Origin of the sequence: Mycoplasmopsis mucosicanis (assembly GCF_006546935.1) — a bacterium.
Classification (GTDB): domain Bacteria; phylum Bacillota_I; class Bacilli_A; order Mycoplasmatales; family Metamycoplasmataceae; genus Mycoplasmopsis; species Mycoplasmopsis mucosicanis.
In genome coordinates, this window is record NZ_SMDN01000006.1 from 1 (window position 1) to 57,671 (window position 57,671).

A 57,671-nucleotide genomic window follows, 5' to 3' on the forward strand; every position below is an offset into this window, starting at 1 on the left:
TCGAAGCAGTTAATTGAGGCAATTCTGTATACCCTTTTCGAGTAATTTTATTAAGAATTTCACCAAACCTTTTTAGTTCTCAAGCGTAAGTAAATCCGGCGAACCGAATTGATGGAATATTTGAGCCTTCAAGCGGAAACATTTTCTCAAGCAAAGTTTGCTTAATTTTCTTGAGTGCAGTTATCTTACGTTGATGAAGTGTAGCTAGATAATCTAAATTTTTGAAAGATAACCTATTTTTTAAATTATTAAGAAAACAATAAATTAACAAACCTCATTAAACCTTTATTTATTTTGTGTATGTTTCATGTTATTTTTTTTACGAAAAGTACTCAAAAATGAGTATATTAGTAAAAATTATATTATTCAATAATTTTGTATTCATGCATAACTAAACAAAATAATGAATATTTGCACTATTATTTTAACTTTTATATTAAAATTAATATATTACTTATTAATAAGGAGAAATTATGGCAGATAAATTAATACATATTGATGAAGAAAAAGTAGAAATCAAGAAACTAATTAAAGTTGATGAAAAACAATGAGCTCCATTAATCAAAAAAGCCAAAGATGATTTAGTTAAAAACCTAAAAATTGATGGTTTTAGAAAAGGAAAAGTTCCTGCAGACCAAGCTTCAAAATACATTTCAGATGCAAAAGTTTTTGAAAGCGCATTTGAAGCATATTTAAAAGAAAGTATTAATTCAATTTATACTGAACTTAAAGAAGTTTGTCCAAGAATTGTTCCTACTCAACCTGAAATTCGTGTTAAAAAAATTGATAAAGATGTTCTAGAATTTGAAGTTGTTTATCCTTTAGAATCTGACTTAAGTAGCTTAAAATTCGAAAAAGTTAAAACTAAATTCGAACTACCTAAAATCACAAAAAAAGACATCGATAAATACATTGAAAACAAATTAAAAGAAGTAGCAGTTAAATTACCTCTTGAAAAAGGACAAAAAACTCAAAATGGTGATACTGTAACATTGGATTACAAAGGTTTTGTTGATGGTGTTGAATTTGATGGTGGTTATGCAAAAAACTTTGAATTAAAACTTGGTTCAAAAACTTTTATCGATACATTTGAAGACCAATTATTAGACAAAGAAGTTGGATATAAAGGTGAAGTAGTTGTTACATTCCCTAAAGAATATCCAGTAGACAAATTAGCTAATAAAAAAGCAACATTCCAAGTAGAAATTCTAAAAGCTGTGAGACCAGAAGCAACTAAATTAAGCGATGAAAACTTGTATGCATTGAGAGCTGGCCAAGCCAAAGATGAAAACGAAGCAAGAGACGTACTTAAATGAATATTGCTAAACAACAAAATTGAAGTTGCTTTAAATACATTTATTGAAAAATACACAACTGAAACTCTTGATAATAATGATGTAAAAATCAATGATATGTTTGTTCACTACCAAGTTGAACAAAGAAAAAAAGAAATTGTTGATCAACTTAAACAACAAGACATCAAATTCTCTGAGTACCTTAATATTTTAGATAAATCTGAAGAACAATTTAAAGAATTAGTATTCAAAGAAGAGAAAAAATCAATTGCATTTTCACTAATAGCTCAACACCTTCTTAAAGAAGTTTCTAAAGAAGAAGATGCTACTCAAGATGAAATCAATACATGAGCAAATATTACATCAATGTCAACAGGTCTTCCAACAGTATTTTTAACTGGATTCTTTATGACAGATGAAAACAATAAAAATCAAATTACATCAAGAATTATTGAAAGAAGAAATATTACAGCTCTTGTTCAACAAAAAGACCCTGAATCATATGCAAAACTAGTTGAATTAGAGTCAAAACTCAATACTGAAGCTAAACGAATTGCTGATGAATGAAACAAAAGAGCAGAAGAATTAAAAGCAAAAAAAGAAGCTGAAATGGCTGAAGCAGAAGCTAAAAGCGTTCAAAAATAATATTGAAAACACTGCTTTTGCAGTGTTTTTGGTTTCATAAGACAAAATCATTACTAAGGAGAATTATGTTGCATATTGTTTTATACCAACCCGAAATCTGTCCAAATACTGGAAACATTATAAGAACATGTTATGCATTAGGCGCAAAACTTCATATTATTAAACCTTTAGGTTTTGAACTTTTGCCTTCTAAATTATCTCGTCCGGCTGCTGGTCGACTCCTTAGTGATATTCAGCATGAAATTCATCAGAATTATGAACATTTTTACCAAAAATACAAAGATAAAAAAATCTTTTATATAACTCGATATGGCCTTAAATCTTACAATAAGCCAAATTTCAAAACTATTGCAAGGCACCATGGTGAAATTTGAGTAATGTTTGGACGCGAATCAACTGGAATTGATAAAAAAATCCTAAGCGAAAACATAAAAACATGTCTGCGAATTCCAATGGTTTCAGCAATGAGAAGTATGAATTTAGCCAACTGTGTTTCAATAATTGGATTTGAAATTATGCGTCAATTAAACTTTGATGGCTTAAACTTTTTTGAAACTCAAAAAGGTAAATATTATTTGGAGCAAGATGAATAAATTAATTACGAGCAGTTCTAATCCATTAATTAAAAAAATTAAAAAAATATTAAAAGGTGATAATGACTATTTTGTTATCGAAGGCGAAAATATGATAGTCGAAGCACTTAACACAAAGCAACAAATTGAACATATTTTAGAAATAGAGGGGCAAAATAAGTTTGCAAACTCAATAAAAATAAGCGACAATGTACTAAACTCAATTTCTTCAACCACTAATCCATCAGGATGTGTTGCTTTAATTAAAAAGACACTTAAAGAACTCTATTCATCAAACATAATTTTCTGCGATAATGTCCAAGACCCAGGAAACGTAGGTACAATAATAAGAAGTGCAGTCGCATTTGGTTTTGATACTGTTTATACTAATGTTAATGTCTATAATCCGAAGATATTACGTTCAACTCAAGGAGCTATTTTTAAAATCAAAGTGATCAAATATAATGATGCATTTAGTGAATTGAACTCGCTACAAAATACACATCAAATATTTATCAGCACACTAACAAAAGATGCCAAAACTATTGAAAATACAGTGTTTCCGACTCAAAATAAAGTTATAGTATTAGGAAACGAAGGACATGGAGTTCAATCAAAACTATATGCATTAAAAGCACAAAAAATATACATTCCTATTGAATTTGAAAGTTTAAATGTTGCAGTTGCGTCAGGTATTTTAATGTATGAATCTTCAAGAGGTAAAAATGAATAATAAAGAAAAATTATTAACTAAATTCTCAAAAATAAGTCGAGAATTCAATGGTTATAATGTTGCCCAAACATACTCATTCATCAATGAATTGGTCAATTTAATTGAAGAACTTGAGGCACAAAACGAGTCTCTAAATAAAGAACTTAAAAACCATATCAACGAGATAAAAGAACTTAAAAACATACAATCAAAAACTGAATTTGAAAAAAATATAGGCAAATAAATTACATATGAAAATTTCTGAAGAACACAAGAACTTAATAAATTGATTCCCTGGTCATATGGCCAAAGGTTTAAAAGAAATTAAACAAAATGCAACACTCGCTGATGTGTTTATAATTGTTCTCGACGCTCGTTGTCCAATAAGTTCATATAATGAAGACTTTGATGCAATTTCACCTCACAAACCTCGCCTTTTTGTTGTAACAAAATCTGATTTAATGGACAAAACAAAGAAAACTGCTATTGAAGCAAGATTCAAAGGCTCAAAATTACTGTGATTAGACTTACGAAAACAAACTTCACGAAAAGAAATTATTAAATCTTTACAATTAATTTGTGCTGAAAAAATTAAAAAAGATAAAGAAAAAGGCCTTCTAAATCCAAAAATTAAAGCATTTGTGCTAGGTGTTCCGAATGCAGGCAAAAGTACTTTAATTAATTTAGTAAGTCAAAAAAAATCTCTTAAGGTCGCAAACTTTCCGGGTGTTACACGAGCAAAGCAGTGAGTAAATATTGATAATTTTTATTTTATGGACACACCAGGAATTCTATTGCCAAAACTAGAAGATCAAAACGCAGCAACAAAACTTGCAATGATAGGCTCAATTGAAACAAAAATTTTTCCAACTATGTTTCTGGCCAACTCATTTCTCGATATTATTCATCAATATTACCCTGAAAAATTCAAAAATGAATTCAACATAGAACTTCCGACTGACCAACTTGATGAAACGTCTAAATATAACATTTTTAATCAAGCAGCAATCAATAAAAACTATAAAATAAATAATAAGGTGGATTTAAATAGAATATACAAATATTTTGTTAATTGAGTTAGAGAACTAACACAAGTAACTTATGATTAGGAGAAATATGCAAAGAGAAACACTTAAAGAAAAATTCAAAAATCGTGTTGATTTATGACAAAAAGCATTCGACCATAGTGCAGAACAATTAAAAAGAAGAACATTTTTATCAATGCAATCATCAGTATTGTTAACGATTTTATTTGGAATAATTATTATATTGATTATCGTTGGTTGAAATAAAGGTTCAACTGTTTCACCTGCAACTCAAAGTGTTAATAGTTTTATTGTTGCTGTTATTGCATTAGTAATAATGTTCATTGTTGCGTTGCATTGAACAATTGGAAACGCTATAAACTTAATAATTACAAGCAAGGTTATAAAAGGTACACCAGCTAATTCGCTCAACAAACTCACAAAAGCATGAGTAATAATGAACTTCCTTAAAAAACCTGCACCTTATTTACTTCCACCTACTGAAGAAGAATTAAAAATGATTGAACAACTTAAAAATCAAGTTGAAGCACAAAATAATGATTCTGCGCAAAGCAGTGAAACAAACAATGAGTTAAATGAGCAAAAATAATTTCCCTAAAGTACTCAAAAACGTGTATTAAAGAAAAAATCATAGCATTTAAGCTATGATTTTTATTACTCATTATAAAGGCCAATTTCATCAGGATGTAATGGTGCTGGATTAACATCAATTTTTGTAATTACTCCCTTATCAATATGGATTACACGATGACACATTGCAACCATTGAAGGGTTGTGAGAAACCATTATAACTGTTGTTCCTCATTTATCATTTGCATCATAAAGAGAATTAAGCACAATTCTGGTTGTTTTTTCATCTAAAGCACCTGTTGGTTCATCAGCAAATATTATAGGAGCATTTTTTGATAAAGCACGCATTATTGAAACACGTTGTTGTTGTCCACCTGACATTTGAGAAGGAAATTTGTTAATTTCATCAATCATTTCGTACTGACGGAATAATTCAGTTAGATCAACACGTCTTTTTGGATCTTTTTGCAATCATGCACCAGTCATTACATTATCATATGCATTCAAATTTTCTAATAAGTTATAGTTTTGAAAGATAAAACTTACATTTTCACGTCTAAATCTGTTCAAAAATCTGTCTGAGTAATAAGGCAAATTAATATCGTTGATAATAATATTTCCGCGTGTTGGCTTATCTAAACCAGAAATTAAATTAAGTAAAGTTGATTTACCACCACCAGAAACACCTAATATCAATACAATTTCACCTCTTTTAATTTCAATATTAACGTGTTTTAAAACTTTTATTATGCTGTCACCTGATACATAACATTTGCTAACATCCCTAACTTCAATTATGTTGTAAGGTTTGATTTTAGCATTTTCATTACCATCTTTTTTACGTCTGCGTTTTGAAATTCGAGCAATGTAACTGCATATTTTTCTAGGAGCTTTGATTATTCTGCTTTCAGTAGAATCAATGATATTAAACACATTATTTTTATCAATTTTTGTATCAACTTTGTATTCAGTAGTCAGTGATCTTAAATCTTCAAACTGCTTGTCTTCATATTGAAAATTTTGACCTAACTTACTGAATTTACGTGGTTTTTTATCATTTTTGTTTCGCATTATTTTCCTTTCAACAAGTCTACAGGACGCACTTTATTAACAGTTACTCAAGTTATAAATGAAGTTGTAATGAATATACCTAGCATTATAGTCAATGTAATTAAAGCATGGAATATATTTAAACTTAGTTGCAATGCAACACCAGTCAATACGAGTAATGCTGCATTAAATAGTGAAATAATCAGCATTGTTAGTGGTATTGAAAGCAATATCGCAAGCACAATAAATGGTAAATAAACTGAGAAGTAGATTCGCAATTTTTCCCTATTTCGATAACCTAAAATTGTTCAAATAGCAATGTTTTTTGAGTTTTCAGCAATCATAATTGTTGAAATCATAATAAGAATTATCAATGAAATTGAGAAACTTAAAGCTATGATAACTACCACAATTGTTTGAACAGTGAAACCTATTTGTGTAGTGAAACCTGATTCAATATCTTTAGAGTCTATTGAGTTAGCCAATGCAACATACAATTTGTTATTGTAAATATTAGCAAAATTTGTAATTCCTTCTTTTGGTTGATCTTTAAGCGAATTATAAACATCTTGACTGAATGTATTAGATTGCGGACTTAAGAATTTAATAATTTGATTTGCATTCAATTTGTTTGTTTTAGCACTCAAACCATTAATTGGATCAAAAATCTGATCAAACATTGATTTAAGTGTTTCTATTGAAACAGTATCTAAATTATAACTATCTATTCCCGCTCAATAACCACTTGAAGAATAAAGACCTGTTGAATTTGTTACTTGAAGTGGATTTTTATTGTCAGTTAGAATTCCATTAAAGAAATCACCATTGCCAAACTTATCAAGACCTATTAATTTATTAGCTACATCAATTCGAGTGATAAATTCTTCACCTATAAATGTATCATTAATTGCTATGACTTCAAATATTGCATTGTGCGTAGGAATTGCAGTTTTGTTTATTTTTGCATTCAATTTATCTTTAAATCTATCAATATGGTTTTCAATATTAACATTAATTACACTACCGACGGCCAAATTATTTTTACGTGCAGAAACCTCGTTAATAATTAAAGGATTAATTCCTTCTTTATTAAATTTGTATAGTTTGTCGTATAAATTATTTTCAGGACTGCCAAGTTTTACAAAACGTGAATTTTGTTGATAACCATAGATTTTTAAGTCTTTATTATTGATTGTTGTCTTGATATATGTGTATTTTTCATCATGACGTGGATCGAAGTACACACCACCAAAACTTATAAAGTAATCATTGATTGTTGGTCCATAAACTTTTCCTGGATCGTTTAGTCAATAATTCAATTTACCGTATTCAGGTTCGCTATTATTTGGATTTTTTTCAATGATTTGTGGATTTTGTTCTTCTTGCTCAATACGTTCTTGAAGTTTTTTATATCCCTGTACTAAAAATTCTCGATATCTTGAACGAATTGAATCTTCAGTAGTTATTGGAACTTGAATGTATTCGTCTGTTTCTTTGCTCCATTTTGCTAACACAAATCGACCTTGTTTATCAAAAGGAGATTTGTAGTATTTAAAGAAGTCAGTGTTTTCGTTGTTTTGTTGTAGCGAAATATTATTCGTTTGTTTATCAACTACTCATTTTTTTAGATTGCTGCTTTGAGTTTTTTCAAGCAATACACCAACCTTATCTCTTATCTTATCAATTTTAGCTTTTTGAGTATCAGGCATTGAATTGTACGCAATTAATCAAGGATCGGCTGCAACACCTGAATCAACTTTTATAGAAGCAGAAAACTGAGTCAAAATGTGTGAATCATATTGATTTGGTGTTCCATTTTTATTATTTTTGTTTATTGCTCTTGAAAAACCAGGTTTAAAGTAATCATACAATTCTCGCTGAGCTTCAATACTTTCACCAATTGGAGTATATAAATTATTTTCAAGATTTTTTGGATTATATGTTGTGTAAGGTCCACCTTCTGTACTTGGTGTGTCTAAGTCAATTTTAAAACTGTAATGTCTATTTTTGTATGTGTTATTGATTGTTTTTGTAAAAATGTTATTTGAAGCTAATCCAAATATTGTAGCAGTAGAGGTCAATAGTGCAGAAGTGCTAAATGCAAGTAATTTTCAGAAGTTTGCAATAGTAAGAACCATGGAGAAACGTTTTTTAACATTCGATTTAGGAACTAACTTATGATAATTGACTGCTAATTTTGATTTTGGTATTGAAACACTGCCGCTCATCAATTCAGTTGGTTTAAATCTCAATGATATCAATGCAACAACATAAATCAACAAACTCATTCCAATAAATGGAATAAAGACTGTGAAAAGCATTGTTAATCAGTCAAAAGAAACCGTTTCTTTAGGCAGTGTCCAATAACTTGAAAAGACATTGAGCAACGACAACTGCAATCTATTACCGACTGCATAACCTAATATTCCACCAAGCACTGAAGTTACAGCAGCAAAAATAGTTAATGATAAAGCAATTCTTGAAGGAGAATATCCTTGTGCAACCAAGATACCTAAAACCTTGTTTTTGTTTGAAATGTATCTTTTAATAATGAAAACAATTGAAATTCCAACAACAAATGTGAATGTGATCAACAATGCAGTTGAAGCAACAGAAATTGCTCTAATTATTGATTCTACAGTACTTACACGCAATGCACGTTCAGGGTTAATTGGATCAATTTCATTAGTAAGAAATACTCTTTGCAATTTGTTTGAATCTGCTATTGAATCTTCAACTATTTGGGTTAATTCTGCTTTCAATTGTGTGTTTTTAAGTGAAGTTGAATTCTTAACAAGCAACGATTCCTTAACAACGTTTCCAGCATATGCTAATTTAATACGGTCAAAACCTGCTTTATTTACATAAACAAGTGCTTGATTATGTGTGTTAACTTGTAAATTATTTTCATCAAGTACTGGATAAAGATAATCAACTGTGGTGTCATGACCTACAATAACAAACTTAACTCCATTGACATCAAGAGTATATTTTGAGTCTAAATTATTGATAAAATCATTGATTTCAAGTGGATTTGAAGGAATTTCACCATTGTAAATTTCTTTATCATTGTTTATAAGGAATGCATAATTTGCTTTTGCAACAAAACTTGAAGAAGAATTAAACACAATTTCTTTTAAAGGTTTTGGTTCGACTATTTCATTAATTAATTGTGGAAGAATTTTTGTTATATTTAAACCAAAAATACTGATTTCATTTTGTGTCTTACTATTCAAATTATCAAGAGCAGGCTTATCTAAAACTAAATTTGAGAATTTGTCAAGGTTTAGTGGTACTAGCGTTGTGTCTTTTTGAGCAAATGAAGCATCTAAAAGGTTAACTAATTCCTTGAACTTGTCGCTTGATTCATCAATTAATTCTTCAAAATCAACAATTTTATCAAGAACTAAATATGCTAGGTTACCATTTGTAAGTCCTGCTTCTTGTCGTTCAATTGCTAAATATGAAAGAGTTAATTCTGGGAATGTGAATCTTAAAACTGGATTTACTAAAACATCAGGAATACCAAGTATTTTAACTGGTACAGATGGTGTTAGTTTGCTTACAAGAATTGATGCAGTGTCTTTAACATCATAGAATTCTTTGCTTGATAAATAATTATTAACAAAGGTTTCTAGAGCATAGTGATACACACCATTTTTTTGAAGAGAAGTATTAGAACTGAATTTTTTGCTTGCTCCAATGTATGCAAATTGTTTCTTAAGAAGCAATTTGTTTTTTGCAATTCAGTTTCTATATTGAGGGTTTTGCTTAGCTAAATTTTCTACCAAAACATTGCTAAAACGTGTATTTTGGTCAAAATCAAAGAATTCAGTATTATCAATATTTAGTAATCAATCAGTTATGTAAAAATCAGTCAAAGTAGTAAAAGGAATATTTTTTGATTCTGCTTTACGAGTAGATAATTTCAACACTTCAGGATCGATACTTAATCTTAAAATATCTCGGACAAACTTATTAGCTTGTTCATAATTTGCTTCAGGATTTAAATAAATTTGTATCAATGGTTTGAATATATCAAATGATTGAGCTCCAAGAGCATACTCGTTATCAATTTGAATACCTGCAGCAGACTCAAGTAATTTTTTAACAAGTTGTCATGCAGGTGTACCATTCTCAAAACGTGTTAAATCAGCTAATATATCAGAACCTGTTTTGTCTTTTTGAGATAAAAAGACATTTGTTCCACCTTTTGTTTGAGCTATAAAATTAAGTAGATTTTTTACCTTAAGTACTGCTTTTTGTGTATTTTCGTTTTGTTGTAGTATGTTAAAATCAATTATAAATTTAACAGTTGAAGAATCAAATGCACTGAAGTTTACTGCGTCTAGTTTAGATTTAGTCAATACATTCAAAATTTTAGTAAGCTCATTTTCATAGACAAAATTTCTAAAAATGCTTGAATCTTTTGTTTGAACTAAACTACCAAAAATGCTTACAAAGTCATTAAAACTCACTTTATCATTATCATTTGCAGGTAGATAAACACTAGAATTAGAACCAGGAACATCGATTTTGTCTGTTTTAGAACTTAAATTGAAAATCTTAATAATGTTTTCTTTGAACTCTCTGTTTGAACCAGATACAGAAAATATAGATTTTAGCAATGCAACTATACCGTTGCGAGGACTAATTCTTTCGAGTGCTACATTGTGTTTTTTAAGCACTTCTTTGTTTGCTTCACTATCAAAATATTTGTCCTCAAAATCGATAAATTCAGTGGTTGTGCGTTTGTTTAATTCGTTTTTTAACACATTAAAGTCAATAGACTTAATGATGTTAATAATTCCTGTTTTAGCATTGCTATAAGGCTCTAAGTTAGGCTCATTTGCATTTATTTTTTTGATAATTCGTTCAAGAGGAATGATTAATTGAGGTGCATTTTTATTGAGGAAATAATATAAAAGCGAGTCTTTATTATTCAAATCGAGTAAGTAAGTAAAGTCTAAATTGTTGATTAAGTCACTTAAACCATCTTTGAGAGTTTTTTGATCAATTGAACTAAATACTCAATTTATTATTGTTCCTGACGAAAGTTTCTTAATAAATTTAGTACCTTTGTGTGTAAATTCTTTATTGTTTTCTTTTTCAAATCAGTTTCTTGCTTGCTCACTAAAGCGTTTAAAATCAATTGAAGCAACAACTTTATTGAGTGAGGCAATCACAATTTTAGGATCTTTTGAAGCATTAACAACACCTTTAGCATTGATATATTGCTCTAAATCTATTCCAGATATTGTCTTGAGTGTTGCAAATATTTTTTTAACTTCTTTTAATAATTCATATTTTTGAACGCTTAAATCTGATGATGATGAAATTTGATTCAATGATTGATTTAAGAATTGCGAAATCAAAATCTTAATTAAATCACCTTGTCTTGAATGGCTAAGTTCATAAATAAAATCAATAATTAATTCAGGTAAAATTCCATTATTTATTTTGCCATTAGTAAAGACTGAAGCAAAATTATGTTTATTTAATACTACTTTAATAATTCTTGATAGTTCTAATATTTGTTCAGTAGTTAAAAACTCTTTTTTAATAAAGTCAGAATTTAATAAGAATTTTTCAATAGTGTCCGCAAGTACATCAATTTTTCCGTTTTTGAGTACATCATTGATTAATTGAGTTTTTGGCGCTAAAAAGTATATTGGAATATAACTTATATTTTTGAATTCGCTATCATGAATAACTCAACCATCACCATCTGTTTTTATAAAATCAGTTGCAATGGTTAGTTTATGATGGTTTAAAAATTTAGTTAATAAACCAATATCCATACCATCAGAAGGCATATTTGTTGTGTAAATAACTTCAAAATTTGCTGATTCATCAGTTGTTTGTCTTCTTTGTACAAATTTAAATTTATTTGCTACACCTATAATTCCATAGATTTCTTGAACATTTTTCTTATTGTTTTGTGAATCATTTTTTTGTGTGTTGTAGTCAGTTAATAAAACGATTTTTGTGTTTTTTAGTTCACGATATTCACGGTTTTTTGGGTTAGAATCAATTACACTAGCAAATTCAAATTTTGGACTAATGTAGTTTTTATCTGGATAAAGATTTTTGAAAATTGACTGAATAAGTAGTGCAGAAACATAAGGATTTATTTTAGAAGACTTATAGAAATCTTCATTATTGAGCTCATCTTTTGATAAAAGTGAAGGACGCTGTGACTCATTAAACAATGCACCAACATTAAGTTTGATTCCTGATATTTTAAAATCTTTATCACCAGTGTTTATGAAATGATATGTATTTTGCTTTCCTGTTTTTTCATCAATTCCATTAACTGTAATGCTCTGACGAATACCAACATTGCTTTCTCCTACTTTTTTAATAACCTTATCAACAATTAATTGTTTTGTTGCTTCAAAAGCTTTGCTATTAATTAAAGAATAGTTGAAATTTAATTGATTTTCATCACGTAAAATATCTATTTTTTGGTTGTTTTTTGCTTTTAAATAATTTTCTTTTGCGCTACCAAATAGATTGTCAACTTCGATTTCATTTATTGTTTTTGGTCTACGTTTGCTTATTTCATAAGGAGTTTTTAGAGGCGAAATACGTTTATCATCACTCCAAAGTTTTAGCTTATTAATTTCAGCAAAATCAAGTGTTGAACTCAATGGTAATTCAAATGTATTCAACACTTTTTTATTTGTGTTAAGTACTCATTTACGTGTATTTTGGTCAAATATGAAAGGTGTTTGTGAAATAGATTTTTGTTTTCTTCAATATGCAAAAGTTTCTAATTGATCTCATTGTTTATCACGAGTTTTAAGACGAGGGTCACCTAGTGATTCAATATAAGTCTTAAACGCACCGCTTCATTTGTTTTTTGATTCATTAATGAAACTTGTATAGTAATGATTTCTTAAAAAGTTCGTGCTAACTTCATTTTGAATAAGTCATTCTTGGTTAAGTTTGTATTTTTTATTTACATCTAGAGTTAAATAAAAAGGTTTGCTAACTTTTTGATTGTCTAGTAGGAATAAATTTAAAGGAATATTTCTTTTGAATTTAAGATTTTCATCAATTTTTGCATCAGCGCTAGGCAAATCAAAAAGCACATCTAAATTAGATTTTAGATAAGGATTTAATTTGTATATTGTAGCAGATGTATTTGCTTTAGTTTTAGATTGAACTCTTCTTGAAGAATCAGCAGCTTCAAAACCTAAAACAGACGCAATAATTTTTGGTTCAATTGTAAATAGCACACCTTCATCAGATCACTGCAAACTTTTAGTATAGTCGTGTGTTATCTCTATTGTTTGAACATTAACATACAGTGGAGAAAGTTGACTTGCATATATCTCATTATTATCGCGACTAAGCAATAAAATATCACCTAATCTTGAATCATTATCGAAACTTGCATTATCAGTTGTTTTGAGTTCGATTTGTTGCTTAAATTCAGTAAAATCAGTATTATTCTTCTCAAAAAGTTGAACTTCTTTAGAATTGTAAAGCTTGAAAAATGGATTGTTTATGTTGCTTAAATCAAAATCAACTGATTTGTGTTTAGCACCGATATTTGTTTCGTTTTTAGCAATGTTGTAAAAATCAAATAAATTTTCACTTTTAATGTATTTGTTCTTTAGATTATCTTCAAAATCACTGCTTAAATTTGAGAGCTGAATATATTCAGGAGTTTGTGAATTACTTAATTCAATATTAACGCTATGTGAGTACTCTTTTGCAAGTTCTTTATATCTATCAAATGTTGAATCGTCAATATGATAAATAATTGGTTCATAACTAGATTTTCCTTTTTGCTTTAGTGTTTCACTAGTTTCGCCATTAATGAAATAACCTTGATTGTATGCATTACCTTGAGTTGGTAGGTTTAAATCAACACTAACATCGTGTAGCTTTGATACATGTTTATAGTTTTCAAAACCTCCTACGATAACATTTTTAACACTTGAAAGCAATGTAAAAATTGCTGATGTTAAAAACACTAAAATACTAAGACCAATTACAACGACCTTATTTTTGCTTAGTGATTTAAATACTTCCTTAAATAGTCTTCACATAATACTCCTATATCAGTAATACAATTTTATATTAACATTAATATAAATATATAAAATGTTTTGAGCATCATTTTATAAAACAAAAAATAAAAAAGTACTCAAAAATGAGTACTTTGGGAAAAATTATTATTTTTCTTCGATAACAAAAATTTCGTCACCAACAGTAATTTCACTGCCAGCTTCAATTAAAACTTCTGCAATAACACCTGTAGTAGGTGCTGGAATTTCTGATGTCATTTTATCAGTTTCAACGCTGAAAAGTGTATCACCTTCTTTTACTGAGTCTCCGACTTTAACAAAAACTTCAGCAACTTTACCTTCGTGAAGACCTTCACCGATGTCTGTAAATTTCATTCTAAACATATTTTATAGTTCTCCTAATAATTCTGGTTTTTCTAGTAATTCAAAAACTCTATTGTTTAGACGAGCCATATCTGCTCCATCTACTCAACGGTGGTCAGCAGCAATTGTTAAGTAAAGTTGTTTTGATGGTGAGAATGAACCATCTTTATTAACTTTAACTTCATCTGCAATAGCACCAACTGCTAAAATACCTACATTTCCTTTATTAGGAATTGGTGAACCATGAAGAACACCTACAGAACCAACGTTTGTGATTGTGAAACAACCACCAGTCATATCCTTCATTGTTAGTTTTCTGTCTTGAGCTAATTTAGCAAAACGAACAATTTCTTTTTGAATTTCTACAATACTTAATTTTTCTACATTTCTTATAACAGGAACAACAAGTCCATAAGGTGTATCAACTGCAATGCTTATATTGATTGAATCTGGATAAGTAATTTCACCAGTTTCTTCATTTCATGAACCAATAAATGCTTGGTGTTCAGATAAAGCAATCGCTGTTGCTTTAATAATTCATGATAAGAAAGTTAATTTTACACCTTCTTTTTCAAGGACTGCTGTAACATTTTTTTTACGTAAATCTCAAAGAGCGCTTACATCACCTTTACGTGTTAAGGCACAATAAGCAATTGTATTCATAACTTCTTTTAAGTTTTTTGCAATTGCTTTTCGAATTGGAGAGATTTTTTCTGTTCTTGCTTCAAGAGATTTTGGTTGAACGATTTCGGTCATTTTAATATTCCTTAATTTATGTTTGAAATTTTATAAAAAAATTAGCAAGATTTTTTAGCTTCTGCTGCTTTTCTTTCTTGAATAGCTTTTTCACGCGGTGTTAGACCACAGTTAGGATCTTTTTTATCATCACATTTAGATTCGCATTTTTTTGCTGGTTTTTTAATTGTGAAATCTAGCAATTCATTTGAAACTGAGATTTGACCAACAACTGCTGGTGCTGATTCTTCTTTTTCATCTTCAAAGAATAATGACATATTATTTTCCTCCTTAAGTATGGATTGAATTTTATAAATTCGAATTTACATTTTGAGCAATCTTAATCACTTGAAATACCAGATGCATCTGTGGTAAGTGTTAAAATTGCTGTCTCTATTATAATATAAAAATATTCTCATACTTTATAAAAGGTATTAAATTAATATATTTTTAATATTTTGGCTAAATTCACATATTTATAACAATTTGTTTTGTTATTTTTTTATTTGCAAATCTTTAATCAAAAATTTTTTTTACGTTATGGAAAACATATGAAAAAAATATTTTTTTACTTATTTACACATTTTTAAGTACTTTTGGCGTTTTCAAAACAACAAATAATTAAAAAAATATTTTTTATTCTTATAAATTAAAATTTAAACATTAAAATATAGTTGTACTTTTATAAATAATTTAAAGGGGGAAAAAATGGCAAATTTTAGTGAACATATTCAAAATTTACTAAGAACAAAAGCTAGTGAAAAAGTATTGTCTGTACTCTTTATAGATGGAGATGATAAGCGTGCTCGTGAAGCAGCGCTCTACCTTAAAAATAATAATCTTGCTAAACCGATAATGCTTCTAGAAAATGAAGCACAAATTGTTGAAGATGGTCTTGATAACATTATTCTTTCAGCAGAAAAAGATAGTATTGAAAAATATGCTCAATTAATGGCTCAAATTAGAAAAGGTAAAGAAGACCTTGAAACATGTAGAAAATTAGTTGCATATCGTCCATATTACGGTGCTATGATGATTAGAAATAAAGATATTGATAGCGCTGTTGGTGGTTTGATTTATTCAACACAAGACATATTACGAGCTGCATTTAAATGTGTTGGACCAAAACCTGGAATCAAAACAATGTCTTCAGTAATAGTAATGCATAAAGGTGAAGAAAAAATAATATTCACTGATCCTTCAACTGTTCAAAAACCAGATGCAAATCAACTTGTTGATTTAGCTGCAAATGCAATTGATTTTGCTAAGTCAATGAGTATGAATTCACTTGCAGCATTCTTAACTTATTCAACAAATGGATCGGGTAAAGGTGAAAACCCTGATCTAGTCAGAGAAGCAGTAAAAATTGCTGAAGAAAAAGATTTAAATATCATAAAAGGTGAACTTCAATTTGATTCAGCTTATGACTTAGGTGTTAGAGCCAAAAAATTCACTTCAGCAACACAAGAACCTGCAGGTGTATTTGTATTTCCTAATCTTGAAAGCTGCAATATTGGATGCAAAATTGCTCAAAGAATGGGTGGTTATGGTGCTGTTGGTGCAATAATGGTTGGTGTAAATGGCGCTATTAATGACTTTAGTCGTGGTGCTACAGTCCAAGATGTTATTGACGTTACATCAATAACAATATTGAAAGGATACGAATTTCAATAATTATGAAAAAAATATTAACAGTTAATGCAGGTAGTTCAAGTTTAAAATGAGCTTTATATTCATACACCAAAATGGAACTGATTGCAAAAGGTATTTGCGAAAGAATAAATTTAGATGGCAATATTATTGTTAAAACAGGTAACAAAATCTATGAAAATAAAGTAGATCTGCCTAACCACACAGTTGCAGTTAAAGAACTTATGCAAATGTGAGAAAAACACAGTATTGTTCACGATTTTCATGAAATTGTGGTAATTGGTTTTAGAACTCCTTATGCAGGACATAAATTTTTATCACCTGTAATTTATAATGAAGAAGTAAAATTAGGTATTGAAGAGGCTGCAAAATTCATTCCTATTCATGCGCCAGCAACTCTTCATGCAATTGAAGCATTTGAAGCAAATATGCCAGATGTTACAAAAGTAATTTGTCAAGATACTGCATTCCACACAACTCTTCCAGATGTAAATAGAATTTTTCCTATCAACAAAGAATGAGCAGAAAAATTTCACATTTATAAATTTGGTTACCATGGTTTAAGTCATGATTATGTAACCACAAAGATGGAAAAAATACTCAACAAAAGAAAAATTAACATTGTTATTGCTCATCTAGGTTCTGGATCATCTGTTTGTGTTGTTAAAGAGTCAGAATCATATGACATTTCTGTTGGTTTTAGTTCATACGATGGTCTAATGATGGGGACTCGTCCTGGTGGAATTGACCCTGGAATCGTTGACTATTTGGTTCGTGTAGAAGGCCAAAATATTCAAGAAGTTCAAGACATGATGGTTAAAAAATCAGGACTTTTAGGTGTATCAGGAATATCTAACGATATCCGAGATTTGCATCCTTTTTACAATAAAGATAAGTCAGCAAAATTAGCAATTGATCTCTATGTATCAAAAGCAGTCGATTATATAGCAGCATATTTAAATAAAATTGGTGAAAGAATAGATGCTCTTGTATTTACTGCCGGAATTGGTGAAAATGACGTTGTTATTAGAGATATGATTGTTAAAAATCTAAAGGCTTTTGATGTTAAATTATCAGGTCCAAAGAACTCTCAATTCTATGATGACTACTTATTAATTTCAACACCAGGTTCAAAATTTCCAATTTATAAATTAAGAACTGATGAAGAAGTTGTTATTGCTAGATATGCAAAAGACTTAGTATCATTGAAGTAATTTTTTTACCTAAACACACAAATTTCAATACTTTAAGGAAAAAACATTTTTTTACGAAAAAATGTTTTTTTGTATAATTGTCCCTATGGAAACACAAACAAAGAAATCATCTTGACAAAAATTACATAACTTTTTTGAAATTATTCTTATTAGAACTGATTCGTTTGAACACATCGAAAAGAGGCATCACAAGTTTGCTAAAATTTCAAGAACATTCTACACACTACTTTTAGTTGTTATCTATACAATTTCACTCTCAACACTTGTTTTATCACCTGAATTCTTACAAAGATTTCCTAAATTCAAGGTCTGATTCTCTATTAATGAGTATCTTGTTATTGTTATGGCTTGCGTTGATTTATTTTTATGACTTGTTGTCTCATACAAAAAACCAAAGCCATGACTTAACTTACTAAAGTTCCCGATAACTTTTCATGGAATACTAGTAATCTTAATTTTTCTACCATCATTAAACCAAATTTTAATATTAAGTGGTTTTAAAAACGAGTTATTCTTCAACCTTAGATACTTAGTTTTAATACGTATCGTGAGGCTTGTCATATTACTTAGACACTTTAGACCATTCAAAGCATTATTTAATGTTTTTCAAAAAGAAAGAGTTGTCCTTTTCTACACATTCTTATTTATTATCATCATCATTTTAGTCTTCTCGGTAATTTTTTATAGTGAAGAACTTGTAAATGTTGCGCCAATTGATAAACCACCTGTTTATGTGTTTATCCCTAAAGAAGGTCAAACAGAGGCAGATGGCAATCAATTCTTTAAGGCTGTTTATTTTGCAACTATTACAATGACTACAATTGGTTATGGAGATTTAGTTCCTGCAACAACAGTTGGTAAAGCAATGGTTATGGTTCTATCTATTTTAGGTATTGCAGTGTTTGCAATTCCAAGTGGTATTATCGTTGGTGGATTTATCAACGAATTAAAAAGCCAACTTAAAAAAGATAATTTTGAGGAAGAAGTTCAAGAAGAAATTGAAGAATTAAGAAGAACTTACAAACCTAAAAAGAGTTCAAATAGTACTCAAAAACGTGTAAATAAGGAAAATAAAGACACGTCTGATACAAAAGAAATAAGGACTGCAACCTCATCAGATTCAAAAGTAATTAAACCAGCCAAAACCACAATTAAAGCTTAATAAAAAATAAACTTATGCTAAACGCATAAGTTTTTTGTGTCTTACTAAGATGTTTGGTTTTTAATATTTTCAATTCTTGAAAAAGCTAATTGATAATATTTTTTATCAATTTCTACACCTATAAATCTACGATTATGTAATAATGCTGCTACACCAGTTGTACCACTTCCCATAAACGGATCTAGAATTAAATCATTTTTGTTTGTGTGTATTTGAATAATTTGTTCAAGTATTTTAAGACTTTTTTGTGTTGGATGTATTGTTCGCTCTTTGCCACTTACTACACTAGATTCAAATAGCGAACGTAAATATGGAACTGAATTAGGTTTATTAAATGTTCATTTTGAACCTTTTTTTACACCTCAAATCGCAAACTCCATATCTTGTACATACCTTCTTTCAACATTACGGGGCATTGGATTTGTTTTTTTTCATATTATGATGTCTTTAACATCAATTCCATTTTCCTTCAACTCATTTATGATAAAACTTATATACAAGTAAGAGCAAAATATTACTATTGAGCCATTTTTTTTAAGAAGTTTAACATAATCCTTAATTCAGCCAGTCACATTAAAGTTGTTATCTCAAGCACCAAAATCAACACCAGTACGATTTGATAGTGTATTAAAGTTATTAATTTTGGAAATATTATATGGTGGATCAGTTATGATTGCATCAACATATAACTTTTCAAAAGACAATTGATGAACAAGTGAATATGAGTTGTCATTAATTAATTTATAATTTCTATCAACAATTTCATTTTCTGCATAGTATTTTAAAATTTGCTTACCTATTGCTTTAGCAAGTAAAGGCGGAACTGCATTACCTATCTGTTTACATACGCTTGTTTTATTACCATAAAAAATAAAACAATCAGGGAACGATTGAATTCTAGCAGCCTCTCGAGCAGTGATTGCTCGATTTAAAAAAGGATGTGAATTTCTACCATTAGAAGGTGTATCAAAACGTGTATCAATTGTAGGACTTTGTTGATTTCAAATTAATCTTGATCAAGTCGTTGAAAATTTTTGCTTACCGTGTAATTCAATTGGTAAAGAACTTTTATCACCTTCAGGTGGAATCATTTTAAGTTTGCTTATTGCTAAATCTGAATGTTTTGTTGCTTGGTGATTGAATAATTGTTCAGAATTATTTCGCATTAATTGTTGATAAATTGTTTTTGCCTCATTAGTATAATCTGCTTGAAATTTACCTTCTCCACTTTCGAGATATGATAAATCACTAATTGCATCATAAACAGTTGTTGCTTTTTCTTTTAATACTGGAATTGGAATACTTTTAGATTTAGAACCAATTATTATTGCGCGCTCTCTATTCTGTGGTACTCCTGCATTTTTAGCATTCACAATACCGTAATTAACAATGTATCCTAACTTAGTAAATTTTTCTTTTATTTCATTTATGAAAAATCCATCGCAAGAATTAATTAAGTTTTTAACATTTTCAATAATAAAAATCTCTGGTTTAATTTCTGAAACTAAATTAAAAAATTCAATAAACAAAAAATTACGTTTATCTGAAAGACCTAAATTTTTACCTTTGAGAGAAAAACCTTGACAAGGCGGACCACCGATAATCATATTTACACCAGTTTTAATTGACTCTTCAATTACGTTTTTTTTAACATTATCATCGGTTAGATCACCTTGAATTGTAATGGCGTCTTTAAAATTTTGTTGGAAAGTCATAAGAGCATTTGCATCAAAATCAACACCTATTACGGTTTTGAATTTTTTATTCATCTCTAATCCATAACTAAAGCCACCCGCACCACAAAATAAATCAAGAATTTTAAAAACCATAACACTCCATTTGAGGTAATAATAATTTATACCTCAAATTATAGCACTTTATAATATGTACTATATAAAAAGGAGACAATTATGAGAAGATATATAAGTTTATCAAAATTTTTATCTACTGAAATAGATCCTTTTTTACTTGGTGCATTTTTAAGTAGAACTATACCTGAAAAAATTGACGATAAGTCATATTTTTACACTTATTCTGAGTTCAAGTCTTCTAAATTTGTGCCTATTAATGAATTTAATTTTTTAGACTATGCGAAGCACTACGAAGCAAATCTTAATAATTGATCACAATCAGAAAATTGAGAAATACACTCAAAAACAAAAAGCAAAATTAACATTCGTTTTTATTTAAATAATGACCTTAATATTACTAAGCACGACTTTATGCTGCAATTAAATAAAAAACTTTTAACTTCTGACTGATTTAATGATGAAAATATTAACGAAGACAAAAAGAAATTCCTGCGCGCTTTTCTTGAATTAAGAGGTAGCGTCGATAACAATCGAAATTTTATTAGCATCGACTATTTTTCTGATAACCTATTTGAATTAAAAAGAATGATTAAACTTATAGATAAGAATTTTTTACCGCTTAAATACATTAATTTCAATACAAGAGAATTACAAAAACAATACGTTGAATCTATTAGTTTAAGAAATACACAATTACGTGTAAATTCATTGTTTTATGCAAATGAAATTGGTTTTATCAATAAATATAAAGCATTAATTTTTAGCAAAAATCCTAAATTTAAAGATAGTGTAGATTTTGTAACTGTTGATAATGTAATGTTTTTTGAGGTCGACGTGCCGAATGTGAAATTAAGTTCAACTCGTTTAATTAATGTATTAAATTTTTATACAGACTATATATTTCAAAAGAATCTGACACGGGCTAATGTGAATGAATTCAGAAATATACTCGGATTTGACAAACACAAAAATGCAATAAGAAGAAATGCATCGCTAATAAAAATGTTTAAAGAAATGGCACCAAAAAAATGTTTTTCTTGTGGAATTGAAGAAACTTTTGATAATCGACAGGGTGAACAATATTTTGAAATTCACCATGTTATACCTTTTAAACATGGAGTTGAAAATGATGACATCGATAATTTAGCCAGACTTTGTGTGCAATGTCATCAGATTTTAAAAAAAGGTGTTGGTTCGAGAGAAGTTCAGTTAGAAATTATTAAAAAACTCCTTGCAAATCAAAATATATTTGATTTTTGTTCAACATCTTTAGAAGACACCAACATTGATACACTTGCTGAAAAAATATTAAATTTGCTTGCTTAGGTAATCTTTAATTTTTATTCAAACTAATTGATATCTCAATGTGAACTCACACTATCTTAATAACACATTTATACGCTTTTTTATTTTTATTCACAGTTCAATAAATAAAGACTGCAACCTCATTAGATTCAAAAGTAATTAAACCAACCAAAACCTCAATTAAGGCTTAATAAAAAATAAACTTATGCTGAACGCATAAGTTTTTTTGATGAATTACATATGGTGCCGATTATGAGGATCGAACTCATGGCTGCTGGTTACGAGTCAGCTGCTTTACCACTAAGCGAAACCGGCATAAAAACAATTAAATTGTTTTTAAAAGAATAGTTTGTTTTTTACCTTTATTAAAAATAGCATATTGGCCTTCAAAGTGTTGAGGAATGTATAATGAATCTTCCACAATTGTTTGACCATCTACTTTTAGAGCTTTATTTTGAATAAACTCTCTAGCTTCTCGTTTTGATAAAATATGTTTTGTTTCTATCAGTTTTTCAATAATATTTGCATTTTTTTCAATTTCGACAACTGGTAAATAGTCTGATAGTTTAGCTATCTCATTAACATTTAGACTAGTAGCATCAAAAGTCTTATCGAACAAAATTTTTGTTACATTAACTGAATTTTTTGCTTCATCTTCGCCAAAAAGATCACTTACAATTGCATAAGCCAACATTGATTGAGCATATCTTTGTTTTGTGTCTTGAACATGTTTATTCATAATTTGATTAATTTCTTCAGTTGTGAAAAAACTTAGTCACTTCAAAAGTTTCTCAACTACCAAATCAGATTGATTAAATAAATACTGATACATTTGGAAAGGCGAGGCCATTTTTTTATCAAGTCATAATGCACCACCACCAGTACTTTTACCTATTTTTTTGCCATTTTCATCAGTTAATAAATCAATAGTTATTCCAACTGCTTTTGAATTTATATCACCAACAACACTTGAAATCATATCAAGACCAGTAGTTATGTTTCCTCATTGATCACTTCCACCAATTTGCACTTTGACATTGAAATTTTGATAAAGTTTTAAAAAATCATAACCTTGGAGTAATTGGTAACTAAATTCAGTAAAAGAAAGTCCTCTGCTGATACGTGATGAAACAGAATCTTTAGCTAACATATAAGAAATATTTACAAGTTTTCCTGCATCTCGCAAAAATTCAAGAACATTCATATTTTTGTAAAAATCATAATTATCAATAACTTCTAAACCTTGTGATTCAAGTTGTGCTTTTATTTTGCTTTTATTGATATTTACCTGCTCATTATCAAGCAAAATTCTTTCAGAATCTTTGAATGAAGGATCACCAATCATACCAGTAGCACCACCAATAAGTGCATAAACTTTATAACCAGCATGCTTAAATCTTTTTAATACACTAATGATAATGTAATTTCCTAGGTGAAGACTTTGCGCAGTAGGATCAAAGCCAGCATAAATAGCAATTTCTGAAGGTTTAAAAGTATTGAACTTGTCTTCATTACTAATTTGTTTTAGAATTCCTCTTTGTTTTAGTTCATTAATAATATTCATTATTCACCTCTTATATTTGTGTAATTAGTTCAGGAAAAATAGCATCGATATTTTTACCAATATACTCATTTTTGAGTGTTATTGGTAAATTTTTCAATACATCGTTTTCAAATAAATCAGTATATTTATCTAATTTCAATGAAGCAGCTGAACAAAGCATTCCTTCGCTTTTAACATTCATTACTTCACCGAGTTTAATTACTTGAGCATCAGGAGTTATTGAGCCTGGTAAATAAAATGCCAAAATTTTATCAGGTGTTGTATAAAGAGTATTCGTTACGATTTGGCATTTGAATGATTTAAAATCAACATCTAAAACATATAGTTTTTCTGATTTAGGGTGCTTGTTTCTTGCAACAATTCTACCGACACAAATATTTGCGTTTTTATTGAAAATTAAGTGGTTTTCGTCTTTTGCTCGTATACTTTTTTCCACTGTATCTACAATATTTTTGTGTGCAATTGTTCATACTCTTTTGTCTTTAATGAAATCAACTTTATCAACCAAAATAATTGATGAAACTATGTTTGATGAAGCATTAAAATTAACAACCAAGTCAAATTCCTTTGAATCGAATTTTTTTATTGCATCTGCTTCAATTGATGAATCATATATGAGTTCATAAGTGTTATTAAATTCTAAATCATAATTAAGTAATATATTCATAAATTTAATTATACTAATTTTGATTAAATAACAAAAAAAGACGCAAGTGCGTCTTTTAAATATTGAATTATTTTTTAGCTTTATCTAATTCAAGTTTTAAGTGAGCTGAACGAGCTGCTTCTCAAACAATTTCATTAAATGTAGGGTGAGGGTGAGTTGTATATGTAATGTCTGAAACTGTTAATTTGTGTTCCATTGCTAAGCCAATTTCAGCAATATAATCTGTTGAATTTGCACCAATAATTGTTGCACCAACAATTAAGCCACTTTCATGGTCAACAACTAATTTACAGAACCCTGCAGTATCTTTTGTAGCAATACCTTTTCCTAAGTAACCAAAAGCATATTTAGCAGCAAACACATTCATACCTAATTCTTTTGCTCTATCTTCAGTAATACCAATTGTTGAAATTTCTGGATGAGTGTAGATGCAACCAGGTGTTGGTTTGTTAAGAAGATATTTAACATCGTGACCTAAAATGTGAGCAACTGCTGTTAAAGCGTGTTCATATGCAACGTGAGCCAACATATTTTGAGCAGTTAAATCACCAATTGCATACACACGTTCAACATTAGTTCTTAAGTATTCATCAACCAATACTTCTTGTCTTTGTCCAATTTCAACACCTGTTTTTTCAAGGTTTTGTGAGTTAGGAATACGTCCTACAGCAATTAAATAAAGATCTGATTTAACTGATTTTTTCTCACCGTTTACTTCATAAACAAGTTCTTTTTGGTCATTAAATTCAGTTGTTGAGGCATTGCAAATAACTTCAATACCTCTTGCTTTAAAGTGTTTTGTTATTTCTTTAACTGCATCTTTATCAATACCAGGAAGAATTCCGTCTGTGTTTTGAATTACAGTAACTTTTGATCCTGAAGCAGCAAACATTTGAGCAAATTCAGTACCAACAACACCACCACCAACGATTGTAATTGATTTAGGTAGTTCTTTGTCTCAATTGATTGCTTCACGTGAAGTAATTACTGTAAAGTCTTTATAAGCTTGTTCAAAACCTGTAAGTTTATCAAGTTTACGTGCACGACTACCCATAGCCATAATAATGTTAGTTCCTTGGTAAACTTTTCCATTAACTTTAACAACGTGTGAAGCTAGTCATTCTGCTTCACCTTCTTCGATAGCAACTTTGCTACCTTTCATAAGCATTTTTACACCACCTGAAATTTGTTTAACAACAGCAGCTTTTCTTTCGTGCATTTTTTTTCAGGTTTCATCGTAATCTATTTTTAAATCAGCGAAGTTCGCAACAACACCAAATCCAGCAGCTTCTTTAATTGTGTCAATAACATGTGTTGAAGCTAACATTGCTTTAGTAGGAATACATCCAACGTTTAAACAAACACCACCTCAGAATTCTTTTTCAATAATCAATGTTTTTTTACCAGATTTACCTAATTCTTCAGCAGCTAGATATCCTCCAGGACCAGCACCTACAACGATAACATCAAAAGTATCATCAATATGCCCTGTATATTGAGTACCTTTATCACTAAATGGTTTTTTCATAATTCTTTCCCTTCAAACTAAATTTATAAAAATAATTGCATATATTATAAAAAAATAAATTTTATTAGGCACTAAATTTTGTAAATAATTCCATATTTTTCGAAAATGTAAAAAGTTCAATAAAGCGTCTATACTTTATAATTATGTTATGTCGAAAAACAATGTAATAGAAATAAAAATTGAAATCCAAAAAGGATCAAACATAAAATATGAATTTGACCGCGCAGATGGTCAAATTCATGTTGATAGAATTTTGAGAGGAGACTTTGTTTATCCTGCAAACTATGGATTTATACCAAACGCTCTTGATTGAGATGGTGATGAACTAGATGTTTTAGTTTATTCACAAGAAAAATTCATTCCTGGTGTTGTACTTAATGCAAGAATTATTGGTGCGATGAAAATGATTGATTCAGGTGAAACAGACACAAAATTAATTGCAGTACATGCTGATGACTATCGTTTAGACCACATAGAATCATTAGATCAATTACCAGAACCATTTTTAAAAGATGTTGAAACATTTTTCAATAATTACAAAAATTGAAAAAAACCAGGTGCATCAAAAGTTACAGGTTTTGAAGGTCTTAAATGAGCACTAGAAGAACTTGAAGAATGTAAAGATTTAATGAACAAATATGGTTCAATACCTAAAAAAGAATTTATTGAAAAAATGATGAAAGAGCACCCTGAAAAATACGAAATTAATCATAAACAAAAGACTTTTTAAGTCTTTTGTTTTTTTACCAATATACACGTTTTTGAGTACTTTAAAGAATTTAACATTCTTAAAACATATGTTTTTAAGTTGTTAATTTTAACCTACAGCATAATAAAAGATTTATAATTTAATTGTGGATATAATATCCTAGCAGCAATGCAGAAAGGAAGAATTATGACAAAAAATATTAATTTATTAAGAAAGGAAAGTCAACTCAAAATGATGATAGCTCAAATTGTTACTACTGAGTTAACAAATGTCAATATCATCAACCCAACTGTAGTTGATTGCGAACTTTCAGCAGATTCTTCGCATGCTAAAGTGTTTGTAACTTTTAGTGAAAAATCACACGAGGGACTTGAAGCAATTAGAAATGCAGCAGGTTTTATAAGAAAAACATTAGCTCATTCATTAAATTGAAGAAAAGTTCCAGAAATTCACTTTGAACTAGACACAGTAACTGATAATGCTATGAAAATAAACAAGATTTTAGAGGACATTAAACACGAATAATAATTTTACTTAGTTTAGTATCGCAATAATTTACCAAATATACTCAAATATGAGTATATTGGTCAAAAATAAAACAACTTTTTGCTACACATTTTGACAAAAAGTTGTTTTTTTATTTAATTATTTAATTTCATATTTTTTGAGTATTGCTTCAACATCCATTTCGAGTAAATCATCAACTTTTTGTTGAGCTTGCTCAATTATTTTTTCTTCTTTTTCTGTACTTTTTTCATAGCTCACCTCAACTTTATTTATCAAGTTTAAGTCCTGTGAACTATTCACAAAAAACATATCAACAGCATTTTGAACTTTGCATTTTGAAAAACCTTCTTGAGTGCTTGTGATTGAATAATCAGAAATTTTTTCAGTGCTTAGTTCATTATTGTCGTTTTTAACAAAGAATTTTGCTTCAGAAGGACACACTTTTATCTCACTCACAATATATGGTTTTGTTTTAAATTGCTTAAACAAAGGCTTACCTAAATGTTTTTTCGATACTGGCTGAATTGATTCAACTTTTATACGTTTTAGCAATGTTTTTTCAGCAATTAATGCAACTACATCATCATTTTCAACTAATTCAAAAGCACAAATTTTATCATCACCAGATAAAAAACATGACTTAACTCCAGCAGCTTTTAAACCATAGATTTGCATATCATTTTCACTGTATAATGAAGCTAAACCTTTTTCAGTAACAATCAAAATATCTTTATAACCATTCGAAACTTTTGCACCAATGAGTAAATCATTTTTTCTAAGATTCAACGCTGTGTAAGTTTTATTGATTCTAGATACATTGAATTCTTTTAAAGGTACTCTTTTGCCTTGACCTTCTTTTGATAAAAGGACAATAAATGCATTTGATTCAAAATCTTGAGCATTAATTACTGAGACAATTTCTTCACCAGGTTTTAATTCAACAAATTCTGATAAATGAGCCCCATATTCTTTTCACTTGCATTCAGCAATTTTGAAAACAGGTACTATTGCATAATTGCCTAATGAAGTAAAAATCAATAAATTATTCACTGTGCGTACTGAATCATAGAACGAAATCGAATCTTCATCTTTAAGACCAAACGATGCTCAATCATTCGACTCTTTAACTCGACTGCTAAATCTTTTCATGTAGCCAAATCTTGAAACGGTTAAGAAAACCTCTTCATCAACAACTAAATCGGCTGCATCATATTTAATTTTTATTGCTTCTTCAATAATTTCTGTCTTACGTGGTGTTGCAAATTCTTTTTTTATTGCTTTTAATAACTCAATTATTCATTCATCAAATTTTGAAGGGTGTTCAAGCAATATTTCACATTTTTTTATTCATGCTTCTAATTCAGCTTTTTCATCCAAAAATGCTTGCTTATCAGTTCGCGAAAGTCTATAAAGTCTTAATTCAGCAATGGCAGTGGCTTGATTGAGTGTGAATTGAAAATTCTTTATTAAGTTTTCAATAACTCCTTGTTTTCCATTTTCACTTTCTCGAATTACTTTTATAACGGCATCGCTAATTTCACTAACTTTTATAAACCCTTCAACAATTTCTAATCTTGCTCTATATTTTGCCAAATCATACTGTAAAGTCTTTGTTTTTATATCTTTTACATGCATGATATATTGACTTAAAAGTTGTTGTAAATTACACAATTTTGGTGAGTTTTCAACAATTGCAACGTTGTTGATATTGTAATAAATTTGCATCTCAGTTTTTTGCAATAAAAAACTCAAAATTGTGTCTACATTGGCATTTTTATCAAGTGTAATTATGATGCTTATGCCTTCGCGATCAGACATATCCTTAACTTCAAGCAGGCCGTTAATATTTTCATTAGCAATCAATAAATCAATATCGCGAACAAGTTTAGACTTAATAACACCGAAAGGAATTTGAGTAATTTCAATATATTTGTGTTTAGCGTCTTCTTTTATGTCATATTTTGAAACGAGTGTAATTTTGCCTTTACCGATTTCAAATGCGTCTTGTATCCCTCTTGTTCCATAAATTACTCCGCCAGTTGGAAAATCTGGACCTAAAATATGTTTAGAAAGCTCACTTAAATTTATCTCTGGTTTTTTAATTTTTGCTATTGCTGCATCAATAATTTCACCTAGATTATGCGGCGCAATTTCAGTAGCAAAACCACTTGCGATACCTCTAGCACCATTGAGCAATAAATTTGGAATGATTGAAGGTAAAACTGTTGGTTCTTTTTCACTATCGTCAAAGTTTGGAGCATACTTAACAGTGTTTTTTTTCAAGCTACCTAACACATATTCACTGATTTTGGCCAATCTGACCTCAGTATAACGCATTGCTGCTGCAGGGTCATCATCAATACTACCAACATTTCCATGCATCTCAATCAGTGTCATACGCATTTTTCAATCTTGAGCCATTCGAACCATTGCTCCATAAATTGAACTATCGCCATGAGGGTGATATTTACCAATAACATCACCAACTACTCTAGCTGATTTTTTAAATGGTTTTGAATTAAATAAACCTAATTCAGACATTGAATAAAGAATACGGCGTTGAACAGGTTTAAGTCCATCTCGTACATCTGGAAGTGCTCTTTGTTGAATAATATATTTTGAATAACGACTGAATCTATCAGCCATAATTGAATCAATGTTTTCAGCAACTATTTTGTCAACTATTTCATCAATTTTCTTTTTCTTTTTATCATTCATTTAAGCTCCTAATTGATTTGATAATCATCTTCCATACTGAATTCAACATTGGCATTTATTCATTCTTTTCTAGGTTCGGCATTATCACCCATCAATGTTGAAACACGTCGTTCAGCTAAACTTACATCATTAATTTTTACTTGAATCAATGTTCTTGTGGCTGGATTCATAGTTGTTTCTCAAATTTGGTCAGCATTCATCTCACCAAGCCCTTTGTAACGTTGCACTTCTGAATTTTTAAAACCTGGTTGAGATAAAATCTCTTTTAATTCGTTTTCATCTCATGCATAGATGATTTCTTTACGACTTGAAGCAACCTTAAATAAAGGTGGTAAAGCAATATAAACCATACCTGCATCCACAAGTTGTCGCATATGTCTGAAGAAAAATGTAAGCAGCAATATTTGAATGTGAGCACCATCAGTATCGGCATCAGTCATTATTACAACTTTTCCATATTGAGCTTTTTTAATGTCAAAATCTTCACCAACACCAGCACCAATAGTATTGATTATTGTTGCTATTTCTTCATTTTTGAGTATTTCATAAAGTCTTGCTTTTTCTGTATTTAATACTTTACCGCGTAAAGGCAATATTGCTTGATAGTGTCTGTCTCGACCTTTTTTTGCTGTACCACCAGCAGAATCACCCTCAACTAAAAAAAGTTCTTTTTCTGCAGAGATTTTTGATTGTGCAGGTGTTAGTTTTCCTGATAAAATCTGTTTTTCTTTTAAGGCATTCTTAGTTGAACGTGCTTCAGCACGTGCTTTTCGAGCACTTGCTCTTGCTTCGGCAGCTTTTCGTATCTTATCTAGAATTTTTTTAACTAGTGGTTTATGTTCCACAGACCACATTTTTAAGTGTTTTAATGTTATTTCCTCAACAACACTTTTTGCTTCAGGAGTTCCTAATTTATCTTTGGTTTGACTTACAAACTCAAGATATTTTTCAGGTATTTTAACACTTACAATTATTGTCAAACCCTCTCGAATATCATCACCATCAAAAGTATTTTTGCCTTTGATAATTTTTTCATCCATTGCAATCTCATTAAATGTCTTTGTTAGAGCACTTTTTAAACCAATTTCATGAGTTCCACCATCTTTAGTTTTAACATTATTTACAAAACTCAAAATTGTTTCATTATAGCTGTCTGTATATTGAAAACCTACTTCAACATCAATATCTCTTTTGCTTTCTTTAAATGTAAAAACTTCACCGATAGGAGTTTTTGAGTCATTAATAAATTCTACAAACGCGCTTATTCCATTTTCATATTGAAATTCAACACTTTGATCTCTAGTTTCATCAGTAAGTTTGATTTTTAAGCCCGCAATTAAAAAACTGCTTTCTCTAAGCCGTTCTGAAATTTTTTCATAGCTTAATTTAGCTTTTTTAAAGGTTTCATAATTTGGTCAAAACTCAACTTTTGTACCTTTTTTGTTAGTTGTTCCTATTTTTTTGGTTCGTTGTTTGATATCCTCGCCACCATTTTCAAAAATGGTTTCATAAATTGCTCCATCTTTATAGACAGTTGCAACTAATTTATTACTCAATGCATTGACCACTGATGCACCAACACCATGCAGACCACCTGACGTTTTGTATACACTATCATCAAATTTTCCACCTGTGTGTAATTCAGTGAAAACTCTTTCAACTGCAGTTTTACCGCCTTCAGTTTTTCCAACAGGTACTCCACGTCCATTATCTTCAACAATTACTGAACCTTCTTTAGTTAATGTCACCAAAATAACATTAGCATATCCTGCTAATGCTTCATCAATTGAGTTATCAACTATTTCTCAAACTAAATGATGCAGACCATTTACATCAGTACTGCCTATGTACATTCCTGGTCTTTTTCGGACAGCCTCCAAACCTTTTAATTGCTGAATACTGCTTTCGTCATATTTACTCATATTTTAAATATTACTAAATTTAAATATTATTATTAATAAATAAAATACAGTAAATTTAAAAAATGGTATGTAATATTTACAAAAAGTGTATTTTTGTTGATTATTTATCTATAAAAATGCACTTTTTGTGATTTACTCCGAATCTTTAGTTATTTTTATTTTTTTAGCTTTTGAATATATAGACCATATTTGATAATAAAAAAATAAACTCAGTGTGTGAGTTATATGAATGATACGATTAGGAATTCAAACCTCAAGTCCGAAACAAAATGGTATGTAATAATTTAAAAAAATTGACTTTTTGTTGGTTTTTTAATTGAAAAAATGCTTTTTTACAATTTGTTCCGAAACTTTGTGTTATGTAAATTTAGATTTATTGTTGTTTTATTAATTAATTTATAAAAAAGTTATTTGAAACTAATTGCGAATGCTCAAACTTGTTGTATTAGTCTAATCTATTTAATTAAATTATATTTTTGATTGTCTGATAGTTCAACGGTTTTACCAAAAGTACTCAAAAATGTGTGTATTGGTAAAAAAACACAATTATTTTATTAATGTATAATAAAAATATGAAGAAATTTTATATTTGCGGACCAACTGTTTATAATGACCCACACATTGGAAATTTAAGAGCTATCACCGCTTTTGATTTATCTTTAAAAGCAATGCGATTTTTAGGTCAAGAATTCATTTTTGTTCATAATATTACTGATATAGATGACAAAATTATCAACAAAGCTATTGAATGTGGTGTTAGTGAGACCGAAATTGCTACAAAGTACACAAAACAATACTTCGATCTACTTAAAATACTCAATATCGACACTATTACTTATGTTGAAAAAGTAACTGATAATATTGGTGTTATTGATGAATATATTGCAAAATTAGTCAATAATGGTTCAGCATACAGAGATCAAGATAACAATGTTTGATTTGATGTAAAAAAACATTGTGAACAATATGGAGTTGTTTCGGGACAAAAACTTGATAAGATGGTGTTTGAAGAAGAAAGCAATTATAAACATTTTCCAGCAGATTTTGCTCTTTGAAAAAGCACAAAAGTTGGAATAAAATATGACTCTCGTTTTGGACAAGGGCGACCTGGTTGACATACTGAGTGTTGTGCCTTAATAGATAAACACTTTGGTTCAGATGGAGTTGATGTTCATGGTGGTGGAATGGACTTAACATTCCCGCATCACGAAAATGAAAACATTCAACATTTTGCTTTGCATAATCAAAACATAGCAAAAAATTGAATTCGAGTTGGCCAAATCAACCTAAATGGAATAAAGATGTCTAAATCATTAGGTAATGTTATTTTGCCTCAGGAATTTTTCAAAATTCATGGAAGCGAAATTTACAAATTAATGATTTTGACTGCAAAATTTAGCGCTCCAATCAATTTAACTGAAGAATTAATCAACAATCTCAAAGCAATTGAAGCAAAATATAAAAAAGTTATGTTCCAGATTTACTCTAAATTTGGAACAAATCTTGAGCCAAACAATAAACACCAAAATGTATTAAATATGTTTGAAGCATTGTCTAATTATGACTTCGCTAAATACAATTTACTAATAAATGATGAGATAAAACAATTCAACAAAACAAAAAGCATTGAAAATGCATTAAATATCTACACTGTTTTCCACATAATTCATAGACCATTAACTGATATTTCTATATACAAAAATGCGTTAGATCTTTTTGCCCAATGACACTCATTTTTGAGTGTAAAAGACTACTCAAATGCTGATTTATTGCGTGAAAAACTTCAAAAAACTGGACTTTATTAACATTTTTTCAAAATGAAAAAAAATACAAATTTAAGGGGAAATAAAATGGAAAAATTAATGTTGTGAGGAAGAAATTCTGTTAGTGATGCAATAAGTGCAAAATTGCCTATTGAACAAATTTATGTATCTTCAGAAAGTCTTGCTCACAAAATAAAAACACAAACTAGAGCAAATGTTTCAATCAAAGATGAAAGATTTTTTAACCAAATCACAAATGAAAACCATCAAGGAATTATTGCTACTTTAAAAGATTTCCCTATATATGACCTCGACACAATAATTAAAGATATGCCTCAAAATATACTAGTTTTAGATAGAGTTCAAGATCCACATAATTTAGGAGCAATAATAAGAAGTGCTAATGCATTAGGAATTACTCACCTAATCTTAACAAAAGATAGAAGTGCTAATATCACCTCGACTGTTCTTAAGGTTTCTTCAGGTGGTTTTGTTGGTTTGAAAATTATAAAAGTTAACAACTTGGTTGCAACAATAAAAAAACTCAAAAAAAATGGTTATTGAGTATATGCTTCAGCATTGAATCAAAATGCTCAACATTTTGATTCAATAACTTACAATAAACCATCAATTTTAATTGTCGGAAATGAAGCAAATGGAATTTCACAACCTGTGTTAAATGAGTCAGATGTTCTCGTTTATATACCTCAAAAAGGTAGCGTTCAATCAATGAATGTCTCTGTTGCTAGTGCTCTATTAATGTATCAACTCACCAAGGAGTAAGATGAGTTTTTTTAAAAATATTGACCTCTATAACGATAGTTCTATTGGTCAATATGTCCTTAAATTAAGTAAGCCTAAATTGATTAAAATTATAGATTTCAAGTACAAAAATCTTATTACTCAAACAATTCGATTTCAGTTGAGTAAAACCTTCAATGTTCCCCTTGAAGTAGAAGACTTGTATAATGAATTTTTATTCGAATGTTATTCAATAACTCAAAAATTCAATAGCGAATTAAATTGCAGTTTCAAGACATATATTTTGAAGATTTCAAAATATTTTGTTCTTGGAAAGGTTAGTTATTGACTGCGTTCAAAAAGATGTTCAAAACTAACATCTGTACCTGTAGATGAAATTATTGATATCAAGGATGATTCTGCACAAAATGAACTCGATAATTTGCTCAAAAGTATTGATTTTTCAGTGTTTTTGGAAAAAAACAACAACTTAAATAATCATTCAAACAGCAAATCAATTTTTCTCAATTCATTCATCACTTCTCAACAAAAAAATAATATAGTGCTTAACCTCCAAAAAAAATTTTCACTGTTCTATCAATAAGTGATAAAATAAATTTGGTGCTAGGCACTTTTTTATTTACCGTTTAATAAGGAGCATAATATATAATTATGAAGAAAACAAAAGTTTCATTGAGCTGTTCTGAATGCTTTGCTCTAAATTACTCAACTCCTAAGAGTGCTGGCAATATGCAAAGAATTCAAATAAAAAAATTCTGTCCAAAGTGTAGATTACATACAGTTCACAAAGAGGAAAAGTAATGGTAAAGAAAGAAATAAAACAAAAAAAATACAGAGTTAGACGTTTCTTTAAAGAATTAAAACGTGTGCGATGGCCATCACAAAAAACAAACTGAATGTCTTTTGTTAAAGTTGTAATTTTTACTGTTATTTTTACGGCTATTGTTATGGGTTTTGCAACATTAATCACATTATTATGATCAAGATTAGGAATTAAATAATAGAGGTAGTTTATGGAAGAAAAAAAATTTTTATGATATATGATAAGCACTGTTTCTGGTAAAGAAGACGTTGTTGTAGAAAGTTTAAAAAACCGAATAGTTAGCGAGGAAGTTGAAGACTGTTTTAATCAAAATGCATGTAGTGAAGGTGCATTTAAAATATTCAAAAAACCTTCTTTATCTGCTAAAGAAGCTGAAAAAAAATTGAATGGCGAACCATACACAAAAAAAATGATCAATATGTACAGCGGCTACATTTTTATCAACATGCATATGTCTGATAAAGCTTGATTTGTAGTGCGAAACACTCAATATGTTACTGGTCTGATAGGTTCTTCAGGAAAAGGTGCTAAACCAACTCCAGTTACTATACGTGAAATTAAAAAATGTTTTCAGTCAGAAGAAAAACTTTTGAAAGACTTTAATGATGGTAAATTTGAAACAAAATTCTCAATAGGTGAAATTGTTGAAATAATTTCAGGACCTTTTAAAGGACAAAGTGGTAAGGTTACTGATGCTAACGACACAACAAAAATCGCAACTGTTGAAGTTGATCACTTTGGTAAAAACGTGCCTACAGAATTCGATTATGATGTTATAAAAAGTCAAGAAAAATAATAAAAAATGAATTTTTACTCATAGATTATCAGTAAAAATTCATTTTTTTTATTTTATTAGCTCACAACCTATATATGGTATTAATTTTGTTGGAACGCTTATTGAACCATCTTTATTTTGATAATTTTCAAGAATTGCAGCTATTAGTCTATCAATTGCAAGTCCTGAACCATTCATTGTGTGAGCATATTGATTTTCACCATTTTCATCTTTATATCTAATCATTGCTCTACGCGCTTGAAAGTCTCCCATATATGACACTGATGAAATCTCTCTAAACTGAATTTCTGAAGGTAATCACACCTCCAAATCAATTGTTTTTCTAGATGAAAAACCAGTATCACCTGTGCATAAAAGCACTTCACGATAAGGAAGTTCTAATAATTCTAGAACTTTTTTTGCTTGATCAAGCATTTGTTCAAATTCGCTAATTGCATCTTTTTGACTTGTTATTTTAACAAGTTCAACTTTTTTAAATTGGTGCAATCTTATAATTCCTTTAGTGTCTTTACCACCACTGCCCGCTTCAGATCTAAAACATTCAGTAAAACCAGTAAATCTTTTTGGTTTAGAAAGGTCAATAATCTCATTATTGTATAGGTTGGTAAGAGTAACTTCGGCAGTTGGAATCAAGTATCAATCTGAACCATCAACACTAAATAAATCTTCTTTAAATTTAGGAAGTTGGCCAGTACCAAACAAGATATTAGGTTTTGCAATTACTGGTGTAGAAACTTCTAAATAATCGTTTTGTGTATGTAAGTCAAGCAAGAAATTCTGAATAGCTCTTGCAAGTTTTGCACCTAAACCTTTATAAATCACGAATCTTGAACCAGATAATTTAACACCTCTCTCAATATCAATAATATCAAGATTTTTGGCCACTTCATAGTGTGGCAATGTTCTCGCTACAAGACCCCTACCTAATTTATCATGTGTTGCTAAAATAACATTTTGCTTGTCACTTTCACCAGTAGGAACTTCATCAAGAGTAATATTTGGAATAGTGGCCAATAATTCATCACATTGTTGTTCAATTTCTCTTGATTTTTGTTCAAAATTCAATTGCTCTTTTTTGATTAAAGCAGCTTGCACTTTAAGTTCATCTAATTTATTTTTGTTGTTTTTGAACTCAGCAAAACTTTTGCTAAATTTAGCTAATTCGGCTTTTTTTGATTGAGCATCATGCATAAATTTGCCTCTTTTTGCTAATAACTCAACCAAATTATCATAAATCGAAATGTCAAAGTTTCTTTTCATTAAACTGCTGCGAACTTTGTCTTTATTTTCTTGAATATATTTAATGTTTAACATTTTTGCTCCTAGTAATATTAAATTATAGCATTTTGAATTTAGAAGCCATTCTCAAATAATGCAGTCGTTGTGGAACCTTTATCATCAAATCCATTTGGATAAATAACTCTTAAATTTTCTCTAAATGATGCTTTTTGAGCGGGGTAAAGATTTTTGTCTGAACCATCAATAAGGTTGTATGCCTTAATTTTTTTATCACCTTTTCCATAATCCTGCGACAACAAAAATGGAGTAAAGCCTGCTTGCTTACTTAAATCATAAAGATTTACCGAACTTGCAACTGAACTATAAATACCAATCATTTGACCAAAATCATTGTAAACTAGCGAGCCAGAAGCTCCATAATAAAGTGATGAAAATCACACAGTTTCATTAAAGCCATATCTATCTAATAGAACTTTTCCATGCACTGAAGTGTATGGATAAAAGTTGTTTGTTGTTACTTTTTCTTCATAATTGTATGAAGCAACAGCGAATGCTTCTTTATTTTCTGGTGATCTGTATGCTCATTGAATAGAACTATTTCTTTCAATTGGATTATTCAATGACCAAGCAGAATAACCGTTATCAATTCCAACATAACCTGCGATATAAGCTTCTTTTGAATTCCATAAGTTGTTTTGTGTCGGGTTTTTTATCTCGTTGTGAGATGTGATGTAATCTTTTGTAAGCATATATTTTGAAACACTTTTATCTTGATTAGGTAATACATTTGTGTTACTCAATCTTGTCAAATAAGCATCTAGGCCGCTTATTGAATCTTTAAATCATTGAGCATATTCACTAGCCATCTTACTCATGTCTATTTCGACCTCAAATACTGCAAAATCAGTATAAAACGGAAATTTTTGCTGATTTTTTAATGCATTATTTGCTATTCAATATTCAGAATCTTTATCATCTTCATCTTTATCTTCTATTGATTTAATTTTCTCTTTCAGTTTCTCTTTTGCTTCTTTTTGAAATTGGTTTACATATTCATCTTTAATAAAATCATAGCCTGCAAATATTAATTTTGGAGCACTTATACCATCTGAAAATTTTGTGTGTTCAGCAGAAAAATCGGTTTTTCCATAATCAGTAAACCGGTTATCTGAAGCCAACCATTTTGTTCGATACTTTTCTTGGTTTCCATATATAAATTTGTTGTTTTTTGCTTCAAAATCAGTAATTTTTTGACTACTTTTACCTAACGATATTGCTATTGCTTTGTTTCCTCTTGGATCTTCATAATTCAATTTTTTGTTAAGTTCTTCACTTAAAGTGTTGGATAAATCTCCGGCAACATGAAGATTGGTTGCTAAAAACAATTTGTATTTATTGTCATTAATTTTATGATAGTCGAGAAGTCATGCTGTTCCATTATTTGTTGATCTGAAATCATTAGAACTATTATTATTTAATTTTACCCCGAATTTAACTGCAAATGTTCTATCGTATATTTCTTTATAAGCATTAACTCTATTGATTTTAGTAAATTTGTCAACAAAACTTGGATATGTGTGGTTTTCTTTATTAATCTTGTTGAAGTTAGGAAAGTTTGGTGGAATTATTGGAAAATCAGGAAATTGTTGTGGTTTATTTTCTTTTTCTTTTTTTATCTCCGGCTTTTTAGTTTCGCTGTTTTGGATTTTTTGTTTCATTTCTTTTTTGAAAACAAATGAGAAGTTTGTTGAGTTATTAACTGCTTTATTTTCAAGACATTTATCTAGAAATAAATCAAATACATACTCCTTGTTATATTCAATTTCAGGAGAAAGAAATTCAAAAATATGTGTGTGTCCATTATCAATAATTTTTGACGTTTGAACACGTTTATCAGTATCATACGTCAAAAATAAAGGTGAATTTTGAGCGAATTCTAAATGAATACTTAAAACGTTTTTTTCTTTTTCAGTAAGTGGTTCTAAAGACAAAATCGAGTTAGTTTTTTCTTTTTCAATAGGAGTTGTATCATGTGAACTATTATCCAGTTTTTCTTGAGTATTTGTGTTTAATTTCTCAAATTTAAATAAAAAGTTACTCGAGTTATTAACTGCACTTACTTCTGTTTTATTGTCTAAAAAAAGATCGAACGAATAAGACTTATTATACGTAAATTGTGATGGATTAAATTGGAAAATGTGTGTGTAACCATCATCTTCAATTTTTGACGTTTGAACACGTTTATGAGTATCATACGTCAAAATTAGATTAGATTTAATTGATTTTAAGAAGTGGATTTTTAATAGACCTTTTTCATCATTTATTGATGCATTTACAGAAGTTATTTTGTTCACATTTTTCATTGGTTGTCTGCATGATAGTACACTTAAAGGTAGCAAAAATTGACTCAATAATGCAGCCATTTTAAAAATATTTTTCTTCATTCAGCCTCCCTGAAACGCGCAAACTATTTTATAATTTTATCTTTGATTTTTAAGCTTTTATTATATAATAAAGCATATTTTGCATATTAATATTTATATGTATTAAATTTTAGGAGGTATTCATGAGTTTAAGAACTTACCAACCAAATAAAAGAAAACATGTTAAAGTACATGGTTTTCGAGCAAGAATGGCTACTGCTAACGGTAGAAAAGTGTTAGCAGCTAGAAGAGCTAAAGGTAGAGCAAGACTAACTGTATCTGACGCAAACTAGTTTTGTGTAGAGTTTAAAAATGAAAAAACAATACAGATTACAAAAAAGTTGAGAATTTGACAACGTTATCAAAGGTAAAAAACAATTAATAAATAAATATTTAATAATTTACTATCTACCTGCAGAGGATTTTAGAGTCGGAATTACAATTCCAAAGAAATTCGCTAATGCAGTAATGAGAAATTATTACAAACGTCAATTAAAATCAATAATTCACACATTGAATATATATGATTTGAAATTTCACTTCGTTGTTATCTTAAGAAAAGAATTTTTAAATCAAACATACAAAACAAAACTAGACACAACCGAAGGATTATTCAAGAAAATTAAAAATGGAAAGTAGATCAAGTAATTTTGATTATTTCAAGCCATCTCAAGGTTCAAAAAAGCAAAAAAACAAAAAGGAAGCTTGAAAGAAGGCTTGATTAGTAATTAAAATAATTTTATACGTGCTGTTGTTTGCATTTACTCTTACAGGGTGTGTTCAATCAATAGCAGTAAAAAGTTCTAGTTTTAGTGGTGCAGGTACTGAATTCTACAGTTCTCAGGAAAAAATATCTCCTGTTGTTGCAACATTTAAACAAGGAACAAAGAAAAAAGACGATAAATATCTTAAAGATAATCAATACTACAAAGTTGAACATATTCCTGAAGCAAACTTCCATCTTTCGTACAAAAAATACAAAAGCACTCTTGAAGATTTAAGAAATCAAGCTAAAAATGTAGGTGCTGAGTATGGTCAAAGAGGTAGTTTTACTTCATCAGTTCAATATATTAAAAACAATGGTGATTTTGTCAACGGTCAGCCTATTTTCAAAGGTGAAACTGGTCAATATTTATTTACACTTGACAAAGCAAAAGAATACAAATCAGTATTTAATAACTGAACTCAAGATATTAAATTTATTGACCCGCAATTTGATATCAAAAAACTTTATGACGAAAAAACAAAAGATAAAGATGGAAATTACACCTTAGATCCTAAACAACTAAAAATTACATTTCCAGATAAAGAAAATGTTGTTCTAAAAAAAGCGTCATTATTTAGTCTTTACAGTACTCGCAGTGGTTATGCTAACAGAAATAACGCAATATATGCGCGTGACATATTTGAATTGCTTTATAGAGAAACATTTTTAAAAGAAGATAACTACTACAAACAATATCTTAAAGATCATAATAAAGCAAGTTATGAAGAAGTACTTAATGAGATTGTTGAAGGTAAAAAAACTAAAATTACTGATGAAGAAAGAAACTTCTTAATAAATTACCAAGACACAATCAATAACTATTTATCAATAACTAACCTAAACACAACAACATCTAAAGCTCCACAATTAGACGAAAATGGAATACAGACATTTGATAAAAATGGTAATATTCAGCTTACTAATTTAGATCAAGAAAATTCAATATACGGTGGTCCTTCAACTTCTGTTGGTTCGCAAATTGCTTTTGCTGCTACAGAACCACAAATTCCATTCCCATCATTTGAATCTACATTAGGTTATGGACCATTCTTCTCATTTGCTGTTTGACCTCTTTCTGCGTTTGTTATTGCTACTAGAGCACCTTTAGGTGACGCAGGTGGTTGAAGTACAATTCTTGTTATTTTCTTAGCAGTAATTATTGTTCGTGCAATAGGTCTTGCAATCACTTGAAAAGCAACAATGTCACAAACAATCCAAGAAGAATTAAGGGCTAAAAAAGCGAAAATTGACGCAAAATATGCAGATGTGCCAAAAAGCAATAAAGAATTAAAAATGCGTCAACAACAAGAAATAGCAGAGCTTTATAAAAAGAATGGTGTAAGTCCTATGGATTCACTTATTTCAATAATAATTTCACTACCTATTTTTATTGCTATGTGACGTGTTATCCAGTCGGTTCCTGAATTAAAATCAACAACATGACTTGGTATTGACTTTGCTGCAGTTTCCTACAGACGTCTTTTTGCGGGAGAATGACAATACTTCTTTATTCTATTATTTGCGGGCTCAAGTCAAATCTTGACAATGATAATTCCGCGTATATTGAACAAACGTTCAACAAAACGACTGACTATTGAGCAAAAACAAGCCCTGAAAAAAAGCGATAGAATGCAATGAATAATGATGTTTGTTTTCTTATTTATTACATTTGTTTTCAGTGCTGGTGTGCAAATTTATTGAATTATTTCAAACATATGAAGTATTTCACAATCACTAGGAATTCATTACTTCAAAAAATCAAATTTTTACAAAAAAAGATATGCAAAAAAAGTTGTATCTTAATTACCTAAAAAACAGGTTTAACCTGTTTTTTTGTTCCCTATAATACACAAAAATCAATAATAATGGTAAAATTTAAGCATTAATTTTAGGAGAAAAAATGAAAATATTTAGAATAAAAGAAACAAGTCCTTACATCACTCTTCCTTTAGAAAATATCATTCTAAATGACCTTGATATGAAAGGTGACATATTAATTCTTTATCAACACGACAACGCAATAATTATTGGTAACAACCAAAACGCACACGAAGAAATTAACCGTCAATACGTTATAGATAACGATATCAAATTGGCTCGAAGAAAATCAGGTGGTGGTGCAGTATATCACGATATGGGAAACATTAATTTTAGCTTTATTACCGATTACAATAAACAAGGCGGCTATGAAAGATTTTTAGCTCCAATTATTGGCTTTTTAAGATCTCTTGGCCTTGATGCAGAATTCCATGGCCGAAATGATGTCCATGTAAATGGTGCAAAAATCAGTGGAAATGCTCAATATTTAAGCAAAAATAGAATTGTTAGTCATGGTACCTTGCTTTACAATGTTGACCTCACAAAACTTTCAAATGCTCTTAACCCTGCAAGAATTAAATATGAGTCAAAAGGTATTCAATCAGTTCGCCAAAGAGTAACAAACATTTACGACGAACTAAAAGAAAAAATGGATGTTGAAACCTTTATCACAAAATTAATCAACTACTTTGTTGAACACAATAATGGTGAATTTTTAGAAATTCCTTACGAAAAATACAAAGACAAACTCGAAGCAATGCGAAAAGAAGTCAGCTCTGAAGACTGAATTTTCAACAAAGCAGCAACATTTTCATTCCGTAGCGGCAACAAATTTAAAGGCGGCATTATCAACGTAAAAGGAAACATTGAAAAAGGAATTATTAAAGAGATTTGATTCGAAGGTGATTTCTTATCTAAAAAAGATCCACGAGAAATTGAACCTTTATTTAAAGACACACCACTTAAAGAAGAAAACATACGTAAAATCTTTGATTCAATTGATTTTGAAGAATATTTTGGAACAATTACTAAGGACGAAATTATTAAATTAATTTTAGGATAGCAATGATTAGAAAAACTGTTGAATTAAGCACAGAAACTATTAGTTTTTTGGATGATGATGATTATGAAGTATAAAACATAATAGTTCTCTTTCTTCATGGTTTTGGAGATGAAGCTCAGAGAGCTTTATCTCTTTTTAATACCAAAGATAGATTGTATTCAATTATAGCTCCCGATATGCCTGGCTGCGGAATGTCTTCAAACAACATCAAAGAACCAACAATGCAATATTATTGTGATATTGTGCAAGAATTTATCAAAAAAGTTATTGGCGATAAAGGTTTTTATATCGTTGCTCAGTCATTAGGCGCAGTCCCTGCTTTGTATAATGCAATAAAAAATGCGAACGTTAAACAAGTATTTGGAGTTGTACCAATTATGCCTCGCGACGAAAGTCCTGCTGATATTGAACAAAAAAGACGTTGAATGCTCGCTTCAACACCTGAACAATGATATGAAACTCAATTAAATTTATTTTCAGAATACGACAATGATTGAATTATCACCGAAGCAGCTAAACAAAAAATTCTTCAAACACCTAAATCATTTTTTGAATACAGAATAAAAACTTTTTCAAAATTAGCTTCTGAAATTTTTGACATGACTTTTGTCAAAAATCTTTATGAGAAGTTTTATAAAACAAACAGAAACTACATGGTTTTTTTGAGCAGAAATGATAAATTTTTCCGTTTTGACAAAGCGGAAAAATACATAAATCTATACAAAATTTCAACATACGAGTTAAATGATTCAGGACATGCAATGTTTTACAAAAACACACCTAAAATACATAATTACATAAACAATTTCATTAAAAAAACAGAGGGTTTTTATTAATAGCATCTTAAATTTATTGCTTTTAGACGGAAAAAATCCTGTTTCTGCCTGAATAGCATTTATTTTTGGAACAATTGCAGTCCTTTCAACAATATGTGTTGGAATACCACAACTCGTTTTTCTTATTAAGCACAAAAAAACTGATAAATCAGTCAAATATTATACTTTTTGAGTATTTTTTATAGGTGTTATTGGCTGGATGCTAATAGGTTCTTGAGATTCATCTCCACAAAAAATGGTAGGAGCAGCATACGCAAATATGGTTTGCTCAATAATCTTTTCTTTTACTTTGTTCTTTTCATACAAATATTCTCAAAATATTAAAAAAAGAAAAACTTCTTATTTTGTTTTGATCATAACTCTTTCAATAAGTTTGTTTGCTATTGCTTTTTCGCTTTGAGGCATTCTTGCAAACAAACATTTTCCACCTACATTAATGCGTGTTTTCCTTATAGTTTTCCCTTTCTTAACAACCACGAGTTTTTTACCTTCAGCACTGCAATCATTTGAACAAAAAAAATTCGGTGGAATGAGTAAAGGAATGCTTTTTACCTTGCTTTTTATCAATACAACGTGACTTTTATACTGAATTGCGCTAGGATTTAATAGAAATGAATTTAACGGCGACATCATCGCAACAATTATTTGACAAGGTATTTCATTCATAATGTACAGTGGTTTAGCGATTTTAGTTTTTATTGAAAAAACACACAAAAAACGTGTGCAACCTTATTAAAAACTCGTTTATGCGAGTTTTTTTATTCTACTTTTTGTTCTGGAACATAACCACATATGTGAAAAGAGCTTTAAAATTTTCACAAAATTCACGTTCTTTTTGTTGTTGAAACACAGATTTAAATAAAGTTTTTTATCATTCTTAATATATTAATAAATTTTGATTTATATAGAGAGAAAGAGAAACGAGAAATGAACAAAAAAACAATTAAAAGAGTTATTTCTGCTGGTGTTTTAAACAGCTTTTTTGCGTTTGGTTTAATTGCCCTTTCAAGCTCATGCAACGCAGGTGGTCAAAATAACCAAAAAATTGAAAAAATAGAAGACGTGGACAAAAAACAAGACAATAAAGAAAAAGAAACTCAAAACGATGATAAAAATTCAACAGACGAGCATATAAAAAATCAAGAAAAAGATAATATCATTAGTGATCAAGAAAATGTGCTTGATTTAGATTCGGAAGTAATAACAAAAGATGTTGTTACACAAAAACTTAAAGAAAAAAATATATCAAATATAGATAAAGTGACTAAAATAATTGCAAAAAATGCAAAAGAAATAGGTGACGAAGCATTTTTTGAAGCAACTGCTTTAACATCAATAGATTTACCAAAGGTAGAAAAAATAGGTAAATCTGCTTTTTATCGCGCTGTATCATTGACTAAAATAAGTTTACCTGTTGTTAAAGAGATTGGAACATCATCTTTTTCGTTGGCTAGTGCATTAATTGAATTTAATGCCCCTAAATTAGAAAAAATAGGTAGATACGCATTTAGCAATGTATCAAAACTAGAATCTATTGATTTGCCTAACGTGAAAGAAATTGGTCAAGGTGCATTTTTTAATGCTAAATCATTAAAGAAAGTTAACTTACCTGAGTTAAGAAAAGTTGAACCAAAAGCATTTGATTCATCAGGTTTATCACAAGACGAGATAAATAGCATAATTGATAAAGCAAAAGAAAACAATAATCAAGAAAATGTGCTTGATTTAGATTCAGAAGTAATAACAAAATCAATTGTGGAAGCAAAACTTAAAGAAAAAAATATATCAGGCATAGACAAGGTGACCAAAATAATTGCAAAAAACGCAAGAGAAATAAAAGACTTTTCGTTTTATGGTGCAAAATCATTAACATCTGTTGATTTACCTAATGTTGAAAAAATAGGCACTTCTGTGTTTGTGAATGCAATGGCTTTAACTTCAATTGATTTGCCTAATTGTAAAGAAATAAGTGGAGGCGCTTTCATTTCAGCAGTATCTCTAAAAGAAATAAATGTTCCAAAATTAGAAATACTTGAAAGTTATACATTCAATAATATTTGAGAATTGACCTCAATTAATTTACCTAGTGTAAAAATAATCAAAGGATATGCTTTTTTGAATTCATATAATTTAAAAGAAGTTATAGCCCCAAAAGTAGAAAAAATAGGACGCAAAGCTTTTGAAGGGACTGATTTAAGTGAGGACAGCATTAACAAATTAAATGAAATTGCTGTGGCTAATTCAACAAAAAAACAAAAATAAATCAATAGAAACACACAAAAAATAACCTTATTCACAAGTTGAGATAAGGTTATTTTAATTTTTTACTATATAAACGCTGTTATTAATTCAAACTACATCACCAACATAAACTTTTGTATTACGTCCCTGTGGCGTTGAGTTGTTTATTTTTATTTCGTTTTCACTCAAAAAATATTTAGCTTGACCCCCTGTTTGAATAAGTCCTATTATTTTCAAAAGTTTGCCAATTTCTATATATTTTTCTTTAATTATTATGGTATTTTTCATATTATCTTCTTAAAGGTGAAATAAGTTGTTTACAAGCTTTATTTGATGAAGAAATTAATAAAACCTTTTTTACATTTTGGTCAATTAATATTGAAATATCGTCATCAAAAACGCTAATTGCATCCTTTATAAAATTGTAATTTAAAGCCATTTCAAGATGTTTTCCTTGAAATTTAAAATTTGATGTTTTGTCAGCAAAATTACCAATTTCTATAACATTATTAACAATCTTAAATTCTTTATCATTAATATAAAGTTCAATTCTGTTTTGTTTATCCCCATTTGACATTCAAATTTTATTAAGCATATTATTTAATTCAGTTTTTGAAATAGCTATTGTATAAGCCACGTCCATATTTTTGAAAATAGATTCAGTATCAACAAAAGGTATTGAAACAATTCTTGAAATAATTACTGTATTTTCGTATTTAACACCAACTTTTATATCATTAAAAAAGAATGTAACTTTTTCAGGAGCATCAGAAGGTATTAAGTCTTTTAAATCTTTAGAATTAATTGAAAAATCAAAGTCGAATCCTACTTGTTCATCACATTTATACTGGTAAATAGCCAATCTATATGAATCTGTAGCAGTAAAGTTAATAACATCATTTTTCTTCTTCATGTTTATACATTTATAAATTAATGAGTTATCTAAACTTGAAGCATGACTTACACTTTTTATTGCTTTTTTAAATTCTGCTGTATTAAGGCTTAATTGTTTTGTGTTTAAAAGATTATCGATTGCAGGAAAATGTTTTTCAGTTAAAGTTGTGATTTGATATTTTGAATTCCCTTGCGAAATATCTAATAAATTTGTTGCTGTTTTAGTTATATTTATCATTCCTGAAAGTTTTTTTACAATACTTTTGAACACATTAGCTTGCACTAAAAATTCACCAGGTTCTTCAACTAAAACATTAACGTCGTCAACAACAATTTTTTTAACTATGCTAGTCGCGTCATTAGCAGCTTTTAACGTAATATACTCATTATCCACTGTAATATAAATACATCTAAAACTAAAAAATGTGCTTATAGGATCTGTATATTTTGAAACAATTTCTAAAGTATCATCAAAAATCTTTTTGTTTATTTTAAAATTCATAATTACTCCTTTTTAAGTATAAATAATATATCTTGTTGATATGTGTATAAATTACAAAAATAAGTTTTTGTATAGGAATAAATACACAAATATCTATTTTTTGCTCTTTTAATAATGTGTATAACTAGTGTAATTTATATAGTTCATCTGATATAACCGCAATCGCCCGATTATACGATTGATCCAGGGTTTCCTTATTAGCTTCTACCTTTTTAATTGCGTTCATTATTGTTGTGTGATCTCTGTTTCCGAACAACTGACCAATTTTTTCTAAAGGAAGTTTCATTTCTTCTCTAATTATGTATATAGCAATGTGTCGAGCAAGCACAATTTCTTTTAATCTCGAGTGTCCTGTTAATTCTTTTTTGTTTACTTTGTAATATTTTGCTACATATTCTATAACTGAATCAGGGCTAATTCTCTCTTTATTATTAGAAAGTGGACAAAGTATTTTATTTACAATTTCTTTTGTATAACAACCGTTTGCTTTTTCTGTTATGTCTCTGTTATAAAAATTTAATGTACTAATTGCACCAATCAAGCTTCTTATTGATTTTTTAAAATTACGAACTATAAAATTTTTTGCTTCGTCTTCTCAGTTATCGGGGTGCATTTTATTGATATAAATAAAATGTTCTAAAATCTTTAATAAATCGTCTTGTTTAGGTGGTTTAATTTCCACTTGTAAACCACTCGTAAGTCGGCTGATTAGTCTGCTATCAAACATATTATTTAAAGCTGAAACACCTTTATCTGAAGCAAAAACCGTAACTTTTTTATTTAAAATCCTGAAATCCAGTATTTGGTTGATAACTTGAAGTGTTGATTTTTTGTTCCCTTGTCCATAATATTGAAAATCGTCAAACATCAATAAATCAGCATTATTTAATTCAGTTAAACGTTTTTTTATTTTTTCTTGATTGTTTTCTTGAAGCAATATTGTTATGTCTGTAACAAATTCGCCCGGATTTAAATAAATAACTGTTTGGTTAGTTTTTAAAAAATCATTAGCTATCGCATTTAATAAGTGTGTTTTGCCTAGACCAGAATTTGCTGATATAAACACAGGGTTAAATGTTGCATCACCTAGTGCCAGCATTTTTGCAATTCTAATTGCGTCTTTGTTAAAATCACCTTTTACGTATTTTTCAAACGTGAAGTCTTTAATAAGATTTCCATAAATATTTTTAATAACTTTAGAAACACTTTTTTGTGCTTCTTTTTCTTTTAGTTTTGAATCATTTTGTTCATTTAAGTCTATTTTTTTAACTTTTTTTGTTGTTATTGAGTAAGTAACGTTTTCTTTTTCAAATATCTCACACAGAACTTTTCTAATTTTTTCGTCCATTGTGCTTTTAATAATGGACAAACTATTTTTTGAAAGATCTGTCTCGAATTCAACATTGTTAAAAGCATCAATTTTAACTATTTTCAATGGAAGAATGAAACTTTTAATTAATAATTTGTCTTTGAGTTCTAAAGCCATACCTTTCCAAAAAGCTTCAATAAATGGAAACATTTTGTTTTTTTCTAAATCATTTTTTTTCATTTGCCTCCATTAAATATAATAATTTATATTATATTTTTAATTATTAATAAGTGCTATACATAATTGTGTAAAAATGTGAGTTATCCACAAATTTATTCACAACGATCGAACTCATTTTTGAGTGGTTTTCGCAAATTTTGTACATTTAAAAATACTAGTTCAAAATATGTTAATAACTTAGAACAATCTTGTGAATAAAATGTTTATTAACCTTTTAAAAATGCTAAATAGAGCTTTCCATAATAAAATATAATTCTATATATGAATAATGAAAAAAGTTTGAATCAAAAAGGCCAACTTTTCCAAGGAATGTTTAAAAAAATTCTTTCAGGTGGTGAAAAAGTTGATTGAAAATATACATTAGCAATTTTTGTTGCAAGAGATGGCAAAAATTTCAGTGTATTTATGACAAATCAACCTATTAAATTGATGACAATGTATGAAATAAGTGTCAGCGACAATAAAAAGTCTAATTATAATTCTAAACAACTAGACTCGCTTAAAGTGCGCGAGCCTGACTCAAATGAAGAATTAGAGAAAATTTTAATTGCATCCAATTCAGGAATTGGTCGCCAAACACTAGCTAAAATTAAAGATAAAATAGGCAAGCAATGAGTAGAACAATTCAAGAAAGACCAATCAGCATTCAAGGAGTTATTAAGTTCTAAATCATTTGATGCTTTAGTAGCTTTTTTTCAAACATACACTAACAAAAGTTATAATTTTTTTGTTGCTTCAGGACTTTCTTCATTATATGAATCACTCTATAAGGATTTAGGTGACGTTGATGACAGTTTAATTGAAACATTGAAACAAATAAATCCTTATACATTGGTATATGAAAAAAATTACACGTTTAGTACTATTGATAATTTAGCCACACTTTTGAAATTAGAAGACACTCCGCAGCGTCTTAAAGCTTTAATTTTTTGTTCAGTTGAAGACCTGATGAATAGCGAAAACTCAACGCTTGTAAATCCAAGTTTATTAATAAATAAAATACAAAAAGACTATAAAAATTATAGTTTTGAACTTATTACCGAAACAATTCAAGAAATGATTAATACAGGTATTTTATGTTTTAATAGCAATCATCAAAGAATTACCACCAAGAAAATGCACGATAAAGAGATGTATTTGGCTGCAACTCTGCTTCGGTTAAATAAAGACAAAAAAGTTTTGAAAATTGATTTGCACTCGTCGTTATCAACGTTGCAACAACATGCGTTTAAAAACGCAGTTGAAAATGGTGTTAGTATAATTTCAGGTTTTCCAGGCACAGGTAAATCTTTTGTTATTAAAAACATTATTGAATATTTTGTAAATAATGAAGTTTTTAACAATGATGATATTGCAGTTTTGGCTCCTACAGGGCGAGCAGCAATCAATATTAAAACGAAGTGAAACATTAACGCAAGAACAATTCATAGTTATTTTAGACTTTCACCTTCTCCTCATAAAACAACAATTGACTGCACAAATCCTGCAGCAAGTCACAAATTATTAATAATTGATGAATTTTCAATGGTTAATACAGATGTTTTTTATGAAGTCATAAGTCATTCTAAAAACCTTGAAAAAATTATTTTTGTTGGCGATGTTGATCAACTTCCATGCATTGGTCCTGGCAACTTATTGGATGATTTAATTAACTCAAATAAATTTACATGCGTAAAATTAGATGAGATATTTAGAACTGACAGAAAAGAAATTCCAGACCACTTTCTAGCAGTCAAAAACAAAAAAAACTTCTCTTTTAATACAAACGATATTGTTTTTTTAGATACACCGCCAGCCGTGTATTATGATGAATTATGCAGTCAATATGCAATGAATGTTGAAGAATTTGGACTTGAAAACACTGCTGTTTTAATACCTATGCACAAAACTATTAATGGGATTAGAAACACAAATAAAATTTTGCAGCAATGACGACTTAATAATTATATGATTAAGAATTCTGAACCCGAGTCTTTCTCGTTTGGAGTTGGCGAAAATGCGCGAAAATTTTATGTTGGTGATAAAGTTGTCCAAAATGAAAATGATTATGATTTAGATGTCTACAATGGCGAAATTGGTTTTATAAAATCTTATAATCAAGCCACAAAATCAGTTGTTGTTGACTTTGGATACAAAAGCATAACTTACTCAAGAGAAATCTTTGGACAATACGTTTCGTTAGGTTATGCACTTTCAGTTCACAAGTTTCAAGGTTCAGAATCTCAATGTGTAATTTTTGTTACTTATCCTGAACATAATTTTATAATGAGTACAAAATTGATTTATACTGCTGTTTCGCGTGCAAAAGAGAAATTAGTTATTTTAGGTGATTTAAATTATTACAAAACCAAAGTAATAAAACCATCAAATGAACAAAAAGCAATAACAACATTTAGCGAATTTATCAATACGGAGGTTTAATGAAGTTAATAGTAGGCCTTGGAAACATAGGTGAGGAATATAAGTTTACAAGACACAATGCAGGGTTTTTAACAATAGATAAACTAATTGAAAAAACTGGTGTCAAATTAAATAAAGAAAAATTTAATGGTCGCTTTGGTCAAGGTGATGGGTTTATTTTGGCCAAACCATCAACATATATGAACAAATCTGGTGAATTTATTCAAGAAATAACACATTTTTTTAAAATTGAGCCTGCTGATGTTATGGTTATTTATGATGAAAAAGACTTTAATTTAGGCCAAGCTTCTATAAAAATAGGTGGTTCAGCAGCCGGGCACAATGGTGTTCAAAATGTCATGGATCATTTGCCTTCTAACGACTTTAAAAGATTAAGAATAGGTATAGGTCGCGATAAAAATTATGAGCTTAAAGACTGAGTTTTATCTCGTTTTAAACTTGAAGAGATTCCTGTTCTCGAACGCGTTATAAATGTTGCTAGTGAGGCTGCTATTTCATTTGTTTATAACGATATTAAGAAAGTTATAGAAAAATTTAATTGTGAAAACAAGAAATAATTTACTCGTCGGTGTAAGTGGTGGTCCTGATTCAATGTATTTGCTTTTTTGACTTCAACAAATTTTCCAAAATACACAAATTATAGTAGCTTCGGTAAATTACAAAACTCGTTTAGAAAGCGACAAAGAGATTGAGTTGGTTGAAAAATATTGCAAAAAACATAAAATTATTTTTGAGTCTGCTGTCTATGATGCACGTAATTCCACAAAAAATTTTGAGAATTGAGCGCGTGTGAAACGATATGAATTTTTTAACAAAATATACAAAAAATATCAGTGTTTTGCTCTCTATTTAGGTCATCATAAAGACGACTTTCTTGAAACTTGCATAATGCAAAAAAGATCAAAACGCTTGCCTATTTTTTGGGGGATTAAAGAGGTAAATTTTCTTAATGAGATGAATATAGTCCGACCTTTTTTACACCTATTTTTTAAGACACAAATACTCAAAAAAATTCATGATTTCAACATTCCATACATGAATGACTCCAGCAACGATTTTGACGTATACACACGAAATTCAATAAGATTGGAAATAAAAGATTGAAGTTTTGAGCAAAAAAACATATTGATAAATTCCTATAAAAAACTCAATGAAGAAAACAAAGTTTTGGAGTCGAAAATCAATTATGATTTTAAACTTTGAGAGCAAAGTAATTTTGATAACCGTGTCTTTAAAAAGATGAAAAATCAAGAAAAATTAATGTTTAAATATATTCACCAAAACTATTCAAACATTAAGTTAAGTAGTAGAAAACTAGATTCAATTTTACATTGGTATTTAATGCAAAAAGGAACAGGTAAATATTTAATTAAATCGAATGTTTTTATCTTTAAAGTTAAAGGTTGTCTAATTAATTAATTTTTAATTCTTTAATATAATTAAAAATAGTAATAAGAAAGGAACGCATGAAAGACAAAAAACCTCCAATGACAAATTCGAAAATAATTTCAATTATTTTCATAACTGTCTTATCAGTGATAGCTGCCGGTGTGTTGATTTATCTTTTGTATCAACGATTTGCGCCTGTTGATCAACTTATCGGGTTAGAAAAACTTAAAGAACACATCAAATTCGCAACTGAGAACAACAGTGACAATATTTATTTTAAAGACATAAATCTTGACTCATTTAATGGTCAAGTTAAGTATGTTTTACACAATAATCAAGGAGATTTTCACTATATAGCGGCTATTGGTCGAGAAAACGTAGAAAAGTATGCACTTATTGATAGTGGTTTAAGAAAATCTCTTGTTGAAGCACAAAGTGGTTCAGGACAAACTTTTCAAATTTTATCTAGTCCGCTTCCATCAAATTCAACTCCTTTTTGACAAGTTATTTTACAAACTTTACTTCCATTAATTTTGTGAATATTAATTGGTTGATTCTTCTTTAGAATGCTATTTATAGGTTCTGGTGGTCTTCCTGGAATGGTTGGTGAAAACAGAAGTCCAGCTCAAAAAATTAAAAGTGATAAAAAATTCAAAGATATTGCAGGAAACAAAGAAGCAAAAGAAGAAATTGTTGAAATTGTTGATTACCTTAAAGATCCTAAAAAATATGCTGCTGCTGGCGCAAGAATGCCTCATGGAATATTATTAGGTGGTCCTCCAGGCACAGGTAAAACGTTGTTAGCTAAAGCAACAGCGGGAGAAGCAAACGTACCTTTCTATTTCATTTCTGCATCTAATTTTGTTGAAATGTATGTAGGTTTAGGAGCTAAAAGAGTAAGAAGTGTGGTTGCTGAAGCTCGTAAAAATGCTCCCGCAATTATATTTATTGATGAACTTGATGCTATTGGACGTACAAGAGGTGCTGGTTTAGGTGGCGGTCATGATGAACGTGAGCAAACTTTAAACCAACTTCTTGTTGAAATGGATGGTATTCAAGAGAATAGTGGTATTTTATTCTTTGCTGCAACTAACAGAACTGATGTATTAGACCCTGCTTTAATTCGTCCTGGTCGTTTTGATAGACAAATCACTGTAGGCCTTCCAGATGTTAAAGAACGACAAGAAATTCTTGAGTTACATGCAAAAGGTAAAAGAATTTCTTCAAAAATCGATATGGCTAATGTAGCTAAAAGAACTCCTGGTTTTTCAGGTGCTCAACTTGAAAACGTTATTAATGAAGCTAGTTTATTGGCCGTAAGATTTAATCATAAAGTAATTACACTTGATGATATAGATGAAGCTATTGACAGAGTTATGGCTGGTCCAGCTAAGAAAAATAGAGTTATTTCTCAAAAAGAATTGACTATGGTAGCATATCATGAAGCGGGCCATGCTGTTGTTGGTTTAAAAATTGAAGGTGCAAACAAAGTTCAAAAAATAACCATTATTCCTCGTGGTCAAGCAGGTGGTTATAACCTTATGACGCCTGAAGAAGAGAAATACAATCTTTCTAAACAAGAATTAATAGCAATAATTACCTCATTTATGGGAGGTCGTGTTGCTGAAGAAATAATTTATGGTTCAGAAAACATTTCAACTGGTGCAAGCAACGATATTCAAAAAGCAACAAAAATTGCGCGTAAAATGGTGACCGAATACGGTATGTCTGATCTAGGACCTATTCAATATGAGACTGATGATTCAAATCCATTCCTTGGTCGTGATTATCTAAAATCAAGTTCATTTTCAAGTCAAGTAGGTCATGAAATTGATCTTGAAGTACGTAAAATAATGCTAGAAGCACAAGCAAGAGCTCATAAAATAATTACTGAAAATATTAAATTACTTGAGCTTATCAAAACCGCTTTATTAGAAAAAGAAACAATTGTTGCTGAAGAAATTGAATACATTAATAAACATATGCAACTACCTCCGAAAGAAGATGAAAAAGCAGAAATAGTTGATAATAAGACACTTGATGATTTATTAAATGATGTTGAACAAAACAAAGTTCAAGATGACCTAGATAATCAAAATATGTCTGAAAAAACTGAATAAGATCAAAACCTGAGTTTTCAGGTTTTGTTTTTATTCTGCTAATAAAGTTTGATTTATACTTATCTTTCCCACTTTAAGTATAAAAATTATGGTTGCGCAAATTGTTGACATAGCACTCAATAAAAATTAAAACATATGGTTGAATTACTAGCCATATTTAGAGATGAATTTTTACTTATATACACATTTTTGAGTACTTTATGACAAATAAGACATAAATAAAAACCTCTTGTCACGGCAAGAGGTTTTCTAATTAATTTAACTAATGTTGAAACACTTAATTAAACAATTACAGGGATTGCATTGTATGTTGCGAATGAAATAAGTGTTCAAATTGGTATTGTTACCAAGCAAACTAATGTAGATAATGAGTTTACTGCTGCTGTATAACCTGAGTGTTCATGTTTATATGCAGCAGAGAAAATAATTGTAACAGCGGCTGGTGGACAAGCAGCTAGAATAACAAGAAGTGTTGTTGTACCAGGTGATAGTCAACCTAATGAAGCAATTATTAGACCAAACAAGAAGATTGCTAAAGGCATAACAAATGTTTTTCTAATTGTTGTAATTCATACGTCTTTATCTTTTCCTGCTTCTTTAAGGTTTGCAGTAGCTAAAGAACCACCAATAACCAATCATGCAAGTGGTGAAACAAGTCCACTACCTACTTGAATTGGTTTAGCAATAACAGGGAATCTTGATAATAATCCACCATAATATTGGTGAGCACCAGGTGTTCCTTGTTCTACTTTTGTAAATTCAAATGGATGTTTTGCGCTAGTAACAAATCATGTATTAGCACCTGGAATAAATTGAATTAGTCACAAGATTGCTGAAACATAAAGACATAACATCATTGGAACAGTTAGTGCTTTTAGAACAGGTTTAATCTGTGTTCTGCTAATTTTTTGACCAGAGTACTGAAGTTTAAGATATGAGAAGGCACCGATCATGTAAGGTAAGTTTCACACTTGAAGAATAGCTAGTGTTGTGTTTTGGAATACTAAACCTGTTAATGATTGAATCAAAGGAACAGCAAAGAATTGAAGTGAAGCATAACTCAACATCATTTGAGCTGTTAGAATTTTTTGTGCATAACTTTTAATGTATGCTTCTTCGAAAGCGGTTTGAACAACCCCTTTGTCAGTTTTTTCGTATAGAGCTCTTGCTTTAGCAAGTAATCTTGCAGACATTAATTTTGGCACATATTTAATTATTACAAAGTTGTAAATTCCAATCAATATGTAGAATGCTGCCGATAAACCTATAACAATAGCTACTTCTTTACCCGCTCTTGTATCTGCATCTTTCATAAATGCAATTAAACACAAGAATGGTAAAGCGTAGTTCAATGTGAATGTTGATAATTTACCGTTGATTTCTTTACTGAATACACCTTTACGTGTAGCGAAAAAACCAAGAAGCACAAATACCATTGTTGCAACAACAGCAGCATAGAAACCTTGTGATGATAATAGGTTAATAGCTGTTTCAGAAAATGGAATAGTTACTTTGTCCGCTGCACCAGATGGTGTAGCAGCTAAAATCTTATCGACCATAATGCGTGTCTCCTTTCTAATATATATATTTAATACTACGATACGTAGTATCATATTTATTTTACTTATTTATTAATAAATAAATGAATTTTTAGTGTTAAAGAAACATATTTTTATAATATGTTTTTGCTATAAAAATATAATTTTTGACCAATATACACATTTTTGAGTAGTTTAGGTAAAATGACTTTTTAAATTATTAGTCTCAAAAATGTTCAATATCACTTATAAATTTGTAATAAAATATGCAATTTTTTTCTTTTGTGGAAATTTATCAGTCTATACATAAAAAACTAATTATTATATAATTATAAATATATACATTTTTAAAAAATTACTAGGAGAATAATAAATGCAAGAAAAACAAAAATACATGTTTGCTATTGATCTGGATGGCACACTACTTTCTTCAAGTGCTAAAGGTACAATTCATCCAGTCGCAAAGCAAGCTATTAAAAGAGCAGTTGATGAAGGGCACATTGTTTGTTTAATTACTGGTCGTCCATGAAGATCTACTCGTCCTATTTATCGTGAATTAGGTCTAAATACAGTTGTAACAAATTACAACGGTTCTCAAATTCACAACCCCGCAGACGAAAACTTTATTCCACTAATTAAATATTTAAATTTAAATGAAATGCTTTATATTTTAGGTGATCCTAAAGTTAGAAATGAGATTTCTAACCTAGCTATTGAAGGACCAGGCTGAGTTCAAATTGAACATCGAGATGAAGCATTGGAACAAGTTTTTGGTTTTGCACAAAATCCTAAATTTAAAGTCGGATTAGACTTTAACAAAATTCCTTTAAGACCAACAGGTATTATTTTTGATGTTAAAGAAACTACTGATCCAGATGATTTACGAGACTATTTAAGAGCAAAATATGGTGATTTAGGTGAATTTAGTTATTGATCAAAAG

Annotated in this window: 46 protein-coding genes, 1 tRNA gene and 2 pseudogenes (1 of these 49 running past the window's edge); 30 read left to right on the forward strand and 19 right to left on the reverse strand. The window is 29.3% G+C overall.

The window, feature by feature from the left end; translation table 4 throughout:
• A pseudogene (locus tag E1I18_RS03780) lies at window positions 1-271 on the reverse strand (hypothetical protein); the annotation flags it as partial.
• Window positions 272-473: 202 nt separating this feature from the next.
• On the opposite strand from E1I18_RS03780, the gene tig reads away from it, so the two are divergent.
• The 6 genes from tig to E1I18_RS01905 all read left to right on the forward strand — a co-directional run bounded on the left by tig (window position 474) and on the right by E1I18_RS01905 (window position 4,859).
• Window positions 474-1,940 carry a trigger factor gene (gene tig / locus E1I18_RS01880; protein WP_141483907.1) on the forward strand — a complete coding sequence of 489 codons (1,467 nt, stop codon included), beginning with the start codon at window positions 474-476 and terminating at the stop codon, window positions 1,938-1,940.
• Window positions 1,941-2,005: 65 nt separating this feature from the next.
• A complete protein-coding gene (locus E1I18_RS01885; protein WP_141483908.1) occupies window positions 2,006-2,533 on the forward strand; it encodes a tRNA (cytidine(34)-2'-O)-methyltransferase in 528 nt (175 codons plus the stop codon).
• Window positions 2,526-3,245, forward strand: coding sequence for a TrmH family RNA methyltransferase (locus E1I18_RS01890; protein ID WP_141483909.1), 720 nt, complete (start codon window positions 2,526-2,528; stop codon window positions 3,243-3,245). The genes E1I18_RS01885 and E1I18_RS01890 overlap by 8 nt, the downstream gene beginning before the upstream one ends.
• Complete coding sequence (locus tag E1I18_RS01895; RefSeq protein ID WP_141483910.1) at window positions 3,238-3,468, forward strand: MAG0865 family DivIVA-related protein; 231 nt, start codon at window positions 3,238-3,240, stop codon at window positions 3,466-3,468. The genes E1I18_RS01890 and E1I18_RS01895 overlap by 8 nt, the downstream gene beginning before the upstream one ends.
• 7 nt (window positions 3,469-3,475) lie before the next feature.
• On the forward strand, window positions 3,476-4,333 hold the full coding sequence (gene ylqF / locus E1I18_RS01900) for a ribosome biogenesis GTPase YlqF (RefSeq protein ID WP_141483911.1): 858 nt from the start codon (window positions 3,476-3,478) through the stop codon (window positions 4,331-4,333).
• A 7-nt stretch (window positions 4,334-4,340) separates the two neighbouring features.
• Entirely contained in the window at window positions 4,341-4,859 is a 519-nt protein-coding gene (locus E1I18_RS01905; RefSeq protein WP_141483912.1) for a hypothetical protein, read from the forward strand.
• A 65-nt stretch (window positions 4,860-4,924) separates the two neighbouring features.
• Here E1I18_RS01905 and E1I18_RS01910 read toward each other — a convergent pair whose 3' ends face one another.
• The 5 genes and pseudogenes from E1I18_RS01910 to E1I18_RS01930 all read right to left on the reverse strand — a co-directional run bounded on the left by E1I18_RS01910 (window position 4,925) and on the right by E1I18_RS01930 (window position 15,308).
• The gene (locus E1I18_RS01910) at window positions 4,925-5,911 is read right to left on the reverse strand and encodes an ABC transporter ATP-binding protein (protein WP_141483913.1); all 987 of its coding nucleotides are present in this window, start codon (window positions 5,909-5,911) and stop codon (window positions 4,925-4,927) included.
• Complete coding sequence (locus E1I18_RS01915) at window positions 5,911-13,953, reverse strand: ABC transporter permease (protein WP_141483914.1); 8,043 nt, start codon at window positions 13,951-13,953, stop codon at window positions 5,911-5,913. The genes E1I18_RS01910 and E1I18_RS01915 overlap by 1 nt, the downstream gene beginning before the upstream one ends.
• Window positions 13,954-14,085: 132 nt before the next feature.
• A pseudogene (locus E1I18_RS01920) lies at window positions 14,086-14,316 on the reverse strand (biotin/lipoyl-containing protein); the annotation flags it as partial.
• 3 nt (window positions 14,317-14,319) lie between these two features.
• On the reverse strand, window positions 14,320-15,051 hold the full coding sequence (locus E1I18_RS01925; RefSeq protein WP_141483916.1) for a 2-oxo acid dehydrogenase subunit E2: 732 nt from the start codon (window positions 15,049-15,051) through the stop codon (window positions 14,320-14,322).
• 41 nt (window positions 15,052-15,092) lie between these two features.
• On the reverse strand, window positions 15,093-15,308 hold the full coding sequence (locus E1I18_RS01930; protein ID WP_141483917.1) for a hypothetical protein: 216 nt from the start codon (window positions 15,306-15,308) through the stop codon (window positions 15,093-15,095).
• Between the two features lie 430 nt (window positions 15,309-15,738).
• On the opposite strand from E1I18_RS01930, the gene E1I18_RS01935 reads away from it, so the two are divergent.
• From E1I18_RS01935 to E1I18_RS01945, 3 genes are all read left to right on the forward strand, one after another.
• The gene (locus E1I18_RS01935; protein WP_141483918.1) at window positions 15,739-16,704 is read left to right on the forward strand and encodes a phosphate acyltransferase; all 966 of its coding nucleotides are present in this window, start codon (window positions 15,739-15,741) and stop codon (window positions 16,702-16,704) included.
• A 2-nt stretch (window positions 16,705-16,706) separates the two neighbouring features.
• A complete protein-coding gene (locus tag E1I18_RS01940; RefSeq protein WP_211334701.1) occupies window positions 16,707-17,894 on the forward strand; it encodes an acetate/propionate family kinase in 1,188 nt (395 codons plus the stop codon).
• A gap of 85 nt (window positions 17,895-17,979) precedes the next feature.
• Window positions 17,980-19,056 carry a potassium channel family protein gene (locus E1I18_RS01945; RefSeq protein ID WP_170218513.1) on the forward strand — a complete coding sequence of 359 codons (1,077 nt, stop codon included), beginning with the start codon at window positions 17,980-17,982 and terminating at the stop codon, window positions 19,054-19,056.
• Between the two features lie 44 nt (window positions 19,057-19,100).
• On the opposite strand, the gene dcm is transcribed toward E1I18_RS01945, so the two are convergent.
• Window positions 19,101-20,885 (reverse strand): DNA (cytosine-5-)-methyltransferase, encoded by a 1,785-nt coding sequence (gene dcm, locus E1I18_RS01950; protein WP_141483921.1) that lies wholly within the window; start codon window positions 20,883-20,885, stop codon window positions 19,101-19,103.
• A gap of 81 nt (window positions 20,886-20,966) precedes the next feature.
• On the opposite strand from dcm, the gene E1I18_RS01955 reads away from it, so the two are divergent.
• Window positions 20,967-22,193 (forward strand): HNH endonuclease signature motif containing protein, encoded by a 1,227-nt coding sequence (locus E1I18_RS01955; RefSeq protein WP_141483922.1) that lies wholly within the window; start codon window positions 20,967-20,969, stop codon window positions 22,191-22,193.
• Between the two features lie 220 nt (window positions 22,194-22,413).
• Here E1I18_RS01955 and E1I18_RS01960 read toward each other — a convergent pair.
• The 4 genes from E1I18_RS01960 to lpdA form a co-directional block, all read right to left on the reverse strand.
• Window positions 22,414-22,487: transfer RNA gene (locus E1I18_RS01960), tRNA-Thr, on the reverse strand.
• 10 nt (window positions 22,488-22,497) lie between these two features.
• Entirely contained in the window at window positions 22,498-23,736 is a 1,239-nt protein-coding gene (gene tyrS / locus E1I18_RS01965; RefSeq protein WP_141483923.1) for a tyrosine--tRNA ligase, read from the reverse strand.
• A 10-nt stretch (window positions 23,737-23,746) separates the two neighbouring features.
• Entirely contained in the window at window positions 23,747-24,403 is a 657-nt protein-coding gene (tapR, locus tag E1I18_RS01970) for a TyrS-associated PheT N-terminal domain-related protein TapR (RefSeq protein WP_141483924.1), read from the reverse strand.
• 67 nt (window positions 24,404-24,470) lie between these two features.
• Window positions 24,471-25,931, reverse strand: coding sequence for a dihydrolipoyl dehydrogenase (lpdA, locus tag E1I18_RS01975; protein WP_141483925.1), 1,461 nt, complete (start codon window positions 25,929-25,931; stop codon window positions 24,471-24,473).
• A 148-nt stretch (window positions 25,932-26,079) separates the two neighbouring features.
• On the opposite strand from lpdA, the gene E1I18_RS01980 reads away from it, so the two are divergent.
• Complete coding sequence (locus E1I18_RS01980) at window positions 26,080-26,661, forward strand: inorganic diphosphatase (protein ID WP_141483926.1); 582 nt, start codon at window positions 26,080-26,082, stop codon at window positions 26,659-26,661.
• A 165-nt stretch (window positions 26,662-26,826) separates the two neighbouring features.
• A complete protein-coding gene (gene rbfA, locus E1I18_RS01985) occupies window positions 26,827-27,165 on the forward strand; it encodes a 30S ribosome-binding factor RbfA (RefSeq protein ID WP_141483927.1) in 339 nt (112 codons plus the stop codon).
• Between the two features lie 120 nt (window positions 27,166-27,285).
• On the opposite strand, the gene parC is transcribed toward rbfA, so the two are convergent.
• The gene (gene parC / locus E1I18_RS01990) at window positions 27,286-29,865 is read right to left on the reverse strand and encodes a DNA topoisomerase IV subunit A (RefSeq protein ID WP_141483928.1); all 2,580 of its coding nucleotides are present in this window, start codon (window positions 29,863-29,865) and stop codon (window positions 27,286-27,288) included.
• Window positions 29,866-29,873: 8 nt separating this feature from the next.
• Window positions 29,874-31,787 carry a DNA topoisomerase IV subunit B gene (gene parE / locus E1I18_RS01995; RefSeq protein WP_141483929.1) on the reverse strand — a complete coding sequence of 638 codons (1,914 nt, stop codon included), beginning with the start codon at window positions 31,785-31,787 and terminating at the stop codon, window positions 29,874-29,876.
• Window positions 31,788-32,359: 572 nt separating this feature from the next.
• On the opposite strand from parE, the gene E1I18_RS02000 reads away from it, so the two are divergent.
• The 6 genes from E1I18_RS02000 to nusG all read left to right on the forward strand — a co-directional run bounded on the left by E1I18_RS02000 (window position 32,360) and on the right by nusG (window position 35,931).
• Window positions 32,360-33,592 (forward strand): class I tRNA ligase family protein, encoded by a 1,233-nt coding sequence (locus tag E1I18_RS02000; protein ID WP_141483930.1) that lies wholly within the window; start codon window positions 32,360-32,362, stop codon window positions 33,590-33,592.
• 45 nt (window positions 33,593-33,637) lie between these two features.
• On the forward strand, window positions 33,638-34,333 hold the full coding sequence (gene rlmB, locus E1I18_RS02005; RefSeq protein ID WP_141483931.1) for a 23S rRNA (guanosine(2251)-2'-O)-methyltransferase RlmB: 696 nt from the start codon (window positions 33,638-33,640) through the stop codon (window positions 34,331-34,333).
• 1 nt (window position 34,334) lies between these two features.
• Entirely contained in the window at window positions 34,335-34,895 is a 561-nt protein-coding gene (locus tag E1I18_RS02010; RefSeq protein WP_141483932.1) for a hypothetical protein, read from the forward strand.
• A 68-nt stretch (window positions 34,896-34,963) separates the two neighbouring features.
• Entirely contained in the window at window positions 34,964-35,113 is a 150-nt protein-coding gene (gene rpmG, locus E1I18_RS02015) for a 50S ribosomal protein L33 (protein ID WP_141483933.1), read from the forward strand.
• Window positions 35,113-35,313, forward strand: coding sequence for a preprotein translocase subunit SecE (gene secE, locus E1I18_RS02020; RefSeq protein WP_141483934.1), 201 nt, complete (start codon window positions 35,113-35,115; stop codon window positions 35,311-35,313). Before rpmG ends, secE begins: the two co-directional genes overlap by 1 nt.
• 12 nt (window positions 35,314-35,325) lie before the next feature.
• A complete protein-coding gene (nusG, locus tag E1I18_RS02025) occupies window positions 35,326-35,931 on the forward strand; it encodes a transcription termination/antitermination protein NusG (RefSeq protein ID WP_141483935.1) in 606 nt (201 codons plus the stop codon).
• 48 nt (window positions 35,932-35,979) lie between these two features.
• On the opposite strand, the gene serS is transcribed toward nusG, so the two are convergent.
• Together serS and E1I18_RS02035 are read right to left on the reverse strand one after the other, a co-directional pair.
• Entirely contained in the window at window positions 35,980-37,245 is a 1,266-nt protein-coding gene (serS, locus tag E1I18_RS02030) for a serine--tRNA ligase (RefSeq protein WP_141483936.1), read from the reverse strand.
• Window positions 37,246-37,283: 38 nt separating this feature from the next.
• Complete coding sequence (locus E1I18_RS02035; protein ID WP_141483937.1) at window positions 37,284-39,614, reverse strand: MIP family Ig-specific serine endopeptidase; 2,331 nt, start codon at window positions 39,612-39,614, stop codon at window positions 37,284-37,286.
• 122 nt (window positions 39,615-39,736) lie between these two features.
• On the opposite strand from E1I18_RS02035, the gene rpmH reads away from it, so the two are divergent.
• From rpmH to E1I18_RS02070, 7 genes are all read left to right on the forward strand, one after another.
• Window positions 39,737-39,886: a 50S ribosomal protein L34 gene (gene rpmH, locus E1I18_RS02040; RefSeq protein ID WP_141483938.1), complete on the forward strand. Its 150-nt coding sequence runs from the start codon at window positions 39,737-39,739 to the stop codon at window positions 39,884-39,886.
• A 19-nt stretch (window positions 39,887-39,905) separates the two neighbouring features.
• On the forward strand, window positions 39,906-40,232 hold the full coding sequence (gene rnpA / locus E1I18_RS02045) for a ribonuclease P protein component (protein ID WP_141483939.1): 327 nt from the start codon (window positions 39,906-39,908) through the stop codon (window positions 40,230-40,232).
• Window positions 40,222-42,162 carry a membrane protein insertase YidC gene (gene yidC, locus E1I18_RS02050; protein WP_141483940.1) on the forward strand — a complete coding sequence of 647 codons (1,941 nt, stop codon included), beginning with the start codon at window positions 40,222-40,224 and terminating at the stop codon, window positions 42,160-42,162. Before rnpA ends, yidC begins: the two co-directional genes overlap by 11 nt.
• Window positions 42,163-42,259: 97 nt before the next feature.
• Entirely contained in the window at window positions 42,260-43,240 is a 981-nt protein-coding gene (locus tag E1I18_RS02055) for a lipoate--protein ligase (protein ID WP_141483941.1), read from the forward strand.
• Window positions 43,241-43,320: 80 nt separating this feature from the next.
• A complete protein-coding gene (locus tag E1I18_RS02060) occupies window positions 43,321-44,076 on the forward strand; it encodes an alpha/beta hydrolase (protein WP_268926448.1) in 756 nt (251 codons plus the stop codon).
• Window positions 44,077-44,092: 16 nt separating this feature from the next.
• Window positions 44,093-44,812 carry a hypothetical protein gene (locus E1I18_RS02065; RefSeq protein ID WP_141483943.1) on the forward strand — a complete coding sequence of 240 codons (720 nt, stop codon included), beginning with the start codon at window positions 44,093-44,095 and terminating at the stop codon, window positions 44,810-44,812.
• A gap of 191 nt (window positions 44,813-45,003) precedes the next feature.
• A complete protein-coding gene (locus E1I18_RS02070) occupies window positions 45,004-46,338 on the forward strand; it encodes a leucine-rich repeat domain-containing protein (protein ID WP_141483944.1) in 1,335 nt (444 codons plus the stop codon).
• A 54-nt stretch (window positions 46,339-46,392) separates the two neighbouring features.
• On the opposite strand, the gene E1I18_RS02075 is transcribed toward E1I18_RS02070, so the two are convergent.
• The 3 genes from E1I18_RS02075 to dnaA all read right to left on the reverse strand — a co-directional run bounded on the left by E1I18_RS02075 (window position 46,393) and on the right by dnaA (window position 49,262).
• Entirely contained in the window at window positions 46,393-46,605 is a 213-nt protein-coding gene (locus tag E1I18_RS02075; protein WP_141483945.1) for an RNA-binding S4 domain-containing protein, read from the reverse strand.
• A 1-nt stretch (window position 46,606) separates the two neighbouring features.
• Window positions 46,607-47,713: a DNA polymerase III subunit beta gene (locus E1I18_RS02080; RefSeq protein WP_141483946.1), complete on the reverse strand. Its 1,107-nt coding sequence runs from the start codon at window positions 47,711-47,713 to the stop codon at window positions 46,607-46,609.
• A 124-nt stretch (window positions 47,714-47,837) separates the two neighbouring features.
• Entirely contained in the window at window positions 47,838-49,262 is a 1,425-nt protein-coding gene (dnaA, locus tag E1I18_RS02085) for a chromosomal replication initiator protein DnaA (RefSeq protein WP_141483947.1), read from the reverse strand.
• 261 nt (window positions 49,263-49,523) lie between these two features.
• Between dnaA and E1I18_RS02090 the strand changes: the two genes are divergently transcribed.
• From E1I18_RS02090 to ftsH, 4 genes are read left to right on the forward strand one after another with little or no spacing between them, the layout of a single operon-like run.
• Entirely contained in the window at window positions 49,524-51,683 is a 2,160-nt protein-coding gene (locus tag E1I18_RS02090) for an AAA family ATPase (RefSeq protein ID WP_141483948.1), read from the forward strand.
• Entirely contained in the window at window positions 51,683-52,240 is a 558-nt protein-coding gene (gene pth, locus E1I18_RS02095; protein ID WP_141483949.1) for an aminoacyl-tRNA hydrolase, read from the forward strand. Before E1I18_RS02090 ends, pth begins: the two co-directional genes overlap by 1 nt.
• Entirely contained in the window at window positions 52,224-53,102 is an 879-nt protein-coding gene (gene tilS, locus E1I18_RS02100) for a tRNA lysidine(34) synthetase TilS (protein WP_141483950.1), read from the forward strand. The genes pth and tilS overlap by 17 nt, the downstream gene beginning before the upstream one ends.
• 47 nt (window positions 53,103-53,149) lie before the next feature.
• Window positions 53,150-55,192: an ATP-dependent zinc metalloprotease FtsH gene (ftsH, locus tag E1I18_RS02105; protein WP_141483951.1), complete on the forward strand. Its 2,043-nt coding sequence runs from the start codon at window positions 53,150-53,152 to the stop codon at window positions 55,190-55,192.
• Window positions 55,193-55,473: 281 nt separating this feature from the next.
• On the opposite strand, the gene E1I18_RS02110 is transcribed toward ftsH, so the two are convergent.
• Window positions 55,474-56,751, reverse strand: a complete 1,278-nt coding sequence (locus E1I18_RS02110; protein WP_141483952.1) for an AEC family transporter — start codon at window positions 56,749-56,751, stop codon at window positions 55,474-55,476.
• 352 nt (window positions 56,752-57,103) lie between these two features.
• On the opposite strand from E1I18_RS02110, the gene E1I18_RS02115 reads away from it, so the two are divergent.
• Window positions 57,104-57,671: the 5' portion of a Cof-type HAD-IIB family hydrolase gene (locus E1I18_RS02115; protein ID WP_141483953.1), read on the forward strand. 353 nt of this gene lie beyond the right edge of the window; 568 of the gene's 921 nt are visible here — the first part of the coding sequence; it begins with the start codon at window positions 57,104-57,106; its stop codon lies beyond the right edge, outside the window.